The sequence below is a fragment of the Membranihabitans marinus genome, assembly GCF_019802045.1.
Lineage (GTDB): Bacteria > Bacteroidota > Bacteroidia > Chitinophagales > Saprospiraceae > Membranihabitans > Membranihabitans marinus_A.
Genome location: NZ_JAHVHU010000012.1, coordinates 1 through 57671, shown reverse-complemented (window position 1 = coordinate 57671; position 57671 = coordinate 1). Strand labels below are relative to the sequence as shown.

At 44.6% G+C, this 57671-nt stretch carries 40 protein-coding genes and 1 pseudogene (1 of these 41 running past the window's edge); 6 read left to right on the top strand and 35 right to left on the bottom strand.

Features of this window, described 5'->3' with window-relative positions; translation table 11 throughout:
- A protein-coding gene (locus tag KUV50_RS13390) for a PVC-type heme-binding CxxCH protein (RefSeq protein ID WP_222580678.1) crosses the window boundary here: on the top strand, positions 1-518 show its final stretch. It extends 2353 nt beyond the left edge of the window; only the last 518 of its 2871 coding nucleotides appear in the window; the start codon falls outside the window, past its left edge; it ends in the stop codon at positions 516-518.
- Between the two features lie 137 nt (positions 519-655).
- Here KUV50_RS13390 and KUV50_RS13385 read toward each other — a convergent pair whose 3' ends face one another.
- Both KUV50_RS13385 and KUV50_RS13380 read right to left on the bottom strand, forming a co-directional pair.
- Positions 656-2419, bottom strand: coding sequence for a sulfatase (locus KUV50_RS13385; RefSeq protein ID WP_222580677.1), 1764 nt, complete (start codon positions 2417-2419; stop codon positions 656-658).
- Positions 2420-2564: 145 nt separating this feature from the next.
- Entirely contained in the window at positions 2565-3302 is a 738-nt protein-coding gene (locus tag KUV50_RS13380; RefSeq protein ID WP_222580676.1) for a sulfatase-like hydrolase/transferase, read from the bottom strand.
- Between the two features lie 397 nt (positions 3303-3699).
- Here KUV50_RS13380 and KUV50_RS13375 point away from each other — a divergent pair, with 397 nt between their 5' ends.
- Complete coding sequence (locus KUV50_RS13375) at positions 3700-4239, top strand: hypothetical protein (protein WP_222580675.1); 540 nt, start codon at positions 3700-3702, stop codon at positions 4237-4239.
- A gap of 116 nt (positions 4240-4355) precedes the next feature.
- Here KUV50_RS13375 and KUV50_RS13370 read toward each other — a convergent pair whose 3' ends face one another.
- The 16 genes from KUV50_RS13370 to KUV50_RS13295 all read right to left on the bottom strand — a co-directional run bounded on the left by KUV50_RS13370 (position 4356) and on the right by KUV50_RS13295 (position 28359).
- Positions 4356-5015: a class I SAM-dependent methyltransferase gene (locus KUV50_RS13370; protein ID WP_222580674.1), complete on the bottom strand. Its 660-nt coding sequence runs from the start codon at positions 5013-5015 to the stop codon at positions 4356-4358.
- A 67-nt stretch (positions 5016-5082) separates the two neighbouring features.
- Positions 5083-7104 carry an alginate lyase family protein gene (locus KUV50_RS13365; protein WP_222580673.1) on the bottom strand — a complete coding sequence of 674 codons (2022 nt, stop codon included), beginning with the start codon at positions 7102-7104 and terminating at the stop codon, positions 5083-5085.
- A 60-nt stretch (positions 7105-7164) separates the two neighbouring features.
- Positions 7165-8235: a PmoA family protein gene (locus tag KUV50_RS13360; RefSeq protein ID WP_222580672.1), complete on the bottom strand. Its 1071-nt coding sequence runs from the start codon at positions 8233-8235 to the stop codon at positions 7165-7167.
- A 259-nt stretch (positions 8236-8494) separates the two neighbouring features.
- Positions 8495-9871: a Gfo/Idh/MocA family protein gene (locus KUV50_RS13355; RefSeq protein WP_222580671.1), complete on the bottom strand. Its 1377-nt coding sequence runs from the start codon at positions 9869-9871 to the stop codon at positions 8495-8497.
- A gap of 75 nt (positions 9872-9946) precedes the next feature.
- A complete protein-coding gene (locus KUV50_RS13350) occupies positions 9947-11308 on the bottom strand; it encodes a sulfatase-like hydrolase/transferase (RefSeq protein WP_222580670.1) in 1362 nt (453 codons plus the stop codon).
- Positions 11309-11583: 275 nt separating this feature from the next.
- On the bottom strand, positions 11584-13029 hold the full coding sequence (locus tag KUV50_RS13345; protein ID WP_222580669.1) for a sulfatase: 1446 nt from the start codon (positions 13027-13029) through the stop codon (positions 11584-11586).
- Between the two features lie 302 nt (positions 13030-13331).
- Positions 13332-14651: a sulfatase-like hydrolase/transferase gene (locus KUV50_RS13340; RefSeq protein ID WP_222580668.1), complete on the bottom strand. Its 1320-nt coding sequence runs from the start codon at positions 14649-14651 to the stop codon at positions 13332-13334.
- Positions 14652-14747: 96 nt separating this feature from the next.
- Positions 14748-15749 carry a hypothetical protein gene (locus tag KUV50_RS13335; RefSeq protein ID WP_222580667.1) on the bottom strand — a complete coding sequence of 334 codons (1002 nt, stop codon included), beginning with the start codon at positions 15747-15749 and terminating at the stop codon, positions 14748-14750.
- A gap of 10 nt (positions 15750-15759) precedes the next feature.
- The gene (locus KUV50_RS13330) at positions 15760-17100 is read right to left on the bottom strand and encodes a purple acid phosphatase family protein (RefSeq protein WP_222580666.1); all 1341 of its coding nucleotides are present in this window, start codon (positions 17098-17100) and stop codon (positions 15760-15762) included.
- A gap of 228 nt (positions 17101-17328) precedes the next feature.
- Positions 17329-18114, bottom strand: coding sequence for a hypothetical protein (locus tag KUV50_RS13325; RefSeq protein ID WP_222580665.1), 786 nt, complete (start codon positions 18112-18114; stop codon positions 17329-17331).
- A complete protein-coding gene (locus KUV50_RS13320; RefSeq protein ID WP_222580664.1) occupies positions 18057-18701 on the bottom strand; it encodes a hypothetical protein in 645 nt (214 codons plus the stop codon). The genes KUV50_RS13325 and KUV50_RS13320 overlap by 58 nt, the downstream gene beginning before the upstream one ends.
- 82 nt (positions 18702-18783) lie before the next feature.
- Positions 18784-20037, bottom strand: coding sequence for an alginate lyase family protein (locus KUV50_RS13315; protein ID WP_222580663.1), 1254 nt, complete (start codon positions 20035-20037; stop codon positions 18784-18786).
- 152 nt (positions 20038-20189) lie between these two features.
- Positions 20190-21488: a sulfatase gene (locus KUV50_RS13310; RefSeq protein ID WP_222580662.1), complete on the bottom strand. Its 1299-nt coding sequence runs from the start codon at positions 21486-21488 to the stop codon at positions 20190-20192.
- A gap of 125 nt (positions 21489-21613) precedes the next feature.
- The gene (locus KUV50_RS13305; RefSeq protein WP_222580661.1) at positions 21614-23380 is read right to left on the bottom strand and encodes a RagB/SusD family nutrient uptake outer membrane protein; all 1767 of its coding nucleotides are present in this window, start codon (positions 23378-23380) and stop codon (positions 21614-21616) included.
- Between the two features lie 29 nt (positions 23381-23409).
- On the bottom strand, positions 23410-27072 hold the full coding sequence (locus tag KUV50_RS13300; RefSeq protein WP_222580660.1) for a SusC/RagA family TonB-linked outer membrane protein: 3663 nt from the start codon (positions 27070-27072) through the stop codon (positions 23410-23412).
- A gap of 117 nt (positions 27073-27189) precedes the next feature.
- Positions 27190-28359 (bottom strand): FecR family protein, encoded by a 1170-nt coding sequence (locus KUV50_RS13295; protein ID WP_222580659.1) that lies wholly within the window; start codon positions 28357-28359, stop codon positions 27190-27192.
- 146 nt (positions 28360-28505) lie between these two features.
- Here KUV50_RS13295 and KUV50_RS13290 point away from each other — a divergent pair, with 146 nt between their 5' ends.
- Positions 28506-29060, top strand: coding sequence for an RNA polymerase sigma factor (locus tag KUV50_RS13290; protein ID WP_222580658.1), 555 nt, complete (start codon positions 28506-28508; stop codon positions 29058-29060).
- 215 nt (positions 29061-29275) lie between these two features.
- Here KUV50_RS13290 and KUV50_RS13285 read toward each other — a convergent pair whose 3' ends face one another.
- The 10 genes from KUV50_RS13285 to KUV50_RS13240 all read right to left on the bottom strand — a co-directional run bounded on the left by KUV50_RS13285 (position 29276) and on the right by KUV50_RS13240 (position 45743).
- Positions 29276-30706, bottom strand: coding sequence for a Gfo/Idh/MocA family protein (locus KUV50_RS13285; RefSeq protein WP_222580657.1), 1431 nt, complete (start codon positions 30704-30706; stop codon positions 29276-29278).
- Positions 30707-30871: 165 nt separating this feature from the next.
- Positions 30872-32218, bottom strand: a complete 1347-nt coding sequence (locus KUV50_RS13280) for a Gfo/Idh/MocA family protein (RefSeq protein WP_222580656.1) — start codon at positions 32216-32218, stop codon at positions 30872-30874.
- 78 nt (positions 32219-32296) lie between these two features.
- Complete coding sequence (locus KUV50_RS13275; protein WP_222580655.1) at positions 32297-33394, bottom strand: glycoside hydrolase family 5 protein; 1098 nt, start codon at positions 33392-33394, stop codon at positions 32297-32299.
- 26 nt (positions 33395-33420) lie between these two features.
- Positions 33421-34347, bottom strand: coding sequence for a PKD domain-containing protein (locus tag KUV50_RS13270; RefSeq protein ID WP_222580654.1), 927 nt, complete (start codon positions 34345-34347; stop codon positions 33421-33423).
- A gap of 31 nt (positions 34348-34378) precedes the next feature.
- Entirely contained in the window at positions 34379-35353 is a 975-nt protein-coding gene (locus tag KUV50_RS13265) for a hypothetical protein (RefSeq protein ID WP_222580653.1), read from the bottom strand.
- 132 nt (positions 35354-35485) lie between these two features.
- The gene (locus KUV50_RS13260; protein WP_222580652.1) at positions 35486-38617 is read right to left on the bottom strand and encodes a PVC-type heme-binding CxxCH protein; all 3132 of its coding nucleotides are present in this window, start codon (positions 38615-38617) and stop codon (positions 35486-35488) included.
- Between the two features lie 66 nt (positions 38618-38683).
- Entirely contained in the window at positions 38684-39349 is a 666-nt protein-coding gene (locus tag KUV50_RS13255; protein ID WP_222580651.1) for a DUF1080 domain-containing protein, read from the bottom strand.
- 44 nt (positions 39350-39393) lie between these two features.
- Positions 39394-41145, bottom strand: a complete 1752-nt coding sequence (locus KUV50_RS13250; protein ID WP_222580650.1) for a RagB/SusD family nutrient uptake outer membrane protein — start codon at positions 41143-41145, stop codon at positions 39394-39396.
- Positions 41146-41167: 22 nt separating this feature from the next.
- Complete coding sequence (locus KUV50_RS13245) at positions 41168-44701, bottom strand: SusC/RagA family TonB-linked outer membrane protein (protein ID WP_222580649.1); 3534 nt, start codon at positions 44699-44701, stop codon at positions 41168-41170.
- A 40-nt stretch (positions 44702-44741) separates the two neighbouring features.
- Positions 44742-45743, bottom strand: coding sequence for a FecR family protein (locus KUV50_RS13240; RefSeq protein WP_222580648.1), 1002 nt, complete (start codon positions 45741-45743; stop codon positions 44742-44744).
- 170 nt (positions 45744-45913) lie between these two features.
- Between KUV50_RS13240 and KUV50_RS13235 the strand changes: the two genes are divergently transcribed.
- On the top strand, positions 45914-46477 hold the full coding sequence (locus tag KUV50_RS13235) for an RNA polymerase sigma factor (protein WP_222580647.1): 564 nt from the start codon (positions 45914-45916) through the stop codon (positions 46475-46477).
- Positions 46478-46498: 21 nt separating this feature from the next.
- On the opposite strand, the gene KUV50_RS13230 is transcribed toward KUV50_RS13235, so the two are convergent.
- Both KUV50_RS13230 and KUV50_RS13225 read right to left on the bottom strand, forming a co-directional pair.
- Positions 46499-47104, bottom strand: coding sequence for a 2OG-Fe(II) oxygenase (locus KUV50_RS13230; protein ID WP_222580646.1), 606 nt, complete (start codon positions 47102-47104; stop codon positions 46499-46501).
- Between the two features lie 967 nt (positions 47105-48071).
- Entirely contained in the window at positions 48072-49079 is a 1008-nt protein-coding gene (locus KUV50_RS13225; protein WP_222580645.1) for a Gfo/Idh/MocA family protein, read from the bottom strand.
- A 731-nt stretch (positions 49080-49810) separates the two neighbouring features.
- On the opposite strand from KUV50_RS13225, the gene KUV50_RS13220 reads away from it, so the two are divergent.
- Both KUV50_RS13220 and KUV50_RS13210 read left to right on the top strand, forming a co-directional pair.
- Entirely contained in the window at positions 49811-50470 is a 660-nt protein-coding gene (locus KUV50_RS13220) for a hypothetical protein (RefSeq protein WP_222580644.1), read from the top strand.
- Between the two features lie 56 nt (positions 50471-50526).
- Positions 50527-51980, top strand: a pseudogene (locus KUV50_RS13210) (glycosyltransferase family 2 protein).
- A 90-nt stretch (positions 51981-52070) separates the two neighbouring features.
- Here the strand turns inward: KUV50_RS13210 and KUV50_RS13205 are convergent.
- The 5 genes from KUV50_RS13205 to KUV50_RS13185 form a co-directional block, all read right to left on the bottom strand.
- Complete coding sequence (locus tag KUV50_RS13205; RefSeq protein ID WP_222580641.1) at positions 52071-53258, bottom strand: hypothetical protein; 1188 nt, start codon at positions 53256-53258, stop codon at positions 52071-52073.
- On the bottom strand, positions 53155-53829 hold the full coding sequence (locus tag KUV50_RS13200; RefSeq protein ID WP_222580640.1) for a DUF5916 domain-containing protein: 675 nt from the start codon (positions 53827-53829) through the stop codon (positions 53155-53157). The genes KUV50_RS13205 and KUV50_RS13200 overlap by 104 nt, the downstream gene beginning before the upstream one ends.
- On the bottom strand, positions 53771-54802 hold the full coding sequence (locus KUV50_RS13195) for a neutral/alkaline non-lysosomal ceramidase N-terminal domain-containing protein (protein ID WP_222580639.1): 1032 nt from the start codon (positions 54800-54802) through the stop codon (positions 53771-53773). Before KUV50_RS13195 ends, KUV50_RS13200 begins: the two co-directional genes overlap by 59 nt.
- A gap of 75 nt (positions 54803-54877) precedes the next feature.
- A complete protein-coding gene (locus KUV50_RS13190) occupies positions 54878-55684 on the bottom strand; it encodes a DUF1080 domain-containing protein (RefSeq protein ID WP_222580638.1) in 807 nt (268 codons plus the stop codon).
- Positions 55685-55806: 122 nt separating this feature from the next.
- Positions 55807-57240 carry a hypothetical protein gene (locus KUV50_RS13185; protein ID WP_222580637.1) on the bottom strand — a complete coding sequence of 478 codons (1434 nt, stop codon included), beginning with the start codon at positions 57238-57240 and terminating at the stop codon, positions 55807-55809.
- Between the last annotated feature and the right edge of the window lie 431 nt (positions 57241-57671).

Here is a 57671-nt window from a genome sequence, read left to right as displayed (position 1 = left end):
TTACCGGTGGACTGTCTGATGAGGATCTGGTGGCCTTATTGGACCATGAGAGTGAATACCTGCGAAGCTGGGCGATCCAGCTGATGATGGAGGACAAATCACTTCCAGACGGCGCTCTGGACAAAATCACTGAAATGGCCAGTGCAGACAACAGCGCTCTGGTCCGACTGTATGTCAATTCTGCTGCCCAACGCATGGCTCCGGAAGACCGGTGGGACATCGTCGCCGGGTTGTGCAGTCACTATGCCGATGTCAACGATCACAACTTACCATTGATGAACTGGTACGCATTTGAACCGTTGATTGATCTGGATGTAGAGCGGGCGATGCAAATGGCGATGGAGGCAGAACAGCCATTGATCTTACAATACACGATCCGCAAGACAGGGACGATGGATGATCCGGTAGCCAAAAAAGTGCTCCAGGAAACCAAGGAAAAACTGGAAGATAAGTTCACAGCAGAAAAAAACCATGAAATCAGGGAAGAGTTGGAGTTGTTGTTGAGCGATGCGGGGTGACCTAGTCGATGGTCGTTGGGACGCTTCGCTTTGGTTATTGGAATTTCAAAAATGGAGGTGGTTAAACTAGTGATATATCGTCAATAGAAAAGATAAGGTGGTAGTCGATATTGTGATTGATGTCCAGCCAGGGCCTGCTATTGAAAGGAATGTATGTTGGAATACCTGCTCAAGCGGTGCAAATCATCCCAAATGCGAACCTTCCAATAGTATGTGGTTCCGCTTTCCAAAGCATCGCCTTCGTAAATTATGCCGCTATGTTCGGTCGATGTGACTTCACCGCTATTCCAAAGCTCTCCAATGTTCAGCTTTAGATTTTGCTCACTGTCAGATACGAGAATCTGGTATGATTTCTGTGTTCCGGCACCTTTAGGGACCACCCATGAAAAAAAGCGCTCCAATTTCTTAGTGCCTGGTAAAAAACCAAGGTCCACTTTTAGACCTGAAGGGTGACCGACATAAGGATCTTTGTATTCTGAATCTTTTTGATTCATCCAGTTTCGAAATTCCTGCAACCGAATAAATTGCCCCGGTGCGGATGCCAGATTATTGGTTTCGCCCGGATCTTCCGTGGTATTGTACAGTTCTTCGATGGATTTGTCGTTGATGTATCGCATATACTTCCAATGTTCCGTTCGTAGTCCCTCACTTGGAGGAATGTGTTCGAAGTCCCACAAATGCTCGATCAAAGCGGTGTCCCGCTCCATATCATAGGCATCCGCAGTCAGAAACGGAACCAGGCTTTTTCCCTGCCATTCCTTCGGCATAGGAGCACCAGCGAAATCCAGAATCGTCGAAGGGACATCGATATTCATAGCCATCTGGTCAATATCCCGGTGGCGGGGATTGCGAGGATCATAAATGATCAGGGGCACTCGGACAGAGTTATCGTACATCAGCCATTTCCCCGCCAATTGACGCTCTCCCTGAAAATACCCATTGTCCCCCATCACAATGATGACCGTATTTTGATCCTGGCCGGTTTCTTTTAACTTTTCTCTTATAGAGGATATTTCCCGGTCAACCCCTGCGATCATTCGATAGTATCCTTTCACACTGTGCTGGTATTTGTCCGGGGTGTCATATCGCCAGTACCACCGGGTTCTGTTAAATCCTTCCCGGACTGCTTTGGGCAAACGGTCGAAATAAGTGTCTCCCCTCAATTCAGGATCAGGGATTGTCACATCAGCAAGCAGGTGATCGGATTCTTTTTGCCAAAAATACTGTTTGGGCGCCCCATCGTGGGCATGCGGTGCTGAAAAGCTCAGACTTAGACAAAAGGGTTTGTCTTTTGGCGCCTGATCTATAAAATCCAATGCCTTTTGGCCGGTATAACGGGTCAGATGGACGGTGTCTCCATCCAATGTTTTGTAATAGTAGCCGCGGTAGTCTTTGTATCGCCCATTGCGATCGTACGATTCGACTTCATCGAATAACTCTTCCATCCCGTCATAAAGCACCCCAAATTTACCGTAGAACCCCGTATAGTATCCAGCTTTATTCAGTTCGCGCGGATAAGAGGATTGCATAAACTCTTCCCGGATTCCGCTGGTCTGAAAATCGTACCGATGGGTCCGCTCATACACCCCTGTAAGAATAGTTGCCCTGCTGGCGGCACAAATAGGCGTAGTCACCATCGCATTTTTAAAATAAAGCCCATGGGTTGCCAGATCATCCATTGTCGGCGTATGGACCAGGTCGTTTCCGGCGTAACCCAGCGCACTCCAACGCTGGTCATCGGTCAGTATAAAAATGATGTTGGGCTGATCGGCAACATTGGCTTCCTGAGCATTCCCCTTAAAACAAACTCCTTGAAAAAGCAAAAGGACAATACTGAGCTTAAGACTGGTTTTGCAGAGCAATATCTGACGCAATCGAAGACTAAAGATTTGACGGACCATGGATGAGTAAATTCTTCTGTTGAGTTTGGGTTGTTCAGAATGTGGGCTATTATTCCTATAGTGATGTCCTGAAGGGTACCTTTTCATTAAGCAAATATTTCATTTCAACCCAAAATACAGAAAAATGGGAACTTTACAGCTCCTATTACACAACAAGTAACTCATTTGGATATTTGCGATCTTCATAGTTCCTGATCCAATGCACCCAGCCTGGTATTTCGGCACCTTCCAACTCCTCCAACTGATTCACTGCCAGTGCGGCGGTTAAGCCATCCGGATACCCCTCGTCATTCACTTGTCCGGCCTCATAAGGTTTCACTTCTTTATTCAGGCTTTGACGATTTTCTCCGCTGGCGTAACCGAAAAAAGCATTCCACCCCGTGCCCCACTTTCCGACGTCAAATAGAAATTTATCCCAGCTGTGGGGCATTTCCATCACAGAAGAAACTGAATCAGTATAGCCATACACCATTCCATCGGCCGAATGACTGATCTTACCTATCCCCACGGTTTGATATCCATTTCGGCGAAACGCTTCGACGAAAGATTCAGGTTGATCTTCTTCTTGTTGCCGGGCAGTGGTTTTTTCAAAAACATTATTCCTCAATTCCGCACTATGCTGTGGATAATGCCCGGTCAGCATGGCATACCGCGAGGGACCACAAGTCGGTACGGTTACATAATGATGTTGAAATAGGCGTCCCTGGTCTGCCAACCGATCCATGTTTGGAGTGATCATATAGTCTGCCCCATATGCACCCAATTCAGGACGCAAATCGTCCACAGCAATAAAGAGGATATTGGGCCTCATCGGAACTGCAGTTCTTTTGTTCGTACAACCAACCACCAAAAGTATTCCCAGTACTATAATTGCTTTACTCACAGCTTCGAATATAGTCAAATTACAGCATATGTTTATGAATCAGCCACGGCACAAAACGGAATCCCCAACAGACATTCCCCATACACGCTATTTTGCCGGTTTTTTAGTTCTATCTTACACCAACATCAAATCATTATCTCTAATTTTAACATTTTTACGACATTATTCTAACAACAATTGAGTATATTATGCCCCTTAGGTTGACGTGCTAGTGCACCGAATCAAAAGTAAAAGATACTATTGAAGAGATTATTTTTTGACATTGAAGAAACCAAACCGCGAATAGCCATAGCTAAATAAGGATTTGGATGATGAAGATAGGGTAAAAAAGAAGCCATCAATAGTGTTTGGTATTTATGATTTGGTACACTGGAATGAAACAGGATAAAAAAGAAGAATGTCGACACTACTCAAAATCACAAAAAAATACCTTCCGGCGGTCGTTTTAGCGATAGGATGCTCCACCTTTGCCTACCTAATCACCATGACACAGCCCTGGTTTTCAGTGTTTCACCCTTTTGATCTTTCCAGCAAACCCGCCCCGGAACGCAATCAACAAATTTTTTCATCCAAGGACGGTGAAGAGCTTCGCCTCAGTTACAATGTAACTACAAACATAAATCAATCGTTTTCCTATTGCATTAATGAAACAAAAGAGACCGTAGAAATCAAAAAAGTCACCGAGGATCAGCAAGTCAATTTTTGCGTAGCACATTCGACCTCGAAGGCTCCGAAATGTGTTTCTGTCAAAAAATTCACAACATGCCTCAATCCGATGGCTGTCATGTTTGAAAAACCTCAGTATCGACCGATACTCCGCAATTCGCCCACCCTGCCCATCAAAGGTAAACCGATAATAGTACATCCCAACGCGCTAAAGCATAGGCTTTACCCCCCGGTTGATCTGATGAAGGAACAGCTGAATAAATCTGGTTAACCCGTTAATTCGTCACGGCATGCATTAATGCACCTTGAATAAGTGACCATCGATTGTTTCATCCCAAAAATTGAGGGATTTTAAATTACCTCCACATCATTCGTATGTTCGCAAAGTCAGAATAGGTCAACGACTTCTTCCTGTGCACCATATTTCTTATTTTTTACAAAGCGACCGAAAACAAAATTCTGGATCGCTCCGGACGGAGTGGTGTGATCGATGTATTCACAACTTTCAGCTTCAAACCATGGGGCAAAAGTTTCCTGTAAGGAAGAAGCAGCGTATTGTTGAATGGGAAGGCCACTGCATTTTTCAGGTCCGTTCATCGAAAAAGTGCCGACAATAAGAGCTCCATGCGGCGATAAATACTCACGAACCGATCTTATGTATTGTCGAACATCGTCGGGGTCGGTCAAAAAATGAAAAGTCGCCCGATCGTGCCATAGATCATACTTTTCCCTGGGAGTAAAATCAGTAACATCAGATACGATCCAATTTACCTTAGCTGCTTTATGACCAAGCCGCTCTTTCGCTTTTTCAATGGCAGCTGCAGAGATATCGACGACAGTAATATCTTTATACCCTTTGTCCAGCAAGTGATCGACCAAATAGCTATCTCCTCCTCCGATGTCTACGATTTTAGCGTTCCCTGGGATTTCGGCTTTTTCAATCCATGAGAGCGAGGTATGAGGAATGGGTTGGTACCAGCTCTTAGTGCTGGTATCTGTTGTTTCGTATAAATTCTCCCAATGTTTTTTTCGATTCTGATGATCCATAAGCCAATAGAATGATGTATTAACATTTGACGTATAAACAAACAAAATGTTTAACAGACCATTGGAACTATTCACGGAACGATGTCAAAAGAGTCACCTCCCGGACATCCTGACCTGGTTCAGCTATTCTCACAGTGATTTCATCCTGATCATATGAAATGATCTCAGCTTTCATTCCTGCTACTGGTTTTTCAGACGGATAAAGCACCCAGACAAATGTGCTGGTTTCCTCGATCCGGGTGGAATAAATGGTCGTGGGATTGGGTTCATACTTATTGTATTCCTCGCTATACCAGCCTTGGATTTCAGGCTCTTCCTGCCCTTTCACCATTTGGACATCCCATGGTTCACCACCCAATGGAATGATCTGCAAATTACCGTGGTCATTTTGCGTCCTTACACGCTGTCGCTCGATTTTTACTTTATTATCGGGGTGCCAATGCCATAATGCATCGATCCTACGCGGACGATCCGTTGTGATCTTATCCACGACGATCCAAAACTCGCCCCGCTGATAATAAACCAACCGGGTATGATCCGCTTCTCCATTTACATCGATGAAATCGTCGAAGGACGACCAGGCATAATCATACTCTTCTGCAATTGCCCATTGGTCATCAGGTAGGGGCTCCTCTGCCAGTTTCTGACCTGGAGATTGCCCTTTTCCATCGATTAATATCACGTTATGCCCCTGACTCCCCTTCGCATACCCACGAAACTTATCAGCCACCGCTCCGGTATAAGCAAACCGACCCGCATCCACGAGCAAATCTCTTCCATATGCAGAAACGGAAAGATGCAATTTATCATTGTGCTGATGTGCACTCCCCCAGGGGCCTACATCGAAAAATGACCAATGTGCATCGGGATTAAAGCCGCTCCGGGAAATCAACTGACCTGCCCAGGGAAAAAAGTACGACGGTTCCTTGACCGGTTTAACACCTTTTTCACCATTTGTAACTATATAGGACCATTCGGGTTGATTGAACTTTGCAGCGGCATTGAGAATCAGCGTCGAATCAAAGGTTCGGTCACCGTCATTGTTCATAACCCCATACCCATCCGGTCGCACAGTTTTTGCTGTATAGCCATACATCTGCCTAATAGTTTCATGGAAAAAATCAGGCAAAGGATAATCTGCCCGATTGCAAATGCGCTCAAACAATTCAAAGTTTCGTGCAGCGACCGTATGGTAGTGCGAAGACATCTCTTTTTGAGTACCATCCGGGTAAACTTGATCAATCATGCTCTGCGTCATGGTTTTTGCTGCATAATCCAGCCATTCCCCGGATTTTTTATACTCAGGAAACTCCGCAGCTACCGTAGCCAATGCGGATATTTCCATCGTCAACCAATTGTTTTCATTGTGAAAATTTCGGCTATAATGGGCATGATCAGGCAGGCTGCTTAAGATTAACAGCTTCGTCGCAGAGGATAAATAGGGACTTTTTTGAAGGCCATAAAACACGCTAGGCCATACCTTGGCACGAGCTGCTACTTCCAAACCACGCCACACTGATGTGGAGCTTTTAACTGCCGGATATGGCATGCTGGCGATAATAAAATCTCGTAAGAATAGGTCTATATACTCGGCATACTTCGGATTTCCGGTATCAAAATAGGCATTAAAAACAGTGCGAAGCTGAAAATGCCGATTAGATAACCAGGCCCACTCCCGATCATTGTTGGGTCCCTTGTAATGCCAATCCCGGTGCCCATCTTCCGTCCAGGGAAGTTCTCCCCGAACATTCTGTATTACAAAAACATTTTTCAGTATCGTGTCAGCCAGGGTTATCGTTTCTTCGGTTTTTTCGGGCAATGTTCTACGCAAATGAGCACCAGACGGACTGCTTTCATAATAATCCAAAAGGGCTTTGCATGCTTTCACAAGATCACCGGATTGGTAGTTCATCTTAACTTGCGTCAATTCGCGGTGTTCCAAATCAAAGGCTTCGAGCATCTCATGCATCTTACCGGGGTAGGCAGCACAGACCTCTTCTACAGTAGTGATTTTGCGCCAACCCTGGGCATGCACAGGTAAAAATGTAATGCAAACCAGCACGAGACAAAACCATTCTCTTCCATTCATACTTTGAGGAAATTTATATACTTTAGGTGATCGATGCTTTTAAAACCTTCCACAACTACATCATTGCCGTTTACCAAAATCATCGGCAAATCCGTTGATTTGCTCAGCAGTGAGATGAAAACCCGAACTGATCACCACACGATATCGAAAGGTCACCGATTCATGGGCCGGAATGGAGAAATCAACCGTGGTATCACCTTTCGTAAAGTCTTTGGCGCCCAATGGGTTAGCTGAAAACAATCCATACCCCCGGGCATGCCACCAGGTCGGATAACTTGGATTATCCGGATGATCACATATAACGAGTGAAATATCCTCTCCATCGATGTTCCCATACAAATCCATCCAGCGAGCCCGTGTTCCCCAGACCCCAAGACCAGTTCCTCCTTCACTGCTGAGGTAATCACCTGATATCGACGTATTGTCCATTTCTTTTACTTTTTCTGGTTCTCCAGATGCACTGTAAAGCGTCACCTCACCCTGTGCCGGCAATTCCAATTCACGGGCAACTCGGATTCCAAACATACCTTCTTTGGTATCCGGCAAAGAAACAGCTTTATTGCCAGCAGTCAATGTCGTGATCCGGTCAATGATCCGAACTGAATCTTCAGCGATAAAGTGGTATTCAGTGTGTTCCTTCAAGAGTTCCTGTCCCGTGCTGTCTTCCCAACTCTCGGAAGTAACCAGGATCCCCGCTCCGGCCCCGTCCGACATTTCATCCACCTTCAGATGCTTTATGATGCCACCGTTTGGATTTGTTGTCCCCAAACCATGGGATCCATTGCCCCAAAAGTCATTGCCATCGACATCTCCATAGGTTAGCCACATTCCAATCTGATGGGGATGATCAGCTCGTTCCCCCGTTTTGGGATGAATGGGAAAACCGCGGGTTATCTCTGTTCCATTCGAGGTAACGATCGGATATAATATGGGCTTGGTTACATTCTTGGGCCAGCGATAAGTCGTAAATCGTTGCCCATCAATCAGCACATCAATACTATTATCGGATTTGTTTTCTTGGAAAGTCACTTCTTCACGGGGTTCCTCTTCCACATTTGAATCGGAACCCATGTTGCACGAGACCATCAAAATACAAGCCATGCAGGCTAAGCTAATTGTAAAATACTTCATTTTTATTTGTTTGATGTAGATTGGTTAAGTCGTTGAGCAGTTGATTGGTTCTTCCCACCCAGTGCTAACCCACTGCCAAGAGAACAAAATTTTGGGCACTCTCAAGGTCGTCTGCAGAACTCGCAGGACCTGTCAACTTTTAGCGTGATCAACGCTGAAGGCACCACATTTCCACTGTAGTAAAACTGCGATAATCATTGAGATCTACGAATAATTTAGTGTTTCTATATATAGTTGTTCATACACGAATAGAACATTGTTATACATTTTGTGGCACGACATAAGGAGGTCGGTAGGCTCGGGTCAACATCGCATTGGCCTCTGCGTCATTCATAAACAACTCCCGATCCATATCACCACCCATAAACTTCAGCTTGCGATCCAGACGGTAGGAGATGTTGGCTATTAATGGAAGCGTCGTCGAGTAAAATCCTTCCCGAATATCACAATGCAAATCATGATGATTGCCGGAGTGAATAGCGTTGATGAAATTCGCAAAATGCTCTGTCCCCTTGGGTCCGGTTAGCGAAATATCAGCATTACTCACCCCCCCTTTTTTAGACTGAGCAAAAGGCTCTTTTTCTCTTTCTCGAAACGCTCTCCAGGTACCGCCGTCTATCTCCAAATACCCCTCTGTCCCATAAAATATATTTCCGATCCGAGTATCCAGACTGGACTCCGCATTGGAATACCGGCCTCTCGTCTCGAACTCAAGCATGGTACCATCTTTATATCTAAATATAGAACTTTGGGTGTTCGGAGTCTCTTGTGCACATTCTTTCGGATCAATACCAAAAACAGCACCACTGGAATAGACAGACACCGGATGCTCATTTTTATTCAGACCCCACCGAGCAACATCAAACTGGTGCGGACCCTGATTTCCTGTATCTCCGTTGCCCGTATCCCAAAACCAGTGCCAATTGTAGTGCCCTCGTTTTTCGTTGTATTGCCGCCAGGTAGCCGGACCGAGCCATTCATCATAATGGAGACTGGCTGGTGGAGCACTGTCTTTTGCTATTCCAAAGGAATCACGCGGCTTAATACATAACCCCCGAGCCATGTAAACATCTCCGATCCCCCCATCGTGGAGAAACTTAATGGCTTCCATAACGTTGGCAATCGATCGGTTTTGAAATCCAACCTGCATAATCCTGTCGTATTTACGTGCCGCTTCGATCATTTTTCGACCTTCCCATACATTGTGCATGGCGGGCTTCTCCACATACACATGCTTCCCGGCCTGAGCCGCCCATATAGCCCCCAATGCATGCCAGTGATTGGGCGTAGCAAAAGACACTGCGTGAATGTCCGGATCATCAAATACCCTGCGCTGATCCCAAACTGTGGCCGGTTTCGCACCGCCCTTATCTGTAACCATTTTGGCGCGGGGTTCAAAAAACTGCTCATCCACATCACAGAGGGTGGTTAACCGAATGTTGTGGCTATCTTTTAAGTCAGCCCACGCATTGATGTGGGACTTTCCGCGACCACGTATGCCTACCACGGCCACATTGATGCGATCGTTGGCCCCCATGATAGATCCATATGATTTAGCAGGAAACCCCATGCCGCCCATAGCCAATCCGGCGGTACCAAGCATTCCTTTTTTGATAAAATCTCTTCTTTTTTCCATCTTATTTAATTTTGTTTTTCATTGAGGGCGTAAAAGATAGTATTTTTTTTGTAAAGTTTACGTACACAATAGAATCTATTCATCGTCGATTCTGAACTTTTCCATCAACTTATCCAGTTCTTTTACTTTTTCAGGATTCACATCGTACACATTTGTGGTTTCTCTAAAATCAGTGGATAAATTATAAAGTTCCCGGCGTTGATCTTTCCGGTCTTCGATCAGTTTCCAATCTCCGTCACGCACCGCAAAAGCATTCCGGGTTTTCCAGTAAAATGGGTGTGCGATATAATCAGGATCCTGATTCCTTATTAGTGCCCAGATATCCGCTCCATCCAATCGCAGGTATTCGGCATCAAAAGAAGCTTTGGCCTGATGAAGCAACGTAGGCAGCCAATCCGCAATATGAATGGGTTCTTGTACGACTCCGGAACTTACCACTCCCGGCCAATTCACGAAGGCCGGCACGCGGATCCCGCCTTCATATAGATCTACTTTCCACCCACGCAATGGAAAGTTATTTCCCAATACATTGTGTGGTTTGTCCGAATACGCTCCTCTATATTCCGTCGTACTGTGCCAGCTTTTTTGACCGCCGTTGTCACTAATAAACACAACCATGGTGTTTTCTCGTTGACCCGTTTCTTCCAGGGCGTTGATGATTTGTCCGATACCGTCATCCATGTGACTCACACTGGCGGCATACCATTTTCGGGACGGAGAAATCGTATAGTCGTTGTAGATTGAGGTCCACTTTTCCGGCTCAGATAGCGGATAATGCGGAACACTGTAGGCCACGTACAAAAAGAACGGTTTATCACGCTGCTTCTGAATCACGCGGACCGCTTCGTCTGTGATCAGGTCCGTAGCATGCCCTTCTTCGTCCAGGTATTCATCATTCCGGTGCCAGGATCGCCTGTCCGTCAATTTGGTTTCCGTCTTGTATTCATGCGTATACGGATCAATCTGGCCATCAAAAAAGCCATATGAAGAATCAAAACCGTACTTTAAGGGGGTATATGGTGGCGAACCCATATGCCACTTTCCGGCAATAGCTGTATAATACCCCTGTTCCTGCAGAAGTGAAGCCAATGTCGGATCGCCCAGATCAATGACTTCTCCATAAGCGGGTCCGAGCACACCATACCGACTCGGGTACTTTCCAGTCATTAGGCTAACCCGGGTAGGAGTACAAGTGGGCATGACGTAATGCTGCTCTAATTTGATTCCATTTTCGGCCAGTTGATCGATGTGGGGGGTGTGTATCAAAGAGCCGTGATAACCCACATCATTCCAACCCAGGTCATCAGGCAGAATGATAATGATGTTCGGTTTTGGATTGTCTTCCACACGGCTTTCCCACTGAGCATATGATGTACAGGTCAGCAAAATTAAAATGGAGATCAACAGAACCTTTGATGGAGTAAGAGATTCATTCATTTTGATTGTTTTATTTGTAAGCTTTAATGCATGAATAAGTGCTGTGCGGTCCTACCTTCATGGTATATCAATCGAACCGAATTATTGGGCCGGGATCAGGAATTCCAGATCATCACCTTCTCGGGCTCCGTTCCACGCTGCGGCATTAATATATGTTGCTCATGCTCTACATAAGCTCTGCTCTTACACAAATGACAAAACGGTCCTGAGTTATATTTCACTGCGTTCAACCTTCAAGCTACCACATGTAAACTTCCAACAAACTTCACAAGGCATCAATTTTCCTCACCATAGCTTATTCCCAAATCATTATCCCGGACCTCAGCCAGTTTATCTTTAAGACGTTGTTGCATTTTTTGCAACACATCCGCATATTGTGGATTATGTGCCAGATTATTGTACTGTTTGGGATCGTGCTCCATATCAAACAGCTCCATGCCTGCACTGGCATCTTCACTGTATTGGATATACGCCCATTTGTCCGTCCGGATCAGAAAAGTCTTTCCACCCTGAGTGACCGAAAATGCGTGATCCCGAACCTCATAGTTGGGATCATCCAATGTCCGTACCAAACTCTTTCCTTGCAAGTGCTCTGAATAATCCAATCCAGCGAGTTCCGCCACCGTAGGATACAGATCAATAAGCTCCGTAAATGAATGGCATACGGCTGGAGCTTTTCCGGGCACCTTAATAATCATGGGAACCCGTGCAGACTCTTCATGAAGACTGACTTTCATCCAAAATCGATGTTCGCCAAGGTGAAAACCATGATCTGAGGTGAATACCACTATAGTATTTTCGTTCAGCCCCTCTTGTTCAAGGGTATTCAAAATTTTTCCTACCTGTGCATCCATAAAAGACACCGATGCATAGTATCCAGCCACTGCTTTTTGCTCCTGTTCAGTGGACATATTGGCATTCACGCTAGTAACATAATTAATACCACGCGGCGGAATATCGTCCCAGTCATCAATAACCATCGGCGGAAGCACCATTTGGTCGTGCGGATAAGGTTCAAAGTATTCCTTTGGAGCCACAAATGGAACATGGGGTCGCACCAACCCAACAGCCAGAAAAAAAGGCTTATCCTTATGTGTCCTAATCAATTCAGATGCTTTCTCAGCCGTTTTTCCATCGGAGTGGACCAGGTCATCTCCTTCCGCTTTGACAATCGTCATCACGTTACCTCCCTTTCGGGGTTTCAGGCCATACGGATTGTTTTGCACCAGTTCTGCTTCTCCTTCCGCTTTCCATTCGGGCCCCGGGTTGTTAAACCGCTCTGTCCATGAAGCTTCATCATCCCTGCCGTTGGATCCGGTTTCGATATCAATGGGAACCCCCATATGGTATATTTTGCTGACACGCGCCGTGTAATATCCATTGTCCTTAAAAAGTTGGGACCAGGACTTCCGGTCCGGACCTACATTTTTACGACCGCTCACATACCCGTAGGTGGTGGTCGCAGTGGGGTAATACCCAAACATCAAAGAAGCCCGGGATGGTCCACAGACGGGATACTGACAATACGTCCTGGTGTACCGGGTTCCTTCCGAGGCGAGTTTATCAATATTGGGCGTCTGGCACGCCGGATTTTCATAACTCGACAAAGCGGTTGCTGTGAGGTCATCCGAGATTATAAAAAGAACGTTGGGTTTCTTGTTCGTTTGGGCGGACAAGAAAGGGGTGAAAAATATCGATACCAATACCAATAAATAGTTCATGGTTTAAAGTTTGAATTTTGATGGCCTTGTTCCCCCGCTAAAGCTTGGGCGACACGCGGACGGCCGTTTGTAGTTTGCCCCAATGAAATCTTCCTTCCCTGAAGTTCAAGGAACGATAAGTTTGAGGTCCTGTGTTTGTATCTTCTGATCATTGCTTTAAGTTCTGCCATAATCCAATTTTCAACCAAAAATCGACTTTTCGGGTTCGCATCCTTTGCCCTATATAATATATTTCCATTCCCATTGCACAGACTCCTATTGGTTTTTCATCTCTACAACTAATGAGCATTGATCTATACCATTTATTTCATGTCCGTTAATATCATCTCAAATTTTTCGATCTTTTTCCGGGCGCCTTCTGGTAGGTCGGATCTGGCCATTGGATTTTTTTCGAGAATGTCGTTTGACAAGTTAAATATTTCTCCATTCTCATACAACTTCCACGTTGTGTCGAACACATACCGCCGTGGTTCGAACTTCCCCCACTGGGGATTGTAATCGCAGAAAATCCACTCCCGCGTCATACCTGCGTCAGAACGTCCCATCAGTTGATCGTAAAAACTGACCCCATCCAGGTTTCTACCCTTCGGTACATCTTCGCCGGCTACTTCCAGGAGCGATGGCAAAAAATCTGTAAAATCAATTAAATTCTTATTGACGCTTTCTTTCGCGATTGTTCCAGGCCACCACGCAATCATCGGAACATGAGTCCCGGCATCTGTGGTGTACCCCTTGTTTCCATGCCACACGTTTCCTTCAAACATGGATGTCACATCCCGGTCTGTCCCATTATCTCCAATGAAAATAATCAAGGTGTTTTCTGCTACCCCCAACTCATTAACCTTCGTTTTCATCCGCCCAACCAATTTGTCCATGTATCTGACTGCCCCATCAAAATAACGGGGATTATTGACTTTAGCTGCAGGATCATACGCATTGAACTCCGGATGGTCCGGCGTAGGAAGAAATGGATCGTGCGTAAGCACCATTGGATAGTATACAAAAAACGGTTGATCCCGGTTTGATTCCATGAATGCCTCGATGTAATCCACAAATAGATCGGGGCCATATTCACCAGGATACGTTTTGAGTCCCTCGGTTTTGGATTCCAGTGTTGGACTTTTGTATCGATATCCCCGATCTTTGATCTGCCAAAGCATATAATCATCAAATCCGGCGTCCTGTGGCAAACTCCCGGTACGGCCACCAGCCAACTTTTGTTGGTGCGCATTGCCATACAATTGCCATTTTCCCACCACTAAATTTTGATACCCGGCCGATTTCAGGTAATGCCCGAAGGTTTTTTCTTCCGGATCAAGAATTCCAAATCCGACATGATTTCTGAAATTGTACTTTCCCGTCATTATTTGGACTCGAGAAGGTGTACATAGCGGGGTGGAGTGACAATGGGTAAAACGCATTCCTTCGGCCGCCAGATGATCCAAATGCGGAGTCTGATATTCCTGGCTTCCATTCGCTCCCAATGTCTCATACCCCAGATCATCCGCCATGATGAGGATGATATTAGGTGGTCTGGATTCTGAAGAGTCAGCTTGAGAATTCTGCGCACTTGCCGAAGATAACAGAAGAACGCCAATGGAAATAATGTAGGACCAGGACATGGGTTAAGTTTTAAACGATGCCTTTAAGATCAACAAAATTTTTTAAATACCAAACACAAACTTAACCTGGAAGATTCGTGTCATTTGATAAACCTATTAATTTTTATACACCCCTATATTAGAAGAGGAATTCACATGTTCGGGGGACGTCAGCAAGATAAACCCGCCATCTTTACGCTGATGCAATCCGGCGCCCCATCTAAAACTGGTTCCCGCTGTGGCCTTAAATTCCTTGGATGCGATCCGGGTCAGTGAAATCGATTTATTAAAGCTATTCTTAGCATTGGTATTATCGAGCAATCCGACCTCAAACTTCACTCTGTATAGGTCAGCTACATTCCGATCATCGTCGTCAATGCCAAACCCCACCAAATACAACCGATCGTTGGCATCGTAAAATAAATTTATGTTTTGATACGGTTTCCAGGGGGAACTTACGCCCTTTATCACGGTGCTGCCTTTCGTTGCCAGGCTCCCAATCTTGTGAAACCCATCTTCCCCGGCATCAAATTGATCACGTGGGCACAGATAAAAATCCAGATTGCGGCTATCCCAATCTGCCACCACGATAAGATAATGTTCTTTTATGGAGGTCATTCCGACAGCACCTGCCGTGGATCTTTCATAAGCGCCCTCTCTGTATATTCTTTGAACGGGTTCAGACCACACTACTTCTTTTTCCAGATCATACACCAGGACCTGTGAGGTGTTTCTTTCTCGATTGTCTTCGATACCAATGGCCAGGTAGTTTTCAAATATTTGGAATCCTCCCGCATGTCGGAAAGGGTCTATCATTAAGGTGTCGGCTGAAATTATTGACGCTTCTTCGTCCAATTTCGCCTGGACGATAAACGCCGTCTGATCTGAACTACCCGAAAGCAGAAGCACTGTTTCTTTCTCAGTGCTATATCGTTGAATTCCTTGTAAATGTCCGCCTTGCTGATCGATATTGATCTGGCCATCCAGCGAAATACGGTGCCCTTGTTCCGGCAGATTAATAAATTCTTTTTCGAAGACAGTGTATGAACACCCAAAGCTCAGACTGGTCAGACCAATACAAATGACAATACGGTACACTATCTGACAAAAAATATTCATACAGGCATTTCTATTTTTTAGACCGAACTGATTTTCCGTCCGGAAAGCGATTTTCAGGTGTCGTCTTAGAAGAGATGTTTTCCACAAATTTATTAAAGGCACCGGGCTGTTTTTTCAAATCAAATGAATCGTATAGTTCGTCAACCACTGTATAGGCCCGGAACTCCAGCAGGTCACCACGGATGGTGACGGTCTGATACATTTGAGTATTGACGGCTGCCCGATCCATCCAGCGGCGCTCCGGGACTACGCCATACATTTTTGGTCCGGCCACAGAAACCAAATAGACAGGCCCCGCCTCTCCTTCAGGCACTGTGATGGTTTTGGTCTGTTTACTGGCACGGGCATATACATGATCGTGCCCCATGAGGACCAGGTCCACCTTGTGCTTTTCCAAAATGGGTTGCCAGGCTGCTCTCAAGTCCGGATAATCGCCGTGGTTTCCATCACGCGCAGTGAACAAAGCGTGATGAAAAGTAACAATGGTCCATTTCTGAGAATGATCCGCTAGTACGGACTGCAACCAGTGTGACTGTCGCTGCATTTCTTGGGCCGAGCTTAAAGCAGCAGTACTGTTTAGCACCACCAACCGCATGTCTTTATAATCCATATAAAATACGCTCTCTTCAAGCCCCCGGGGTCCATTTGAGGGGAGTTCAAATTGCTTTTGCCAATACACGGAAAGTGTTGATTCATCCAATCCCGGCAAATGATCGTATTCATGGTTTCCTGTCACCGGTACGATTGGCATCATCGAAGTTCTATACCCCGAAGCATCAAACCATTCCATCCATTGATCATTACTGTGCCCATCATTTACACAATCACCGGCAAACAGGGCAAATGCGGCATCAGGAGCATGGTCATACGCCGCACGTATTGCTCTTGAGCCCCACGAAAATATATCATTTTGAATATCGCCCAGATAAATAAAAGAAAAATCATCCTCCGATTTTGATGCAGTGGAAAATTGAGTCCAGGCACTCCAATCGCTTTCTTCGCTTCCCACGCGGTAAAGATATTTTGTGCCGCGATCCAGACCGGTAAAAGTAACCGAATAATAATAAGCTTTAGCCCCTTCATTTTCCACGGACTGAACCTTCGCTGGCAGGGTTTTGGCATGTCCTTCACCATATGGTGCGGCCGTCGATTTCATAATCTGAGCCACCGGATCGGGCACCTTTTTCTCGGTACGCCAGGTCACGCTTTGGGTGGTCATGGGATCATCCTCCCAGGTGAGTATGATGTGTTCAGGTACTTGTGATTGGGCCTTTAGGCACTCCGGAATCAGCAACACCCCTCCGGTCAAAATCAGTAAACCAAAAACTATTTGTTCTATTGGGCTTATCATTATCAATCCTCTTAAATGGCATCATTATGCGACGTGAAATAACATCCAAAACTGCCCATATTGCAGCGCAATTCCAAACCAAGCACCTAATATATGAAATCGCTTCCTGACTCTACAGACGATTCCAAAAAAAACACAACATTGTTGGATCCGCGATATCGAAGTTGGATAACAGCCAATACTCTTGTCAAAAAACCTGTGATAGATTACGTTACTCGGAGGTGTCCTTCACTTTTCCCTGGCATCGATGACCGGCGCATTACTCTCAACTTCAACATTGACAGCCCCCGGCAACAGCAGTACTTTTGCTGACGTTTGATTTTCCAATTTAATTTTCGAGGCACTTACGCCTGAACGCTGATAATATGAATAGCCACTTCTGCTTGACAGTTCTATCTTCAAAGAATCAGGAACAAAGGAAGGATTGACAGATTTTATTACCACATGATGTCCAGAACCGTTTATCGCTGCCAGCAATTTGTTCGCCTTCCCGTTTCTGGAGTCCATTATTTCCATTTGAACAAAAGCATTTTCCGCATGACGGTATGGGACACAAAACGCTTCGGAGAATTTAGCATCGGCTCTACAATTGATTAAAGTGTCTTTGTTGCCCACGTTAAACCCCGTTGCGACACAATTTCGCACCTCGCAATTCATAATCTTATCTCCTGAAGAACCTAGTCCTGTACAAATACCCCGTCGCATCTGAAATACCGTGCAATTTTTTATGGTGGTATTTTTAGTCGGATGTCCGCTGTATTCGGGGTATATTCTGATGCCGTCTTCGCTCAGTGATATAATTTCACCGGGTACAATCTTTCCATCTTCTGCTACGGTCACACCTTCAATGTAACCGCCTTTATCGGCATAAAAATCTCTTTCAAAGCCATAACCCGATTTTTCAGCTAGAATTGCATCCGTGGTACACAGCAATCCATCTACATGGCAATCTTCGATTAAGGTGTTTCTTGTAAAAAAATGGCATGTCCCATGGCACGCATGTGTACTTTGCAACCCATCAGCTTTACATTTTTTGCCGGATAACCGATGCGGATACCATTCATTTTGCGCACTACGCCACCACCCAGTCCATACAAACTACCGTACCCCCAGGGGCTTGACCCGGCAGTTCGCACCTCCATGTTTTTCAGTGTAACATCTTCCCCCACAATGTTGACCATTTTATTTTTGCTTTGCCTTCCGGAATGACCACCATAGGTTTCAAGGTACAGTCCTTCCAAAGTAACATTGTTGCCGGAAATTTCGATCGCACTATACATGTTGTTCCCGTCCTCACTTCTTTTGAGATCAGTTCGTCTAAACAACCGGGTATCCACCATAAACCGGCAATTTCTCAAATCGAAATACGAATTGTGTCCGGCAAACTGCATGAATCGGATGCTTTTGGCCTCGTCTATTTGGTAATTGCCGGGTTTTAATTTTACTTCTACACCGTTTTTTTTAGCATAGATTCGCAAGTCAGACAGATTATCAATTTCAATAAGACCTTGTTGGCTCAAAGCTTTGTTTTCCTGAGCCGGTGCAACGATGGCCAGGGTTATCAGGATCAGTAAAAATAACATTTTTAGATTCCTTATCATGATTCATTTCTATGCTGCAAGGCTTTGAGCAATAAGCTATTAACATTTTTTCAGTGTAAACACCACCGTACCGTTTATACCCTCAATAAAAAAACGAGTGAGTCAGACGTCCGAAAAGTGCCAGACGCTGGCCTGCAATATTACTTTTTCCACACGCTTGGATGGAGTGCAATAAAGCGGGATGTTTATAATAGCTGTAGGCCATATACAAAGCATTTCTTCTGCCAGCCGTAAAGCAGTGGGAGCCCAATGGATTATCAATCAAAAAAAGATAAGCACGAAGTAAAGACCCAGACCCATCAGATTCGATGTTTTCATAAAGTGAATTATCGCCTCTTCGATGCAAAAATTCAGCGTGAGCTGTAAGGTGTTCAATATAGGTCATTGAATAATGCGTACCACTCCCTTCAGATGGCAGGTAGTCACCATCTACAGGGTCATTTCCTCTGCGAATTTCTTCAGGAATAGCTCCATTGGGTCGAATTCCCCAGAGAAATGTTTTTGCATCCATTTTCCATTCATCCGAAGTAGATTGCCGTTTTCTTTGCAAATTATTGTGCACCTTGAATGCTTCCTTTGGCGACAACCTCAACCTAGTGGGTTCATATTCTTGAAGTGCCCAATCCGGTTGGTCCATAAGATAATACGCAATGGCCGATGCTGAAAACGATCCGGCCACTCCCCAGTTATTCTTTCGAAAACGACTTGCCCAGGCTACTTTGGGATATTGCACATCCCTCAACCATACCTGGTAGGTCAATTTATCATCTGCAGACCAGCCTTCCCAGCCTTCCAGTAAATCGGCCGCATAAATATAGGGGGTTCCCCCACGAGCCAGATTCAAAATGCCTTGTGCGCCCCAGTGAAATTGAGCTTCTTCTTGATTTCGATATCCAAAAGTATCCGTAAGGTCTAATATAAGCCGCCTGCAATGTTCCGCGTATCCTATATTATTGGTAAGGTGCCACGCAATGGCCAATCCGTATACTAACTTCCCCCCCTGAGAGCTCAGCTGAACAGGATCTCGTGACGATCTTCCAAGAACAACAACTTCACCCGTAAGCGGTGACCAGTTTTTTGACTCCTCCAATACACTATCGATATAACCTAAAAAGTCAATGACATTTGAATAGTGCGGCTCTATCCTGGATTCAGCCTTCATACTGATCTCGTCCAGTTCGTCGACTGAAATCAAAAATCCTTTGGGTTTTACTTCTTCTTTGAAATTTACCGCTTTAAGAAAATTTGATGTTGCTATAAAGAACACCAATACAAAAGAAACATAAAACAAATTTAGAGTTCCCCTTTTATTCCTAAAACTTCTAGAGTTGATCATTTAACCATACCTTATAATTTACCGCATTATATTGTTTGTTCTGATGTCCTTTTAAGCTAATTTAATCATATTATCCGAATAGTTCCCAAGGATATTGAGTATCACATGAGGTTAGTTTTTCTGAAAACAGCAACCCAACCAAGTAAAAAACATTAGTTCACAGAACCAAGGGGCCGTGAATTCTGTTTCATTTCTCTTTTGTGCTCCTTAATCCTTTGTTTCAGATCCTTGACCACCTCCGGATAATCCTTGACCACGTTCCGCTGTTCGTTGGGAGAGACGCTCAAATCATACAGCGCTTCTTCTACGTGGTAATTAAAATTATCTTTTGAATAGTCATAGTTGACATTGTTGTAGTCTCTTCTATTCCCCGCCAGCAGTAATTTCCAATTCCCCACCCGTATCCCTTGCAATTTCTTTAGCCGGTAATAAAAATAAACATCGTAAGGTGATTTGACGGTCTGTTCTTCGAGCAAAGGCAGTATGTTCTTGCCATCAATGACGCGATCTTCCGGAACTGGAGCTCCGACGATTTGAGCGACCGTAGGAAATAAATCCATAATGGTGGCCAATTCATGGTTGACCGTGTTGCCCGGAATTTTTGCCGGCCAATGAAATATAGCCGGAACCCGGTGTCCACCTTCCCAAGTCGTCCCTTTTCCTTCATAGAATGGAATAGACAATCCACCATGGGCACCTTTCTGAAGCCAGGGGCCATTATCAGAAAGAAACACAACAAGCGTATTCTCTTTTAACCCCAGCTCTTCAAGCGTTGTCATTATCTGCCCCGTGCTCCAATCCAGTTCCTCAATCACATCACCGTAAAGTCCGAAGTCTGATTTTCCCCTGAACTGCTCGCTGGCTGCTATCGGAGCGTGCGGCATCGAATGAGGCAGATATAGAAAAAAAGGATTATCCCTATTTTCCGTTATAAACTGTACCGCTTCTTCTGTATAGCGCTTTGTCAATAATGCCTGATCCGGTCCACGCTCGATGACTTCTTCATTGCGCATGATCGGAGTGGCTTTATAAGGTCCTTTGCCGGCCCGTACATTGAGCCCCATATCATTACTAAATGGAATTCCAAAATAGTAATCAAATCCCTGACTTGTAGGTAAAAAAGGCTTTTCATGCCCCAGATGCCATTTTCCTATGATCCCGGTGGCATATCCTTTGTCTTTCAATATTTCAGCGATGGTTATTTCATCTGAACTCAGTCCGGTCTTCGAATCGGGCCAAAACACGGTTGATACCCCCACGCGGTACGCATAGCTCCCGGTCAGGAGTGCAGCTCGGGAGGGAGAGCAAAAATTCTCTGCATAGAAAGATGTAAATCGCATCCCTTCTTCTGCCAATCGATCCAAATGGGGCGTTCTAATTCTCGGCGCCTCATAAACGCCCAGATCAGAATACCCCATATCATCGGTCAAAATCACAATAATATTGGGCATTTCGGATTGTGAAAATCCGTTTTTTCCAATTAAAGTGAAAAGACTTGTCAAAATCAAACACCACGTGAATTTTAGCATAAATGTACTATTAGGACCCTACAGAATCTTCCCTAGGCAACGGGCACTTATCTGACCCAGCCGGGATTCTGCTCCAGGTTGTCGTTCAAGTTAATGTCCTCGATCGGTATGGGATAGTAATAATCTCGATTTTCATCAAACGAACCTCTTTGTGGAAATGGATCAATATTTCCGGAGGTGCCCCCGGTCACACCGGTAATCGGATCCCGTAGCGGACGCTCATTGATATCGATGCGGGCTGTTACTTCGCTGGGAGCGCCTGAATCATCTCCATCATAAATATACACATCAGCCACTCCGTCATTATTAAAATCATGTGCCCCAAGTCCTGAGAAGTAAATCCCAAGCATAGGCTTCTCCACTTTTTCACCTTCCTTCCATCGCATCAGGTCATCCCACCTCAAACCTTCCTGCACCAGTTCAATTCTTCGTTCCCGGCGAATTTCCAGTATAACACCCTTGTTGCCCTCTTGATCTACATTGGGGTACAACGATTCCTGATATGGATCGGGGTTTGCATTAGCGTCTGCCAAAATGAGATGGGGCATTTCGACACGATCTCTCAGTTTGTTTATCGAAATATCAAGATCGTCTTGAGTGAGCGTTCCCAACTCTGCTTTTGCTTCTGCATAAATCAATAAAGCTTCCGCATATCTGAAAATGATTATATCATTTACTGAAGCACCAAATCCCCATTGGTCACGGGTCGGTAAAGCCTTAATTACCCGGTAGCCTGTTCGTGTGATTGACATATCAACAGGTTCCCGGCCGCTCTCTCCATATACCGAATATTCTGGTCCGGCGGTGGTTTGAGTCAACCGGGGATCCCGATTTTGCATTTCATCATAGAATCCCATCGTTTCATACCCCTCTTGATCCGTAAAACGACTCCCATCCGTCATTAGATAACTGTTGATCAAATCTTTAGTCAAGCCCAGGGCTCCCAGCGTAGGAGAGGTTCGCCAATAAGCCAAGTCATGTCTTCTGTCGCTGGGCGTGTACACTGCGGATAAAATGGTTTCGACGTCATCCTGGGTATTCCGAGCAAACAATTCCAGATAAGAAAAATCCTTCCCTCCGGCCGTAAACAAGGTATACGCACCGGAGTCAATCAAGTCCTTAGCTGCTGCCGCTGCAGCTTGTAAAAACTTCTCGTGGTTGCCTAAATTGTGATACTTACGAAAGGTTCCTTCATGAAGTCCGATTCTGGCCTTCAGGATCATCGCAGTATACTTGGTGATGCGATTCAATTTCTTTTCGGCGGGTATATTTTCAATCGCATAATTGATGTCCTCCATTACTTTGTCCATCACAAACTCCCGGGAGTCCCTGGCTTTATATAAGCCCTCATCCCCTACTTCCAATACCATATCGTACCACGGAACATCCCCAAAACGCTTGACTTTTTCAAAATAAAAGTATGCTCTGAAAAAACGGGCAATACCCGAATATTTTGCTTTGGCAGCCTCGTTGTCCACCCGGTGATAGTTCTCCAGTACGAAGTTAATTCTGCGCAGTTGACTCCAAGACCATCCTCCGCTGCCTTTCCGGGTCGGCACTGTACGCGACCCTTTTATCCGACTGGATATCGTCTCCCTTAAAGTATTGTCCGTGCTGGCATCATCATCGTACAAGCCATCTCCGGGCAAAATAGAATACAGGTCATTGACGGCAACCTCGAGATCGTTCGCTGTATTAAAAAACTCATTAAGTTCTACACCATCCTTGGGTGGCCGATTTAAAAAATCGTCCTGACACCCCCAAAAGGAAATGGCCACAAGTGCAAAAATGATTGGTTGTATTAAATTTTTCATTGTATGAGATTTCATTTTATCTTAAATATTTACAAACTGACCTGGATGCCCATCGAAAAGGTCTTCCCCATTGGATATTCTTCGGTATTGGAATTATATCTGGAGTTGGCACTATTGGGATTGGAGTAGCTTATAGATGAACCCACCACTTCCGGATCCATGTATTTGGTCAATCCTCCAAACCGCCAGGTCATAATATTTTCTCCACTAAAGAAAATTCTAAGCTTATTGATCTTCGCAAGTTGCGTGAACTCTTGGGGCAAGGTGTACCCAACGGTCAAGTTCTTTACGCGGAGATATCCGATGTTCGTCAGATAATAATCATTTTGATTGTACAAAGAACGTCCTGAATTCAAGGCAATGTAAGCTCGCTCCTTTTGCGGATAAGTATTGCCAGGATTTTCGGGTGTCCACGTGTTATCCAGAAAATCTTTCCGTATAAAAGAAACATAAGGACGGTGAAAAGTAGCCCAATACATCGGGCCAGATGGATACCAGTCTTGTTTTGCTACGCCTTGTCCCATAATAGAGATACTAAACTGCTTCCATTTTGAGGAAATATTAAACCCAAATGGAAATTTAGGCATCGCATTTCCAATTACAACCAAGTCCCCTGGATCATCGATGGTATTCTTTCCGTTATCAAGTCGGCCATCACCGTTTACATCGACATATTTTACATCTCCTGCCTTTAGGTGATCCCAATCGCTGTTGGACGTTTTGTTGAATATCGAGGAATACACTTTAGCCAAATCAGTGGACACTTTATCAAATTGGGCCTGATACTGTGCAGCTTCTTCATCTGACTGGAACTGGCCATCAATGCGATATCCCCACATCTCACCCAAGACCTGTCCTTCTCTAAAGCTACTGAGCAGCCCATTGGGATTGTCAAACTTCGTAATGACGCCTTTGAAGTTCGAGACGTTTCCACTTACGTTAAATGTAAGTTTCGAACCCATAACATCAAAACTGCCATTGTATCCCAGGCTAAATTCAAAGCCCCGGTTTCGTAACGCAGCATAATTTTTCTTGGGTTCTGAAGCGCCAAATACGGCAGGTAAAGGTTCACCTGGAAGATACATATCCGTGGTGTTTCTTTCATATAAATCAATGGATGCGGTCAGTTTGTAATCAAAAAACCCAAAATCAACACCCACATTGGACGAGGTGACCTTTTCCCACCCGATATTTTGCGGTAACGGCGACGGCACCCGTGCATAGTTGAGTTTCTGACCATTCTCTAACCAGGTCGTCCGTCCCAATCCAATCAGTTGTCTAAAGGTATTGACACCTACGTTCTGATTGCCCAACCGACCATATGAACCCCGCAACTTAAACAGCGGTATAATATCGGAAAGACCAGACCAGAAATTCTCTTCATCCATTTTCCAGGCTACACCTACAGATGGGAAGATTCCCCAACGACTTCCATCCGGAAAACGAGATGACCCATCATACCGAGCATTGATCTCCAGTAAATACTTATCTGCAAAGTCATAGTTAAATCGTCCGAAATATCCCTGAATCGCCCAGTCAAGCGAAGAACCATCAATATTATACAATTCAGTACCTAATGCCAGATTCGCTTTTTCTCTGACCAGCAGGCCTTCCGATTGGGTTGTTGTTCTGTCGCGGGTAAATTGTTCCTGGTTGTATCCCATCATCAATTTGAAATGATGATCTTGAGCTACGTCATACGAATAAGAGCCAAATAAATTCAATGCACTGTACTGATCCTTCCATCTCCATTCGCCCAGTCGATTGAGTCCTCCCGTCTGAAGTTTAAGCCGGTTCCCGGACAAAAATTCAAAGGGTGCATATCTAAAGGATCTGTCTGTTCGTGATATATTGTTGCTATAATCAAAGTTTAGTTCAAGCCGGTCAATTGGAGTCAACTTAGCGCGTAGGGTGTTCGTAAGATTCTCATAATTCCATCTGCGCCAGGTGTTTCCAGCCAGCAATGAACCAATCCGACCTACATAGCCAGAGCCTGTTCTACCCACACTGACACCAATACCATCGATGGTTGGTGGAAAAATTGGAAATTGATCGCGCCATCTACTTACACCGTACACATCGCCCCATCCGTTCTTAGTTCCCCCATATTCTTCATCAAATTTATTGCTAAACTTGCTTTTTCCGGACAACTCCAACCACTCATAGGGTTTAAAATTCAATGCAAAGTTGAGATTGTATCTATTCATCTGTGCATCCTGAATATTTTGAATTTTCTCCCGTTTATAAATCCGTCCCGAAAAATATCCGTTCATTTTATTGGATCCACCAGAGATGGCAATATTGTGCATATTCGCAGGTTGCCACTTCTTGAACATGTAATCATAAAAATCCGTTTTGTAATAAAACTTATGTTTTCCATTGGGCTGCTTTTCGTGGTACGGCTCAATCTCACCAGCTGCTACTTTTTTGATAATCTCCCAATCCTCATCGTTGTACCCGGTATAACTGGCTCCATTGTATGCACCAATTGCTGCATCAATGGCCTGGGCGTATACATATGGGTCCGTTACAAAGTCCGTCCTGGTCGTTTGGGTGGTATAGCTGAAGTTGTTGGAATAGTCCACTTTGAATTCACCTTCCCGACCGCTCTTCGTCGTGATCAAAACCACTCCAAACGAACCCCGGGCTCCGTATATCGCAGCAGCTTCTGCATCTTTTAACACGGTGACCGTCTCGATATCATTCGGATTGACGTGTGAGATATCTTCTTCGATACCATCCACCAAAATTAACGGAGATCCTCCGTTGATGGAATTAAATCCACGTATGTTTATAGACGGTGTCTTCGACGGATCCCCGCCGGCAGATGACTTTATGTTCAGTCCCGGCACAGCACCCTGCAAAGATTGAGCAATATTGGCAGCGGGTCTTGTGGAAATATCTTCTACTCTCACCTCACTTACCGATCCGACCAGATTCTTTCTTTTCTGCGTGCCATACCCTACTACCACCACTTCATCAAGCAACTGTGAATCCGACCGAAGGGTGATCATGACCGTCGATTTTCCGGCTACCGGTATTTCCTGGGTCTGATACCCCACATACGAAACCACCAATACCGCATTCTCATCGATATCATCAAAAGTAAAATTCCCATCAAAATCGGTGGATGTTCCTTTATTTGTTCCCTTTACCTGAATGTTGACACCGATCAAGGGCTCGCCGCTGTCGTCGACCACCGTTCCTGAGATACCAAACACGATCCGATTTTTATAGGTCTCCGATGCGGACAATGTGGACAACCGGGCCACTGGACGGACTTCACGGTTTTGAGCCGTTTCTCTTTCGTCCACAAAACCCTGAACCAACCCAATCATTTCTTTGAGTGACTCGATCCCCTGATCATTATTCTCAAAGACCACCACAAAACGCTCATCAAAGATGCGATATCCCAGATTTGTATTTTCCAACACATATTCCAGTGCTTCTTCCAGCGAGGTATGCTTGCCTGCTTCATAGTCCACTGTAATATTGGTCGCTATAGACCGGTCATAATTAAAATAGACCTGATACTTCTGACCAATTTCATGAAGCGCTTCTTCCAGCTCTATTCGATCCACTGGCTCTGCCAGGGAAGCGTGTGCCAATGGTAACTGGCACACCATACACACCAGGCTCCATAGTAATAGCCTGATGAATTGTTTTTCTTTGGTAAATGTTAGTACCTTCATGATTTAATTCGCATTTTCATATGTTAATTAATTTTAATTACAGAAAGGGGAATTGGATCGCGGCAAAAAGATCTGTCAAAAAACTTGCCGCGGCGTTTAGCGATTCCAGCTATTCATTCAATTTCCCTTCTGTTTTTTAATCCTTATTTGGGTATCATCCAATGATACAATCTCAATTCTCAGCATCCATTCCATCATTTCTTTTACCGTATCCCAATCTTTAAAGGGAACCCCAAAATTGACTCTTTTTGCCAGCAAGCTCTTGTCAACAACCTCAAAGCTCTTTCCATACAGATCTTCCAGGCTCTCCAGCATGACCCGGAATTCTACATCCCGAAAACTTAGCACGCCTTTCTTCCATTCACTCTTTTTCTCTTTCTGGTCAAACACCTTTTGAACCAATACGTCTTCTGAGGCAGAATAACTCACCCAGTCGCCCGGCTCCATGTGGATCACCTGGTCACCGTCTGCTGCTGTTTTATTGTTGGAACCTGTCACTTTTGATGTCCGATCCACATCGTTCTTTTTCGTATGGGCTTGTTGTTTATCCCGTGAACGCAAGGAGAGTTCGACTTTACCACTTTCCAGAAACACCTCAGTTTTTCCCCGTCGACGGGTTGTACTAAATGCAGTGCCGAGAACACGAATCTTCAGATCTGAAGTCAATACTTCAAAGGGCATCCGGGAAGAAGTAGTGACATGAGATCGAGCGGGGCTGGTCCTCACAGAGTCACCTACATCAATGTGCGACACATCAAAAAAAGCTTCCCCCTCCAGTTGAACAATTCGCATTCCATTTTGAACCCAGTCCTCATCCCAGGTCAACTTTGAATCCGCATTCAAATACACTTTGGTCCCATCATCCAATAAAACCTCCAGTTGCTCGCCGTAGCCCGTTTCATAGCTCACTATATCATTCTGATCTTCAGACCAGGTCGTGGCGAAATACACGCCAAGTAGAACAGCTGCTACCGCAGACCATTTCCATACCCGGCTCCACGCAACGTGAAGTGCTGGCTTCTTTGACTCAGCACGCGTTTCTTTAAGTTCATGCCATGTCAATTCATCCGGAATTTCATGATTACGGGATTCAATCCATGCTTTTGCCCCCATCAGATCCAGTGCGTCCGGACCGGAAGATTCCTTGATGTATTTCAACAACTCATCGCGCTCATCGGGCGTACAAGTCCGATCAAGGTATTTTTCCATTAATTTTTCGAGTCGTTTTTTATAGTAATTTCCCACTGGTTCTTTTTTCGGATGCGTCTCTACTATGGGTGTATTCACAACTGCAGTTCAGAGCACTTATCATCCCGTTCATTATAAGGACGACCTCGAGTGGGACACATACCAGTGATAAGCCAAGAATTTTGAAGTTTTTATTTTATTAGGATTGTCTTATATTTGCTTTTATACTATCTATAACTCTTATTATGAAAAAATCAACAAACGTCAAGTTCTTGTTTGAGCAATACAGGGATAGATGTTATGGTTTTTTCATTAAAATGTTAAGCGATCCGGAGTTGGCGAAAGACCTGACCCAGGATATATTCTTAACATTACTTCGTAAAAGATCGGAATTGACAAATGTCCGGAATTGGGATACCTACATTTATATCATTTGTCGAAACAGGGCTTATGACCACCTAAAGAAAGCAGGCCACGATAAGACCTATCGGGATTATTTGTTTCGCTACTGGAACGAACCGTCAAATATAGTTCAGCCCATAGCGGAAAAAAGAATGGATGCCACGCATTACAAAGAGATACTGGAACAATGTCTTGCAAAATTACCCGACCAGCAACGAGTGATATTCAATATGAGTAAAAAAGAGGGTCTTTCTCATCAGACGATCGCTGAGAAACTGGGCATATCACCGCTCACTGTACGCAATCACCTGCATCGGGCACTTAACAACATAAGGTCCTCCGTTCATCCGGATATGGAACTGGGTATACTGCTGGGAATCCTGGCATTGTCGATGTAGACATCAGGATCCCATGGTCCCTGGATCCTCCGTTGGCGGACATCATTCGTTCATGCCTTCCTTTTGTTCGGTTTTGTGTTAAAGGAGGGTGGAAATGAAACCTGCAAAGATAGTGCGACCTCGCTGAGACCGGAAATCATTTATTTTGCTAATTGCTAATTAACTGTGATTCTCTCCGGAGTCACTTTCGTTTGTTGCATCTGATACAATGGATTCTACACATTCAGACTGTATCCGTCCCGATATTTTCTCCTTACAAACTGATTTGCCTCATCAAAGTTAGTCACTTTCATCTGGTCCGCATCCCACATTAACTTTGTTCGTCCCGGATAAGATTCTTTTCCTTTGGCATCAGGTTTATCCAGATACCAGCTCCGGATCGCCAGATTTCCGATCAGAATACTTTCGGCAAAAGGGCCAGCAAATTCAAATGGAGAACTGGTTTCTTTGTTCCCGTATCCGGCAATACATGCATTCACCCACTGCAAATAGTGTCCTTCGGGCACCCGGGGAATGGTTTCTTGGGGCGTTCTGACCATATCCATCAACTTTGTAGGCAGCAATCGCGGGTTGTCTCCATAACAATCCATCAACAACTTTCCTTTGTCTCCGATTAACAGCACACCGCCATCCCAGTTTCCAAATTCTTCGCCAGGCAACAATTCTTCAGGCAATGGAGGCAATACACCACCGTCATACCACGAAAGCTTGATTTCTCCTTTACCATCCGTGCGGGGGTAAGTCAAATGAATGATGGATGAAGGCGGGAAACCATCGAGGTGCTTGATTTCTTCGCCATCGGGCGTCCAACTTTTGGGAATACTACATTCAAACTGCGATGGATACCTTATCGGTAGTATGCGAAATGCCGGATCAAGGATGTGACAGGCCATATCGCCCAAAGCTCCGGTTCCGAAAGGATACCAGGCCCTCCAACTCCATGGAACAAATACAGGATTATATTCTTGATACTGGGCAGGTCCCAACCAAAGATCCCAATCCAATGTGGACGGTACTTCAAAATTCCCTTTTGGCAAAGAAAATCCCTGAGCCCACACCGGTCGATTGGTCCAGGCATGAACTGTATGTACTTCCCCGATCAATCCGGCATTCACCATTTCATGTCCTTTCCGAACACCATCTCCGGAACCTCCCTGGTTTCCCATCTGGGTCACCACTTTGTATTTTTCAGCAGCTTTGGTCAACTGACGTGCTTCCCATATATCGTGGGTTAATGGTTTTTGGGTATAGACATGTTTCCCACGTTCCATCGCCGCCAAAGTAGCTACAGCATGGGTATGATCCGGTGTCGAAATCGAACAGGCATCGATATTGTCCTTCTCTTTGTCCAGCATCTCACGAAAATCATGGTAGTAAGGTGCTTTCGGGTATGCTTTCCGGGTTTTGGCTGCATTAACATCATCTACGTCGCATAGCGCAACCACATTCACATTTCCTCCTTTCACAAAACTGGCCAGATCAGACCGTCCTTTCCCGCCGGCACCTATCCCGGCCACATTGAGTTTATCACTTGGTGCGGTATAATTTTTTCCTCCGATCACATGCCGAGGCACGATCATAAAACCAGCGGAAGTAACTGCAGATTTCTTCAGGAAATCTCTTCGGGAATCTTGTGATTTTTTCATCTTATATTATTGGGTGATGTATACGGCCATTCAACGCTGAATGAATTCGGCATATAAGATAAAATTGATTTTCCAATTATAAAAACCCACTTCGCAATAAGGTCAAAAACCATGCAAAAAAGCAAGAATAATACTACACCTGATCCTTTCGATCTTTTGCTCTTCTTAAAGGGTTGGTTCCCAACCTTTCTCATACGTTCGTTTCCAATATTTTTTGGCATGACGGTCAGAAACCTGACCATTCTTCTCATTGACATCAAAATTTTTGCCGGAACGATAAGCCATATTGGCATAATGAACCATGGCCATGCTAATCGCAGCATCATCTATCGGTGCTTGCAATTTATCTTTCCCTCGTATGGTATTAAAGAAATTGATCACGTGGGTGGTGGACATATCTCCACCGCCACCCAATGCAGTTCCGGCTTCGTTTCCTCCTCCGGAACCTTCTTTGACTATCTTTCCTTTTCGGTCAGTCATTTCATATTTTGAACGATCCACAAAAACAGTACCCTCCGTACCGTAAATAATCGTCCCCCGGCCACGTCCGGCACGATAAGTGTTGTATCCATTTCGGCTTTTCCCATCCCACTGAATGACCTTGTCGTCAGCAAAATCAAAGGTGGCTTCCATGCTGTCATACATTTCCCAGCCATCGTTTTTAAACTGTCTTTTGAAAGCTCTCACGCTGGCATGTCGTGGGTAATCCACTTGCAACGCCCACCGGGCGATATCGAGTTCGTGGGTACCATTGTTTCCTGCTTCCGCTGTACCATAGTCCCACCCATACCAGTGCCAGTTATAATTCCATGTTTCGGAGGTATAATCCCTTCGCGGTGCAGGTCCCTGGAACAGTTCCCAGTCCAAACCCTGAGGAACCGGTGCTTTTTTCTGCACAGGTACTTCTCCCCGGCCATTTTCATAAAATGCCAAACCTTTGTAAGGTTTTCCGATAGCCCCATCATGGATCATCTTAATCACTTCGATAGTATGGTCGGAAGATCGTTGTTGGTTCCCCATCTGCACGACCTTGTCATATTTTTTCGCCGCCGCTACAAGTAGTTCGTTTTCATTCATATCATGACTACAGGGTTTCTCCACATAAACGTGTTTTCCGGCTTTTAAGGCCATGATCGAACCTGGTGCATGCCAATGATCCGGTGTAGCATTGATCAATACATCCACTTCACTATCAGCGATCACTTTTCGGATATCGTTTTCCAACTTGGGGTTGTAGTCGATGCTTTTTCTGAACCGCTCGAGGGCATTGGTGCGCTGGTGCTCCATCACGTCACACAGATATGACAGGTGCACATTGCTTTCCTTTCTCGCTATTGATTCTACGAAAGCGCCGTATCTCCGACCCAATCCGGCAATAGCAACATTCAACCGGTCATTCGCTCCGATAATTCGGTTATAACTGCTGGCGGGCATCGCCATCGCAGAGCCAGCCAAGGCCATACCAGCACTTCCAAGTGCTGTTTTCTTAATAAATTTTCTCCGTGTTGTCATACTGTTCAATTTTTCCTGATTCTAAAGGTAAATAAAAAAAGTTTAAATACCTCCATTTCAAGATCACACTGATTCAAGCTACTCACCGGAAACAATATCAATCAAAACCGAATTGGGCTGACCACCCCCGTTCACTAAGCCAAAATTATCACTCTTGTAGTTCCAGTTGGCGTACCCGATCTGGTTCTCCTCAAATAATTCAATCATATCCTGGTACCAACGCAATCGATCTTCGTCGGGCGCTTTTTTGATCACCCCAAACTCACCACAGTAAAGATCCAATCCATGGCGTTTTGCCACCTTTATAGCGGCGCTCCATTCCTCCAAAATATGCGATTTATCATACTCCAGCACCCTATAAGGCCCTATGACTGCATGAATACTATCGGGCAACTGGTCGTATTCTTCCTTTTCCAAAAGGACCCCCGGATAGTGCACCGGACCAGTGTAACTTCTCAATGCTGTCCAGCTGGCATTCCAATGCGTCAATAAAAATGGATCGTAATAGTGAAAGGTCAATATAATGTGCGGATCATTTTCCGGGATGTATAAATCTTCAAACGTAGCGACTGATTGCCAACGATTGGACCCGATCAGCAGGGTACGACGAGGCTCCTGCTCCCGAATACGGGCAACAGTGGTTCGCACCAAATCATTCCATTGGTCCGGTTCATCAGCGACCGGTTCGTTCATCAGTTCATAGGCAACCCGATTATTGGGATATTCCTTCAAGGCATTGGAAAGATCCATCCATAGTGCAACAAACTTTTCCTGCTCCACCGGATCCGTCCATAACGGATTATCCCCCGTATTGAAATAATGGGATCGTAAAATATGTAAATCCACGATAATCCGAAGATCATTTTCAACGCACCACTCTATACATTGTGTGAGTAACCGGAATGCATCTTGGTGGCGAACTCCGCTCGAATCCCACAATTGCTCTTCATCCACAGGCAACCGGACGTGATCAAATCCCATCGACTTGATATTCTGTATATCTGCCTGGGTAATGTAAGCTGCCCGGGCTTCCCCTCTCCGGTTGCTTTGAGATAACCAGTGTGCCAAATTCGTACCCCGGAATACTTCAAAATGATCCATGTCCTGGTCAGACTGAGAAGACGTACAAGCAGATAACACCACTAGTAATAAAAGTACCGCTAGTTTCAATTTCATTGGTTCCTCACAAATTTCCGTAATGACTATTTTGGAACAAAAGTCATGGTTATGCACAAAGATGGTTTATCGGGAAAGTCCTGATTGGTATGCTGGAACATAGACAACACCAGCTTATCTTTAGAAATTTCCCGGATCAGCACGGTACTCACATAATCCAATATCCCCATAAATCCACCATTCGTAAATGTCAGATAATCCACGTCCTCAAAGATGATTTTTTCATGTACAATTTCGCCGGGCGTCACTTCATTCGTGGCATCAATTTCAAAATCACCCGTCTGCCACTCCCAGGTTGTATTGTCAGGATTCTCTTCTTTGACGACGAAAATTCCATACGAAGAGGTCGCAACGATCTTTGATTGGCCCAATTCATTGAGCGCATATAACCAACCACTCAAAAAATTACCATTCACATTATTGACCTGGTATGTACCATCATGCTTAAATGTATACTCATTGTCATACTCCGCCTGTGCACCAAATGCAGCCAGGACATTGTCCGGAAACTTTAATATGTTGTTCGGGAAATTAGTTCGGATGATACCAGCACCATCTCCTGTAGAAGCTTTTGTGCTCAAGACCCAGGTCTTGCCATCTTCATTGTCCGGTCCCCCTGTCAAAAAATCCATTCGTGTGGTAATCACTACTTCCATAGAAGCAGATGCCTCCCCACCATCTCCAGTCACCGTGAGTGTTACCTCATAGGTCCCCGACTGTTCATAGGTGTGCTCGGGATTGAGTTCCGAACTGGTGCGGCCATCTCCAAAATCCCATGCATATGCGCTTGCATTCTCTACAGAAGCTTTGAAATAATACGTAAACACATCATTTTCGGATGCTTCTGCGGAGATTCGTACGGTCGGGGGTGGTGCCGGATCATCTTTTTCACACGAAAGAAATGCCATCATAACGAATGGAATGATAAAAATATAAATGATAAGTTTTTTCATGATAAAGTATTTTTGATTGAATGTTTTGTATTTAAATCTTAGTCGCCGTCACCTTCAGATTCATATCTGTCGAGGTAACCTGACCTGACAGCTTTGAATCGTCATACACTAGATTCAGCTTCATCGGAATGCCTTCGATATATATAGTGATGATAACCGTGTTGTCATCGACTTCGGTCTTCATAGCCCGGAAAACAGCTCCGGCCATTTTTACCTCACTTTGCAATTGATCACCCTGGTCACGAATGGTTAACACACCACTCTCATAGCCATAGGGCGCATCCTCCACCTTCAAATCATAGTCTCCCAAAATCTCTGCATCCGATTTTTCAATCTTTTTGGCATGCAATTCAAGATTCATATCTGTCGATACCACCGTACCATTCAACTCGGCGTCTTCATATCGAAGATCCAGTTTCATCGGAATGCCTTCGATGTATATGTCCATCAGAACCTGATTCCCCGACACTTCGGTTTTCGTGGCGCGAAAGACCGCACCAGCCACTTCTACGTTCCCTTGGATGCGCGACCCATTGCGTTCAATTCGGAGCGTCCCTTCACCGTATCCATAAGGGGCCCCTTTGACTTCCATTTCATATGCTCCGAAAAGCGCATCTTTTTCTTGGTTCATCTTTGAAGCGTACACCTCCAAATCCATACTGGAAGAGGTCACCCTCCCTTCCAAAATGGAATTTTTATATTCTAAATCCAATTTCATTGCAATGCCCTCAATATAAATATCAATGCGCACATTACTGCCGTTGATTTCAGTCTTGGTAGCGCGAAATACAGCCCCTGCCATTGCAATTTTTGATTCCAAGCGACCTCCAGTTTTTTCTATGCTGAGTGTCCCTTCTTCGTATCCATAGGGTGCTCCTTTGACCTCCAGATCGTAATTGCCCAATATTTCGTGGTTCATATTGAGTGGTTCTGCATTCGAATGCAGTTGAATCCCCAAAAAAAAGAACGTGAACACGATCGTGTTCCTTAAAATTCTATTTGCCATATTAGATCTGTTTAATGATTCAATTTTATTATTAATTATCACCAGGTGGATGATAGATCGGCGTAGGCACACCGGAATCCGATCATTCCAAATATCTTTCAATTTTCTTTCTTTTCTCTATTCCATCGAGCCTCACTTCAACGTTTTAATATAAGCCACCAGGTCTGCGACCTGTTGAGCGGAGTAATGTTCAATCAATCCCGACGGCATAAACGAACGTCCCGTCAAAAATCCTTCTTCAGCTATATCAGCTTTTGGAATGAAGGTCTTCGTGCCCCCCATAAAGGCGATGGTCGTACCCTGTGCATTCTTCTCGTACATATAGCCCTCCACTACAGAATCGTCCTTCTTCGTGACCCGGTATACATAATAACCAGACTCCACCGCTTCATCGGGCTCCAGAATGGCAGTTAGCAATGCCCGGGTATCCCGGTACGCTGAGCCATCCAATGCCGGTGCTATATCCTGACCCTGATCCCCGACCTGATGACAAAGCAAACAGGTCGTGAACAAGACCTTACCATTCGATGCCACGCCTTTCGTTTTTTCTGTCATCAATACAAATTTTTCTACCTTCTGACTTCCTTGCTTGGTCTCGACTTTCTGGTCTGCCTTCTGATTCATTTTTGACAATAAGGCCTCACTCCGTGGGTCGCCACTCAAATGATTCATCCGCTCCACAATGGGCATGGTGAGCATATGGGCTTTCACAGTTCCGGCATCAATGGCATCCAGCAAAAGTAGACTCCCCGTTTTACTCGATGAATAGATCGTGATCATCTCTTGCTTTTCTGAAGAAGACATCGACGGCCACCAACGTCGGAAAACACGTCCCCCGGCCTCTTTATCTGCCTTACTCAATATATTCAGTGCCGCCGATCGCGTCTCAAATGATATTTCTTTATCCCCGGCTACCGAGGCAAACACTTCCTTATTTTCCGCCGCCTTATTCGCCAGCGCCTTTAATACACCATCCGTGATCGTCCGGTTGCCCGTCTGTTTGAACAGATCCAGCAATAGGGCATTTCCTCCTTCCACATCCAGCTTATTAATCGACTCCAATGCCAGCATAATGCGTTCCTCTTTATCACTCTGAAGCATGGTGAGCACCGGTCTCTTAAACAGCTTGCCCACAGCACCAGACTGAATCCGGGATTGATGATCCAGCGCATAACGAATATAGCGTTCCGGATTCCCGGATTGATTCACCAATTGTTCTACCTTCTGATAAACCACCGGATCATCCGTCATATTCAGTACTCCTATGAAGGTCGACGCATCCAGTTCTTCCGGTGGTGACGAAGACCATATCTTCGGAAAAACCGCTTCCTTCTGACGATCCGGCAGCGCTAACATTGCCCACAATTTATTAGTGGTTGGTAATCCGGCTGATTCCCCGCTGATCAAATAATCATACAGCTGGTCCGAATACTGCTCGAGTGCTCTACGCGCCAGATACCGTTCCTGGCGACGCTCATACGATCCTCCCATTTCATTGCCCGGCAATTCCGGCTGACAGGCAGATATCAGCATTCTAATCACGTCCTGGTTGGCAGAACCAACCTCCCCCAGCGTACGCAACACCTGGGCCCGGATCTCTGGATTCCATGATGTCAAAAAAGGCTTCGTCAACCGAACCAGCTCATCCAACTCCGGTGAGAAGGCAATCAATGTCCGGATCGCTTCCCGCTGAAGATGCTGGGAAGACTCCCCCAGCAAGGTCTCCACCATCGACCGGTCGTAGTGCCCCAGACTTTCCAAAGACCACAATGCATGGATCCGCGTATATTCATCCTCGGTCTCATCCTTTACCATTTCCACCAAACGTGGAATTAATGACCTGGTCTGCCCCGAGGGCCGTTCCGCTATCTGACTCCAGGCCGCACGCCGGGCCCACAATGAGGGTGAACGCAAGTGAGTCGGCAACTCTTCAGTAGCCATTTTATAAAAATCAGGAATTGCTCTCGGCTCCTGGGACACGTGGCGAATCCGCCAGATCCGACCGTGGGATTTGTCCCGATCCGGATGCGTCGTGGCCACTTCGTTGTGCGATACAATCTTATTGTACCAATCTGCAATATACAAACACCCATCCGGACCAAACTCCATATTCACCGGCCGGAACCAGTCATCCGAACTCCGCAACAGATCCTGCAAATGTTCTGCTTCGATACTGCCGTCTTCATGCCGAACGATCCGCACCATGTTGATCGTGCTCGTAATCGGATTGGCCAAAAAGGCTACATCGTCGTACTCAGCCGGAAAAGACCCTTCCGTATCATCTGAAAACGCCAAACCCGACAAACCGGTACCACCCACCCGAAACGAATGCAGTTTCGGTACGAAAGGCTGATACGGACGGAGCCGGTCATTCCCGATCCCCGGATACGCCATCCCAGGCTGCATGGGGACTACTGAATACCCCAGATCATTGGCTTCAATACCGTACCACAACCCATTGTTCCGCAACTGAAGTCCCCAAATATTGTTTAATCCCGCATTTATAACTTCTATCTTCTTACCATCCTCCGTGAACCGTCCAATCTTGCTAAAGTCAAAACGCGCACTGGCATCACTGGTCAACGAACGTACATTCCCCTTATTCAGCGCTCCGTGGCTAAAGTGTACCCAATGGTTCGGTCCTTTGATCAGCGTGTGCGCCATCGTGTGGGTATCTGTAAATCCAAAACCAGTCAGCAGAGGAACGCGTTGATCCGCTTTCCCGTCATCATCGGTATCAATCAGATAAAACAACTCCGAGCCCTGCGCCACAAAAGCCCCATTCTTGTAGGGCAAAATGCTCATGGGAATCGTCAGATTGTCCTGCCAGACCTCTACCTTCTTTTCCTCTCCAGGATAAATCCCATCCAGGATCAATATCTGATCTTCCCCCGGCACTTTTCCTTCGAACCGATCTTTTAGCTTCTTAAAGGCCGGATGTTGCTTTTGCTTCTCTTCATCATCCATCAGTGCCAGCAAGTCCTGCCACTTGATATCAGACACCGGATCCATGGGGTACATCCGCGCCGTCTGTGTCCACAAACGCCCCGCATCGTCAAACGTAAGATCGATCGGATTCACAATCCCATCTTCTTCACTGGCCACCAATTCGATCACAAATCCATCCAACAAGTCAAATTGCGCCAACTGGTCGTTCGGATCCAAAGCCTTGGTTCGTTCTGACAGCTCCTGGGACCACAACACGAGCGGAAAAAATGCTAGAATTAATTGTAATATATGTTGCTTTCCTATTCTTAATCTCATAGCTAGATCTTTCTGTTTTTTGGGTGGTAAGGTTCTTGAAGCTCCTTTTTTACCGCTACCAATTGTTTATTCTTCTGAAAGTATCGTAATGGTGATGTCCCGGAACTCCACCATGGAATTTCCGCCGGAATGATTTTGCATCCCAATGATCCCTTTGCGGGGTATCGATGGATCCTCTTCCACATAACGCGCTACCTGAACCCCATTGATATAAGTCTCATGCAGGTCTCCCTGACAACGTATAATGTAACTATTCCATCCGTCTGCATTCAGTATCCGGTGCAGTACGCTGAGATCGCCATCGACCAACTTCCCTCGACGGTGCTCATCATAAATGTCACCCCAATACCCTTTTCCAATATCAGCCTGATAACCGATCATGCGGCCATCCCGAATTTGCGATCGGTACTGTATCCCACTGTTAATCATCCCCGTCATAGGATCTCCTGTTATCCGAAATAAACAGCGAAATTCAAAATCCTCGTACTCTTCGGTCGTGTGCAAATACGTGTTGGCTGGTATTTTATGCTTCCCGTCTCCGCCATATATCGTACTGTCTTTGACATACCACAATCCACGAAATGCCGGATTGGCTACATCCCAACCGTCTAAGGATACTCCGTCAAATAAAACCCGGATCTCAGGCATGGACTTATTCTGAGCCATCAAATGACTCCATCCCAACACCAGGATAAAGGCTAAAACTGTGATTCCAATTCTCTTACTAATCATGTCAAATGTGTTTTTAAATAATTCTATAAAAAACATTCAAGATACTAATACCCCGGATTTTGGACATAAGCTCCTTCTGAAAGGTTGACTTGAGCTTGTGGGATGGGTCTGAATTCATCTCTGCCTGAGGTGAAATCAGCAATTTCAAGCCAAGATCTCCGTTTCTTTTCTTCAGCAAAGTACGTGTCCATGGTTTCTTCAGCAATCCCCCACCGAACCAGGTCAAAAAACCGACGCCCCTCCATAGCAAACTCCAGCCTTCTTTCCCACCGAAGCGCCTTCCGTGCAAAATCCTGGGTCCATTTGACATTGACCCCATCTTCATACAGGCCAATCTGATAATCCAGGGTAGGCGTGCCATTTTCAAAAACTAGTTTTGCCGTACTTTGACCTGCTCTTTTCCGAACATCGTTAATGATCGACAGTGCTTCCTTTTCCCGACCCAGTTCGATTAATATCTCGGCTTTCCACAACAATACCTCATCATAGCGCACTTCTGCCTGATCCTTGGAGTTGAACATCCAAAACAAATCCACCAACCCCGGACTATCTGTCCGTACATTTTCCTTCATGGAGTGAAAGTACCCATATACGGCAGATTGCCGGCTGGCGGTACTATCGAATAACACAGGATTGCTTTGATTTTGATATTTCCACGGCAGACCCGGAATGGCAACTGTATGTCCTATTCGGGGGTCGAAACTATTTTCACCCTTAAAAAACCGGGGGTTATTGTTCGCCGACTGGTCATTGAATGTTTCAAACAAAGGCAACCCATTCTCATCGACCTTGAAAGCATTGACCATATTGTAAGATGGTTTATGAAAATCACAGCAACTAAAGTAAGGTGACCACCACGGTGCCGTCAATGAATTTCCCGCATTGAGATTACCATAGGGCGTTCCATCGTCTACAGAGAATTGCAATGCCCAGATCACTTCCGGCGAAAATGTATTGTACATGAAGTTCAGCGAAAAATCAGGGGCCAGGCTATACAGACCACTGTTGATAATATCATCAGTTTGCTGGAGTGCTTCTTCCAATCTGCTTTTGTTCACATTCACGACTTTGTTGTCCATATCCTGTTCGTAAGCCATCCACATCAGAGCATGAACCAGGTACGCTTTGGCGCCATACTTATTAATCCGCCCTACATCATTTTGCTTCTCAGGCAAGTTTTCAGAAGCAAACTTAAAGTCCTCATAAATTTTCTGCCAGATTTCCAAATCGTTCGTGGCACCATCCGGCCGATTGGGGATTTTCTTAATTTCTTGTGGGCTCAGTCCATCGGTGATATAAGGAATCCACTTGTAATTCATCTTCAGCTTAAAATGCAACCAACCTCTCAAAAATCTCATTTCTGCGATACGGGTTTGTTTCAGAGCAAAGTCCTCATCGTTAATTTCTTTCAACTTTGAAATCGCTGTATTTGCTCTGGATATGCCATAGTATCCATTTTTCCATACCCCATTGTTGTTGTTGACGCTGGGAGAAACCAATGAAAACACTTCCATCTGATACCAAGAAGACTGATCATCCAGTCCACCACCTCCTTTGTAGGCATCGTCCGATCGTACGCTGGCGATCCAGGGGTTCAAGGATTTAAGCTCTTCACAACAGGGCCTTTTTTTCTGGATAAACGAGTATGCCGCAATGACCAAACCTTCTACATTTTCTATTTTGCCGACAAACTCATCCGTGAGCACGCCTTTCGGTTTGATATCAAGGTAGTCCTGACAACTCAGAATAATGGCAAGAAGAACGATATACACGGCAGACTTTAATAAGGTATTCATATCTATATATTTTGGTATGGTTCTAGAATGTGATGTTAACTCCGGTGGAAAATATTTGTGGTCTCATATATGGATTGGAGTATTCACTCCCTTTGGTGGCTGTTTCCGGGTAGTGCCCTGTAAAGACATGGTCACCCCACCAGCGTTTAATGTTGATCATATTCTGGGCACTAATGTACAGTCGGCAGTTTTGGGCCCGGATTTTACGGAGGATCCCAGCGGGTAGATCATATCCAAGCTCGATATCTCTTAACTTCAAATAATCTCCATACTCCAAATAGTACGAAGATAGTCTCCGCTCGTCATTTGCATTGGATAAGGACAATGCCGGTATATCGGAATCCGGATTGTCCGGTGACCAGGCGTCCAGTACACGCACTTCATGATTAAATCCAGCCTGAGTCCATACATTCCAAAAATCACTGTAGGTCTTCCAGTCGTTTCGCACTAAACCGCCAGCTACTCCCTGCCAGAACATGGATAAACTAAAATTCTTGTAACCGAACTTAAAGTCAAACCCATACATTAATTTTGGATCACTGCTACCCAACCACTTTCGATCATCCTGCCAGGTGATCTGACCATCATTGTTCAGGTCTTTGTATCGAATTCGTCCGATGCCTTTTCCTCTTTGAGTAGCATGCTGTTCCACCTCTTGCTCACTTTTAAAGATACCGTCTGCTACAAATCCATAAAAAGATCGCAACGGAAGCCCTTGAATATCCTCGTCCACCCCATTGCCGCCATACGCGAACCGAACTTCTTCGGGCAAATTATCGATTCGGTTTTTATTGGAGCTCAGATTTAGTCCAATGGAATAATTAAATGCCTTATTGGGATCGTTCGCATAAGATATCAGAAACTCCACACCTTGATTGGACATATCTGCTGCATTGTACCATTGGCCGGCTCCCTCTCCGGATGCTCCCAAAAAAGGTGGAAAAAAGAGCATCCCGGTAGTAATCTTGTGGTATATGTCCAGTGATCCAGACAACCGGCCATCGAACATCCCATAATCCAGTCCCACCGTAATCTGTTCGGTTTCCTCCCACTTCAAGTCTTCATTTCCGGTTTGTATTCTACGATACCCGGATGCCAATTGACCATTTTCCTGACCTTTTATGGCATACGCTGTCTCAAAGTAATCCGAATCATAATAATTAAATCGAGCGGTAGAAGGAATATTAGAATTCCCATTTATCCCCCAACTTGCGCGAATCTTTAATTCTGATAAAGCAGTAATATCATCAAAGAATGTTTCATCACTAATTCGCCAGCCCAGGCTAAGGGCCGGAAACAAAGCATACCTGTTATTGGCACCAAATACGGAAGAACCATCATAGCGCATCGTGGCCGACAACAAATACTTTGACTTATAATTGTAGTTTAACTTGGAAAAGTAGGAGATCATAGACAGTTCATTTCCACTGCCTCCAGCCGACAGGTTCCCGGTGGCAGAATTCAGATAAGCAAAATCCCGGTCCTCCAACTGGATATCCAATCGGGTTGCAGCAAAATTCTCTGATTTGTGTTTGAACATCTCAATTCCACCCAATACCGAAAAATTATGATCCTGAATGATGGAAAAATCGTAATTAGCCGTATTCGTAAAGGTGAAATTCATGCTATTTCCGTAGTAATTATTGATGCCATTTCTGATGTCCCGCTTCCCGCCACCTTCTTCCCAGGTATAATTTATATGTCTGAAATAGCCTCTGGAATAATTCAAACCCACCTGTGTTTTCAAAACCAAACCCTCTAAGGGATTCAGTTCTGCAAAAACACTACCCATCAGTTTAGAATCTCTGTTTTTATTGTCTTTATTGATCGTCAATTCCCGCACCGGGTTATTGTAATCATCCATCCCGTAAGCATAGGCTGTCCCACCCCATTCTCCATCATTGGTATACACCGGCACGATGGGTGGCATGATCAGCATGTTTCGAATTGAACTGTTGACACCACCGCGATACACTTTATGGGAAACGGAGATGTTCTCGCCGACCCTCAAAAGTCCATCAATCAGATTGTAATCTGAATTTAGACGCAGGGTATATCTTTTCAGACCACTATGGATAACCGTTCCATCATTTTGAAAATAATTGACGGAAAACAACGATCTGGATTTTTCAGATCCGGAAGTGATGGAAAGTTGGTGCTGTTGACGAAATCCATTCTGCAACACCTCGTCAAACCAGTCTGTGTCTGCCGATGGCATTGTTTCTTCTCTATTGAGCCATTTTCTGGGGAAAACGGCGTGCAATTGAGGATTTCCATCCGCATCCCGATCCCAATCATAGGTATAGAGCAAGGTTTGGCTTCCAGGATCCAAACCATCATTAATGGCTGCTCTCCAAAAAGCCTCTCCATACTGGATGGTATTCATCATCTGAGGGCGGTGCATGATGGTGGAATAACCTGCAGAACCCTGATATTCTACATTGGTTTTTCCAACTCGCCCCTTTTTAGTTTCGATCAAAATAACTCCGCTGGCAGCTCTGGAACCATAAATACTGGCTGATGATGCGTCTTTAAGAATCTGGATCGATGCAATATCTGCTGAGTTGATGTCGCTCAGGTTGAGCTGGGTAGGCATCCCGTCTAATACGATGAGTGGCGGATTTGCATTCACAGAAGTAATACCCCGGATTCTTACGCCAGCCCGCCCCGTGGGATCTCCATCTGCCGTGATATACATGCCCGGTACTTTACCCTGCAATGCTTTTAACACATTGGTGTATTGATTATTCTTGATTTCTTCCGAGGACACCACAGACACCGAACCGGTCAGGTCTGCTTTTTTAATCGTACTGTAACCTACGACGATTAATTCATCCAATAGATGGGTGTCTGATAAAAGCGTAATCTCAATCAACGGCTTCCCGGCCACCGGTACTTCCTTCGTCTGATAACCTACATAAGAGACGACCAAAATGGCTTTTTCGTCCACATCATCCAGAACAAATCTTCCTTCAAAATCTGTTGCCGTACCTTTATTAGTTCCTTTCACCAACACATTGACGCCAATCAAAGGCTGACCATCCTGATCTACAATCCGCCCTTCCACCGAGAATGAAAAGGGGGCGATCTCATGATTCATTTGCCGAGGAATAAGTCTTTGCACTACGCTCGACCGACGTTTTTGCTTTTCTTCGCTGGCTTTTTCTCCTTCACTGATCAATCCATCCAGATGATGAGACATTTGACGCAGTGATTCGAGGCCTTCCACATCATCCTTGTAGATTATGACATACCGGGTTTGGATGATGCGATACTTCAGACTGGTCGCTTGCAGAACAAACTCCACGGCATTCTCCACGGTATTGAAATTTCGAAAAGATTCATCTACCATAATTCCTTCCACAAGCTTGAGATCAAAGGTGAAAAACACCTCAAATCGGACACTGATTTCTTTGATAGCTTCCACAAATGTGATTTCATCGGCGGGGTAGCTTTCCGATGCCACACCGGGTCCTCCTGATTTCCCTTCTACAGAAAACAAAATCAGAATGAAGAGTAAGAGTACATTTAAACTGGTTTTCATCTTTTTTTTCATGGTGCGGTTATTTAAGTTTTATCTCGGCAATTACTTTGGATTAATCATCATTTCTGACAAACAACTGGTCTCCCTGCTCTTCGATATTTACATCCAGAGCCAATTCAAGGGCTTCTTTGACAACCGGCCAGTCTTTATACGGAATCCCTGTGAACATGCGTCGCGTCAATAAGCTGCTGTCCCTGGTTATCAATGTTTTTCCATATTGATCCTCGATCTCTTTGAACATTTCTTCTACGGTGACGTCTTCAAAACGAAGTACCCCATCCAGCCAATTCGCAGATTCAGCAATGGTTTCCACTTTGTCTCTGTGCAGGACATTGTCCACAGATGAAAAGTTTATCCGATCGCCAGGCTCCATTTTAAGAGCACTGTGCTCAACGCGGTTCAGATCCAGCTCTATACGGCCTGACTCGAGGGTCACATCGGTATGTTTTCGTCGGGAAGACACATTGAAGGTGGTACCCAGAACCTTGACCTTCAAGTCCTTGGTCTCAACTGTAAAGGGTATTTGGTCCGTGGTATGCGCTACATCAAAGAAGGCTTCACCATCCAGTGTGATATACCGTTCACCCGTGGTTCGCCAGTCTTCCTGCCATCGGAGCGAAGAGTTGGCATTGAGCGTGACCAGGCTACCATCAGACAGTTCGATATCCTGGGTTTGACCATAGGCGGTTTGATAAATGATCTCCTCTGACTGATTGAATTGAAATACAGCGAACGTGATCAATAATAACACCGCCGCGGAAGCAGCATAAGTTAAAATGTTTGTATTGCGTCTACGACCAAACCACATGGAAATCACCTTGGGATTCCGGGATTTTTTACGGTCTCGACCGAACCCACTTTTAAATTCCTGCCAATTCCGGGGTTTCGCATCTGCAGACCAATTATTTTCTTCCCACAAGATCGTCATGTAATGCCTTAATTGTCGATCATTGTTCTCATCCGCTACCCATTTCATCAAATCTTGATAATCATTTTCTGAAATCGTATGATTCAGAAACTGCTTGTATAACTCATAATAGCGCTCTTTACTCACTTAATTTATTTGATTTTGTACATGATAAATTCTGATGTCTATCCACTTTCGCCATTTAGCAACAGCAGGAACTTCAATATCAAGTCGGGAAATTCTCCAAACAGGACTAGTTATTTTTAAATTTATTTTAATTTTTTTGTAACATTGGGGTCGTTAAGCGTTAAAAGATCATGGCAAAACCCAAAAAGTCAACCTCGGATAATCGGGCTCCTTCAATGGATGACGTTTTCAATGAATACTACACACAGGTTTTCGGCTTCGCTTTTAAAAACTTAAAGTCCAGATCATTATCAGAAGATGTTGTGCAAGAGGTGTTTTTTGTAATGTGCCAAAAAGATCTGTCTAAAATTCAAAATATTCGTTCGTACATCTTTCAAATCACCCATCATAAGGTTATTGACCTATTGCGTCAACGTGCGAAAAACCAGCAACTGAGAAAAGAAATGTGGAATGTAATCTCGGAAAAACAGCAAGCCGCTGATCAGGAACTGCTCGAAAAGGAATATTTTGAAAGTTTGGAAAAAGCTAAATCCTGTCTGACCCCACAACAAAAAATTATTTTTGAGCTCAGCCGACGAGAAGGCTTGTCGCACCGAAAGATAGCAGAACAGCTCAACCTTTCACCCAATACGGTTAAAAATCATATGGTTTCAGCTCTAAAGACCCTTCGGGAGTATCTGCAGATTAACTCCGATGTCGTGATATCGATACTGATGTCCGTTCTTCTATTTTAGAGCTGACCAACAAAAAACGTCTTACTCACTTTTCAACCAACCGGCAATACTGATTCGTGATCGCCCAGGAGCTTGCCTGACTTCATGCTCCAGCTCATCACTTCTAAAAAAGACCGCCCTTCCACCCTTAGGAAGTACATTGACCACCTGGTCATCCAGATAAAGGCACAAGTTGCCCCCATCCGATTCTGACCAATCTTCGTTTAAGTATATAACGAGCGAGAATTTTCGGCCGGAATGACTTTTAAATTGATCCAGGTGCCTTTTGTAAAAACTACCGGCTTCATAATAGGCGTAGTGGAATTCAAATTGGTTAATCTGCGTGTAGCACGTTCTATTCAGATATTGAATGAATGCATTAATCTTTTCCAAGAATTCGATTTCATAGCCCTGTTCTGTATCTTCTTCGATCCATCGAATAACATCACCCCGTGTTTTGAAATTCTTCTTAAAATCGAGACGTCGGCCAATACCAGCTGGATGCATCCCACCTTTCGCATGATAAGCATGCAAATTATCCCGAAGTCCTTGCAACATCTCTCCATTCAAAAAATCATCACATATTCCGTATTTACGGTCGATCATCTCCGTAATCAAGTGTTCAAATTGCTGCTCTTCTTTTTTCATAGGTTAAATTGACAGCAAGTTACATGAAAAAGAAATAGAAATAAGAAAAATTAATAGGCTTGATAAACCAGTGATTATGAAACCTACCCTTACCCTATGTTTCCATTTCAGATGAAGACCAGAAATTCATGTACACTAGTGTTCGGAATCATAAATAATGTATAGGTATTATCTAGCGCTTCTATCCCCAGCTTCTCCTTGTTTAGCGCAAATAAAAGGTTTATTGGAACTTGATTCAATAGACTTCGGAGAGGTCATAACTATGTTAGTAGATGGTTTTGCAGTATTCTTCGACTTCGGAGAAGTCGCAATGTCTAAGCATACATTACGACCTCTCTGAGGTCGATATTTTGACAATAACTGGTGCTACTATACTTGGACCTGCGCTGCAGGTCTGCTTAGAATCTACATATAAAGGGCTAAGCACGTACCCCAACTTTTCAGAGATTTTTAGTGAGAAGTACATCTTACACTTATTTCCATCCAATAACAAATGCTCCTAATACTACAAAAAAACTACAACGGTCATTCTTTACATCCCAAGCCAGAAAACAATCTGATAAACCCTTTTACTTTTGAATTGAATCTTGAAAACCAGAATGAAGTTGCTTGAACCTTTGTTAATAATCAGTAAGAAAGTATATTCTGTATTATTAATTTTGGCGTACTGATTTTGCATGTTACTCAATAGGAACATCTTCAATTTTTTCAATTTGCAACCCCACAGAACCAACTACTGTAGTGACGTCCTTTTGAAGTCGATGGTCTCCCTGACAGCTACAAAGAATAATTAAAAGAAATGGTGAAATGCTGAAATTTTGATTTCATTTCAATAAAACTTAATGGCTTTGTGAAATATAGTTATTAATTAATTTATTTAAATAATAAATTACAACTTTAGCATTTTCACCGGAATGCAGGATAGCAATAAATTTTTGATGTTATTTAACATTTATTAGCAAAAATGTCAGACACCGTATTCAGTAGACCTGCTTACACTTCTTGCCATCGCGTCCATCACCTCCATGCCACGAATAGCATCTTCTATTGAGCACGGATTCTCGGATGCACCAAGAAAATACTGCACCGTCGCCTCGATCATAGGCTGCTGAACATGTGGGAGCGGTGGAAAAACAAAATTTTCTGTACCAGCCGGGGTAGTGAGAAAAACCTGATCACCAAAAAATGAGAAGGTGATAGAGCCTTTGCTTCCATAAATGGTACACCGGTCCAGTTTATCGGACTCGGATACATTAAAAGCCCAAACACCACGAAACTGGATATTGTCCTTGAATTTCATAATACCATTAACGAGATCGTTGGCCGGGTAAACGCCCTGCTGATTCACGCCAAAGCCTTTGACCTTCGCTGGCACACCAAACCAGGACAACATCAGATCAATCTGATGAGGTGCCAGATCGTAAAAGTATCCGCCCCCTGATATTTCAGGATTGATCCGCCAATTATCGCTGGCGGAGGCAATAATATCGGCTTTACTGGACTGCAGAATCTGGATATCAATCAATCGCGCCTCTCCAATAACCTTTGATTTCAACAACTCTTCGACCTGAAGGAAGGCCGGCATCTTCCGGCGGTAGTGCGCCACAGTGAGTTTGACCGACGTACCCGCTAAAGCTTTTAGGATTTCACACCCCTCCGTGGAGCTCCGTGCAAGTGGTTTCTCGAGATAAATGTTCTTACCGGCTTTGATCGCTTTGAGGGCATACTCTGCATGACTGGACGGGGGGGTCGCAATATATACCGCATTGATTTCCGGATTGTGCAACAATTCATCTGCGTCATCATACCAATGCTTCACCTGATGGCGCTTAGCAAAATCTTTGGCTTTCGCTCCATTCCGGCGCATTACAGCGACCAATGTAGAATGCGGTATTTTATTAAAGGCGGGTCCGCTTTTCACTTCAGCGACGTCACCGCAACCGATAATCCCCCACTGAACCGTTTTATTATTCATGCTAAGCTTGTTGTTTGATGATGATTCACTTACACATGGGCAAGGTAATCAAAGGATGTGGGTTTTGGATGCTAATTACGAATTGCTATATATTAATTCAAACATCCTATACTATCCCAACACCTAAGTTTATTATACATGCTTTCCGATTACCTTGTATAGCCATCACTAATTGGCTATAATAACATTTTCAAAGAATTTTAATTTATCACTATACATATTTTCTATCGAAACATCTATCTATATATAGCTATAAATCAATGCGTTATGTGATATTAGTGTTAACACTTTATTAGTTATAGCTGTTCAATTTTCATTTTTTATTAGCATAATTCAATAAATATGATTATATTCATATCCTCTAAACCGCTGAATAGCTAATCTCCATTTCGATTAATTTATTATTGCATAATAATAACCTCTTCCCGCATGGAATGGCTGAAGTTGTCATATCTAAGATTAAACAAAACTCCGAAGCAACAAAATTGGGCTGCAATTCGACTTTTTATTTCGATGGGCATATTAATCGGCTATGCGTTCTACCCACGTTTACACTGGGAAGCCTGCTCTTTTATCTCCAGTATAAAAGGTCCCGGAAATACTCTTACCTTGTACTGACATTCCTGGGATATGTCTTGAGCCAGATGTCCAAGGAGCAAGCTATCATTTTACCGCTGAATCTTCTATTGATTGATTTTATCCTACACACCTATAAAAGTCAAAATTTTTCATTGAAGATTACCCTTGAGAAGATACCTTTCTTCTTGTTGGCTTTCTTATTCTGGTATTGGTCTGCGCAGAACAATCTTGGTATACTGGAACTGGAAGGCGCTTATTCCTGGGATCAACGTTTCGTATTTGGGAGCTATAGTCTGATCGTGTATGTAATCCGGTTTATATTACCAGTGAACCTACTTTATTTCTACGGCTTCCCCATAGTCACCGGCGAATCGTTGTCGTGGTTTTACTATGGCTACATAATCATTGCGAGCTTCCTTTTGCTTTATATTATTGATCTGTATCGCAATAGAGTTTTTCTGCCGTTTTTTGGCCTGCTATTCTTCGGAATCAACATTCTTCTCGTCCTGCACATTCTCCCTATGCCACGTGCTATGATCACGGCCGACCGGTATATGTATCTAAGTATTATTGGGTTATCAGTCTGGGCGGTCTGGGGAGCAAACCATTTATACCAGGTCGTAAAACAACGAAAATGGCTAAAAAACAACAAGGTGCAACAATACGCTGCGGGCGGACTCATTGGACTCTTTTTGATGGGGTGCGCTATATATTCCAATGTCCTGACTCGTAAATGGGATACTTCGGAGACGATCAAGCGGGAGGTCCGGGAATATCTGCACCCTACTTTAATAAATGAAACCAGTGAATGATGAGAGCGAAATGAAAATACAAAAAGGAGCATAATGGCCAATTGAAATCCACCCATATGTGTGGTCTATATACTGATGCTAGGACTAATAGGAACTTCAAACCTGGTCTAATCTCCATTATCGCCCCTTGTTACAATGAAGAAGAATCCATACAGCGGTTTCTGGAAGAAGTATCAAGAGTGGATTATGCTCCATACCGAAATGAAGTAATCGTTGTCAACGATGCAGTACCGATCGATCCAGAATTATATTGGATGAAATGAAAGATCACTATTCTGAGCTCAAGATCGTTCATTTTTCACGGAACTTTGGGCAGCAGCAAGCATTATTGGCAGGAATTAAAGCCGCGAATGGAGAGGTTTTGGCAACACTCGATGTAGACCTGCAACAGCCGCCTGCTTTAATCCCATCGATGGTCCGGCTTTATGAAAAGGGTTATCAGGTAGTACACGCGATACCTGAATACCACCAGTCAGCAACGTGGTTCAAAAAGCTGACTTCGAAAGCTTATTATAAGTTTATACAGGCTCTGGGGCCGGATCAAGTGGTCTATAAATCCAATGATTTTAGGCTGTTCAGTCATCCGGTCGCAGAGGTAGTCCGTTCATTACCGGAGCAAAGTCTGTATCTACGAGGCATCTTTGCATGGTTGTGTCCATTAAATCAAAGATTAAAGGATGACGAATACAACGATCCCGATACCTGGGCAGCTACCACTCTTAAATACCGGCATCAGTCTCGTCAACATGGGCAGACCAAGTATTCTATACCACGTATGGTAGCACTCGCTTTTGATGGTATGACAGCCATCAGTATTCAACCATTGCGATTTGGATTGTTTTTGGGCATGGGGTCTATTGCATTGGCTATGGCTTTGATCATATGGGCACTCTATATGCATTTAATCGTCGGTCAAACCGTATCCGGTTGGACCTCCATAATGATAGTGATCCTATTCTTCAGCAGTATCCAGTTTTTACTTATGGGTTTGATGGGAGAATATCTCGGTAAGGTCTTTTTGCAAGTGCGAGGCCGACCGGGATATATTACATCGGATGGAATGAAGCATGGAAACGAAACAAAATTAGCTCCCAAGGCCGGAGCTAAGAAACCTAGACCTAATAATCGGTCCCCAGGTAGCAATACCAGAAAAAAAGAAGGAAGAGACCCTTTAGAGATCTATGATGATATTGATGATAAGGGATGGGCAAATCTCGTTGATGTGGTTGATCAAGCCTCGTATTTGGACTTCAGCTATCGATACGAAGACCATCTCAGAAAATGCTTTTACAACAAAGCAAATGCTCGCCAGTACGTTTTTGATACCTTATCTGTAGGCGGGATAAATTTACACCGTGGTTCCCTGAAAGGCTCTACGCCAGAATGGTTTTGGGGTGAAATAAACGCCAATGAACTATTAAAGGATAACCCGGACCATCCCAAAGTTCAGGCACTGGGGATCGACGAAAATTCGAATCCGGTGATTTTTAAAATTAAACCACTGGAATAGATCCAACAGATATTCCTCCTTCTCCGTTTCGTCCGGAGAGACGAGATGGATTCAGCGGACAAGGCGAGATCTGTCAGACCTGGTGACCTTTCAATTCAGCCAATACGTCATCTTAAAGACCAGCGCCCTATTCCGGGATTCCATTCCATCGATGGTATAATTATCCGTATATACGAGAAAAATATCCGACACGGGCTGATACCGCCATTGGAAGCGCATATTGACGTTCACATTATCGATTTGTTCATTGTACTGGACGAACAAGGTCCAGAAAATCTTATCGGTGAAAGTGACATCGAGCTTGGGCCCGACCAGCCAGTAAGTCCTGTGCATGAATGGCTCTGGAAGGTCAATATCGGTATAATTGATATTCATGGAGATATTGACGTAGGGTTGGATCCGGAACCCCACCTGTCCTTCAACATACTGAATATCACCGCTATAAAAACCGCCGGTCCCAGCTTCAACAGCATAGCTATAAGTTCTTTTTGCCGTGGATTGATAACTAGCAATGAATCGGCCAAAGTTGTATTCCGATCCGGCAGGCAGCACGTACGGGCTGTTTTGTGTGGGATCAAAATCACGATCGAGTTGTACAAAACTACGTTCATATCCAAAATTCAATTCGGAGCGATTTCTGAAAGCCACCAAATAGAACAGCGAGTTGTTTTGCTCATTTCGATTCCATTTTGTCGAAAAATAATTTTCGCTGGCCAAAGTCGGCCCATGACTTACGATTCTTCTATTGGGCACAAAGAGCCAGGTCACTGCTGGGCTGATTAGGTTATAACCCGTCCGTCGAATAAATCCGACTTCTGCGTTGTAATTTTCTCCAACAGAAGCTTGCTGAATTTCTGCCTGGATGTTTTTGGCCTTATAGCTGATGCGTGCTCCCTGCGAATACTGCTGATCCGGATTCCCGGGCTGGAAAGAACGGTGATAGTACGCTTTCCCATTCCAAGTATTGTCTTTACTGGCCAGGTTGTAGTCCAGGCCAGCTACCCGGTTGAATAAACTCACCGTATCTGGTTGATTCAGATATTCCTTGTTCACAAAGATAAAACCGACATTGGACCGCGCAAACACTTTCTTCTGAATGGTGGCGACCGAATAATTTCTTGCCAGGTGATCATCCGTTTTCTTGGTTGTCATATTCATCAATCCCACCCGGACATCATTCCCAATTTTCCCGCTCAAACGAGCACCACCCAGCACCGGAGCATCCAATCCAATCCGGCGCGATGTTTGTGATTTGCTGATCCACTTCCACCTGGGCAAAATCCGGATTGTAGGTCAGGTCAAGATTCATCGATGATGAAATGCCAATTTTAGCATCAAATCCAAAATCTGCGGAGTATTTTCCTTCCTTATTTACCACTTTATCCTGGGCATAACTTCCAAAAACATAAGGAATCACGGATAGCTGGGGCCTCGGATGAGGCAGGGGTGCATCAAAGACCAGCGTTCCCGTATGTGCCAGCGAAGCGGTAGGGAATTGCCGGGGTACCGGTGCCCACGCTGACTTTTCGTTCGATTTTAGATCAAGGCGACTAAAATTAATATTCCATTGTGATCCCCCCGCCGGGTATTTGATGGACTTAAATGGAATGCTCATCTCTGACACCCAACGATCCTCATATTGCCGGGTCTCCGAACGCCATTTACAATCCCAGTCCAGGCTGACGCTGGAACCGTTCGCCATGGTACCATCCCACTTAGCCCCCGAAGCCGACACGCCAAAAGAATAACCCGTCGTCTGGTCCAGAAACGGATCGATGAAAACCAGAAAGTTATCGTTGATCCAGGGCCCAGGCCAATTCTTCTGGTGTAAAGTCCTGTAACGGCACATAAACTATTTCCGTTGCGGCCCGGAGGAAAGGTTGCCCGATGGATTTAAAGCTTTCTTCCTGATCACGAAATACGTCTGCCAAGCGGTTCCCTATTTGTTCTGAAGTCAATTGCTTCTTCACCTTTGTGTTATAGTGGTTGAGGTCTCCGCAAGCTCCCTGTCCGTAAAAGGATATAAAACTCTGTCCATACGTACCTTTTAGTGCACTTGATAAATAAGCTGGAAAGTCACCGCTAAATTCGGTACTGCCCTGGGTATCCGTGTGCAATGAAAAATTAACGACACTACCGATTGTCCTTCCCTCCGGATCTGTAATCATCAGCATTCCTACTTCCGGATCAATCGGCCCTGTCGGGAGAATAGCCGCTGGATTTTGAAACCCAGGGTTGGTCTTGACGCGCCCATCGGCCATAAGATAGCGCCGGTTGAAGGAAAGATCCTTAATTTCCCTGCTACCTGTTTTCAGTTGACCAGGGACACTATTCTCTTTGGCCTGAAGAATCACCTTGACAATCCGCAGTCGAAGCCACTGGGCATACTCCATACCATTTATTTGAACATGCTCAAAATCCGGATCACGACGATGTTCGTTGAGTTCCATGATGTCTTCATAGTAGGCTGGTGAAGTATGCGAATGGGTTCCGGCGATCATAATGTTCTGGTAGGAAAGATCTGTTTTGTCGACCACTTCCTGCCGAACATCGGTTGACAAGCTCCGGGAAACCCAAAGCAAATCACATTCCACGATCACAACCTGTTCGTCCCCTTGCCCAAAATAAATGGCCTTCGCAAACAAAGAATCACTGACGCCCGTACTGATCCCCCGATAGTGGGGATAGCCGACAGGCGGCGTAATATTTACTTCGGCCATCCCGATGTACAAATCCTGGGCCGATATTCTCCCGCTCCCCATTACGACACCTACAGTGATGCACAGAATGCGAAAAACAGAAAGAAGATCGACCCGGTTCATATTTCAAAAAGTATTGGTATTATGGAATATTGGTTGGATTTAAAATTATAATCAAGAGCGAAACCGGTTATAAATTTACAAAGGAATCATATCCACTCTGCGAAATATAATCTCCGCCCCTTCTGATTGAATTTGTATTCGCCCCTTGGAAGGCTTCACATCAAAGGTTTGATTCACGATCACATCATTCAATTTCACCGTCAGGGTATCCCCTTTCGCAATACACTCCAGTTTATTCCATTCGCCGACCGGATTCTCCACATCCAGGGGTCCCCGGAAATCGATCACATCTTTCCAGTCGGGAGATCGTCCCCACCAGTTGATCCGGCCGCTGTTAATGGTAACCAACTTGCCGTCAGGTTCATAGACATAGGTACTGCCATGCTTTTTATCAGCGACAGGACTCGTGATCGAGTACTTTTCGCTTTTATCACCGACAACTAAAAAATCACCCGTACCTCCTTCAATAATCTGACATTCGATGGAATACATCCAGGTATCGTTATAATCTCCGTCGGAACCCACTGAATGGAGTAATATCCCATTGTCCCGGGCTCTGTCCAATCGGGGTTCATAGGTATCCCCGCCCCACTTCCATTCGGTAATCAGGTGGTAGTTTTCATACTCTTCCTCTGTGGTGATGCATCCCCAGGTCTCTCCCGTGATGTGTATCATCCCATTTTTCACGGTAAATACATTCTGAGGATCTTTGTTCTTTCCAATCCCTTTGAGCCAGGTATACCATCCATCGAGGTTTTTTCCATTAAACAGTTTGATGGCATTATCATGCAGAGCAGGTTCTTTGGTCGAATCACAGGAAGCAAACAGAAAAAAAAGCGACGCCATTAAAATAGCCATTGGAGTAAAAGTCTTTTGTCTCATTTATTGTGTTTTTTATAAAAAAATATACTCTTATCAAGAGCGTGATAATTCCCGCGCGATACTCGCCCTCCCGGTCTTTCCCTTCCGGGCAAAGTGTTCTCGTCAGGAAAATTATTAAAGTTTTATTTTAATGCGTTCATTAATTCCAGGACCGTGGCTGTTATTTTTTCTGAAGCATTAACTTCCAGAAAGCTGGATCGGGCACGCCAGGTCTCATACCCGCCCCACTCGTGGTGCTGGGGCGTCGGCAAATACCCGTAATATCCATTCGCCAGCTCAATAGTAAACATAGGTTTTATGGGGCTGTTCTCTTTTAGATCCAATCCGATTTCCACAAACACTTCACAAGGTATGGCAGCTATGGCCAGATCACCAATCCGGAATGTCTGCAATATCATATCGACCTTTTCGGGATAATCTTTCATTTTCAGGGTTTCCCGTGCATATACTTCCTCAGAAGTCTTCATGATGGGCCCTTCAGCTGCTGCCACGATCTTCTCTGCCCGCTCGACTTCCGACTGATCGGGCAAACGGACTCCTACGCTGATTTCCTTCTGCGCAGAAGCCAGGGCTACATCATCTCGGTACTCTATATTTTGCAACACCTTATATACCTCTGCGGCCAACACATTCGCCACATAATTCATCTGAACATATTGTCCTTTAGCCGCTTTTGTTTTCCCTGAAAAGTCAATGTTGTTTATATCACCACTTGTTCCATTCGTCATAATAGACACAAAGGGGGTTTGTTGATTTTCAGCCTGTAGCAACTCTTTCATTCGCCGATTAAAAACACCATAGTAATCCGCAGAAATCTCTCCCGGACCAGTACCTCCCACATAATGCAAAGAATAATTTGCCAGCAACGCAATAGGTTCCCCTGATTGTGCAACCACGGAAACCACCGGCACCTCCGGATCAATCGGTCCTGCTGGAACCGTTTTATCCGGATTGTTGACACCCGGGTTCATCCGGACAACATCTTCACCGCCCAGGGGATTTTTCACTGTTATTCCGGGCTTGAGCTTCCAACGCCGGTTGTGAACCTGTGAAGCTTCTTCACCAAATCCCCATCCAATTTTTGCCGGTACCCGATTCTCATACGCCCGAATCAGCGCATCAGCTATGCGTTCCTCCAGAAATGCCAAATAGGCCGGATCCGGATCACTTTGAAACACCGAACACGCTGTTCCGCCGGAATGTGTATGCGTGGCAGACATTAACATGTTCATCGTGGGAATCCCTGTAAACTTGTGCGCCCGCTGCTTTGCCTTGTCCAGTGTCTCCCTGTAAATCATACACAGATCCGACACGACAAACCCCAGCTTGGTCTGTCCATCATCCAGCACTAATGCCCGCGCATGGGTTTCATCGTGAATATTGCGAACTGTCCCGTCCCGGAAATTCCCGTTGATCGAAGTGCCGATGGGGGGTGTAATCACACTCATCGCTGCACCGGCACGAAACTCCCCATCAGGGGGATTTTCTGATTGAGCAATAAGCGAGGTCCAACTTGATAAAAACAGCAACAGGGAAAGACGTAAAGTATTCTTCATGTAGTGTATGTGCAGTTCGTTGATTTTACAATTTGATGGTGCTATACGGTTTTAAAGAGGGAATATAAGCAAAAAATTCATTTGATTCGAAATGTTCCATCAATGTTGTCACAAGCTTTAATCATCGTCGAAAAAACCATAGTTGGCAGGAAAGGGTACATCTATTAAGAATAATACATTCTTATCAGGGTGCGATGGAGTAATCGGGTTTATGTTATTGATTCTTCAGATTCCTATCGCGGCTAAAGTATAATACCGTTGTGATAAGAACAGACATTCCAAATGAGTTACAGATGACAAAAAGTAAGCTATGAGCCTATGCAGAATTTTGTGTATGAATCATAGGGAATCAATAGTTTCAAAAATGATTTATTTTATTCGATCTTCAAAATAAATGTACAATTGGTTATAAATTTTATTCCAGCCACTTC

Bases quoted from the DNA above. Each gene is read 5' to 3' on its own strand.
- KUV50_RS13385 (WP_222580677.1), bottom strand. From the start codon at position 2,419: ATGGTCCGTCAAATCTTTAGTCTTCGATTGCGTCAGATATTGCTCTGC.
- KUV50_RS13375 (WP_222580675.1), top strand. From the start codon at position 3,700: ATGTCGACACTACTCAAAATCACAAAAAAATACCTTCCGGCGGTCGTT.
- KUV50_RS13370 (WP_222580674.1), bottom strand. From the start codon at position 5,015: ATGGATCATCAGAATCGAAAAAAACATTGGGAGAATTTATACGAAACA.
- KUV50_RS13365 (WP_222580673.1), bottom strand. From the start codon at position 7,104: ATGAATGGAAGAGAATGGTTTTGTCTCGTGCTGGTTTGCATTACATTT.
- KUV50_RS13360 (WP_222580672.1), bottom strand. From the start codon at position 8,235: ATGAAGTATTTTACAATTAGCTTAGCCTGCATGGCTTGTATTTTGATG.
- KUV50_RS13355 (WP_222580671.1), bottom strand. From the start codon at position 9,871: ATGGAAAAAAGAAGAGATTTTATCAAAAAAGGAATGCTTGGTACCGCC.
- KUV50_RS13350 (WP_222580670.1), bottom strand. From the start codon at position 11,308: ATGAATGAATCTCTTACTCCATCAAAGGTTCTGTTGATCTCCATTTTA.
- KUV50_RS13345 (WP_222580669.1), bottom strand. From the start codon at position 13,029: ATGAACTATTTATTGGTATTGGTATCGATATTTTTCACCCCTTTCTTG.
- KUV50_RS13340 (WP_222580668.1), bottom strand. From the start codon at position 14,651: ATGTCCTGGTCCTACATTATTTCCATTGGCGTTCTTCTGTTATCTTCG.
- KUV50_RS13335 (WP_222580667.1), bottom strand. From the start codon at position 15,749: ATGAATATTTTTTGTCAGATAGTGTACCGTATTGTCATTTGTATTGGT.
- KUV50_RS13330 (WP_222580666.1), bottom strand. From the start codon at position 17,100: ATGATAAGCCCAATAGAACAAATAGTTTTTGGTTTACTGATTTTGACC.
- KUV50_RS13320 (WP_222580664.1), bottom strand. From the start codon at position 18,701: ATGATAAGGAATCTAAAAATGTTATTTTTACTGATCCTGATAACCCTG.
- KUV50_RS13315 (WP_222580663.1), bottom strand. From the start codon at position 20,037: ATGATCAACTCTAGAAGTTTTAGGAATAAAAGGGGAACTCTAAATTTG.
- KUV50_RS13310 (WP_222580662.1), bottom strand. From the start codon at position 21,488: ATGCCCAATATTATTGTGATTTTGACCGATGATATGGGGTATTCTGAT.
- KUV50_RS13305 (WP_222580661.1), bottom strand. From the start codon at position 23,380: ATGAAAAATTTAATACAACCAATCATTTTTGCACTTGTGGCCATTTCC.
- KUV50_RS13300 (WP_222580660.1), bottom strand. From the start codon at position 27,072: ATGAAGGTACTAACATTTACCAAAGAAAAACAATTCATCAGGCTATTA.
- KUV50_RS13290 (WP_222580658.1), top strand. From the start codon at position 28,506: ATGAAAAAATCAACAAACGTCAAGTTCTTGTTTGAGCAATACAGGGAT.
- KUV50_RS13285 (WP_222580657.1), bottom strand. From the start codon at position 30,706: ATGAAAAAATCACAAGATTCCCGAAGAGATTTCCTGAAGAAATCTGCA.
- KUV50_RS13280 (WP_222580656.1), bottom strand. From the start codon at position 32,218: ATGACAACACGGAGAAAATTTATTAAGAAAACAGCACTTGGAAGTGCT.
- KUV50_RS13275 (WP_222580655.1), bottom strand. From the start codon at position 33,394: ATGAAATTGAAACTAGCGGTACTTTTATTACTAGTGGTGTTATCTGCT.
- KUV50_RS13270 (WP_222580654.1), bottom strand. From the start codon at position 34,347: ATGAAAAAACTTATCATTTATATTTTTATCATTCCATTCGTTATGATG.
- KUV50_RS13265 (WP_222580653.1), bottom strand. From the start codon at position 35,353: ATGGCAAATAGAATTTTAAGGAACACGATCGTGTTCACGTTCTTTTTT.
- KUV50_RS13260 (WP_222580652.1), bottom strand. From the start codon at position 38,617: ATGAGATTAAGAATAGGAAAGCAACATATATTACAATTAATTCTAGCA.
- KUV50_RS13255 (WP_222580651.1), bottom strand. From the start codon at position 39,349: ATGATTAGTAAGAGAATTGGAATCACAGTTTTAGCCTTTATCCTGGTG.
- KUV50_RS13250 (WP_222580650.1), bottom strand. From the start codon at position 41,145: ATGAATACCTTATTAAAGTCTGCCGTGTATATCGTTCTTCTTGCCATT.
- KUV50_RS13245 (WP_222580649.1), bottom strand. From the start codon at position 44,701: ATGAAAAAAAAGATGAAAACCAGTTTAAATGTACTCTTACTCTTCATT.
- KUV50_RS13235 (WP_222580647.1), top strand. From the start codon at position 45,914: ATGGCAAAACCCAAAAAGTCAACCTCGGATAATCGGGCTCCTTCAATG.
- KUV50_RS13230 (WP_222580646.1), bottom strand. From the start codon at position 47,104: ATGAAAAAAGAAGAGCAGCAATTTGAACACTTGATTACGGAGATGATC.
- KUV50_RS13225 (WP_222580645.1), bottom strand. From the start codon at position 49,079: ATGAATAATAAAACGGTTCAGTGGGGGATTATCGGTTGCGGTGACGTC.
- KUV50_RS13200 (WP_222580640.1), bottom strand. From the start codon at position 53,829: ATGTGCCGTTACAGGACTTTACACCAGAAGAATTGGCCTGGGCCCTGG.
- KUV50_RS13195 (WP_222580639.1), bottom strand. From the start codon at position 54,802: ATGAACCGGGTCGATCTTCTTTCTGTTTTTCGCATTCTGTGCATCACT.
- KUV50_RS13190 (WP_222580638.1), bottom strand. From the start codon at position 55,684: ATGAGACAAAAGACTTTTACTCCAATGGCTATTTTAATGGCGTCGCTT.
- KUV50_RS13185 (WP_222580637.1), bottom strand. From the start codon at position 57,240: ATGAAGAATACTTTACGTCTTTCCCTGTTGCTGTTTTTATCAAGTTGG.